We start from the raw sequence: 57,671 nt of genomic DNA on the forward strand, positions 1-57,671 counted from the left end.
GGTGGCGATCCCGTGCGCGGCCAGGAACTGCTCCAGCTTGCCGGTGAGGTCGTCGACGTAGGGGGTGACGACGGAGATCCGTTGCGCCCCGAGCGCGGTGCACGCCGCCACGAGCGCCCCGGCGGTCGTGATCGCGTGCGCCGCACCGGCGTCGTGCATGACGTCGACGAGCGCGCGTTCCCCGGTGACGCCGTCGACGAAGCTGCCCGAGGTGCAGGCGAACGCGACGACCCCCGGCTCGGGGACGAGGACGTCCCGGGTGGCGCGCCGGACCGGCTCCGGGTCGCTGATCGCCCGGGCCTGGTCGGCGGTCACCGGGGAGGCGACGAACGGGGTGCGGGTGACGTGCAGCGACGAGGCGTCCGGTACCCACCGCCACAGCTCGCGGTCGAGCGCGAAGTCGTACGGGACGATCACACCCACACCGCTGCCGGGCTCGTGACCCGATACGCCCCAGACGGTGTCCTGCGGGTACAGCTGCTCAGCCATCGTGGCCTCCACGCCGATCGACGATCACGGTGTAGGACGCCGCCGGAGGCCGTGGGTTCCGTCGATCGGCCGACGCGTGCGTGCACGGGTCGGGGGTGACGGGGCTTGCTGCCCGTTCTCGGTCGTCCCGCCGTCCACGATGCCACCGCCCCGAGCCCGGACTCAAGGAGCGTCGGTCGCACCGGACCGCAGCTCCCCGGGCCGGGACGATCGGGGCGCGCGCCCGCGGACGGTCAGACGCAGACCGCCCCGTCGGCCGCCGACGACACCAGCCGCGCGTACTTGCCCAGCACCCCGCGCCGGTTGGTGGGCTCCGGGCGCACCCACTCGCCGCGGCGGCGTTCCAGCTCGGCGTCGTCGATCCCGATGTCGATCGTGCGGGCCTTCATGTCCAGGGTGATCGTGTCGCCGTCGCGGACGAGCGCGATCGGGCCGCCGTCGGCCGCCTCCGGGGCGACGTGCCCGACGCACAGCCCGGTCGTCGCACCGGAGAACCGGCCGTCGGTCACCAGGAGCACGTCCTTGCCCAGCCCTGCGCCCTTGATCCGCCCGGTGACGGCGAGCATCTCCCGCATCCCCGGCCCGCCGCGCGGGCCCTCGTAGCGGATCAGCACGATCGTGCCCGGCTCGATCTCGCCGTTGTCGACGGCGTCGAGCGCGCCCTGCTCGCCGTCGAACACCCGCGCCGTGCCGGTGAACGTCGCGGCGTCGAACCCGGCGGACTTCACCACGGCGCCGTCCGGGGCCAGCGAGCCGTGCAGGATCGTGATGCCGCCGGTCGGATGGATCGGATTCGCCAGGTCGTGGACGACCGAGCCGTCCAGCCCGGGCGGGGCGAGCTCGTCGAGGTTCTCGGCGACGGTGCGGCCGGTGACCGTCAGCGCGTCACCGTGGATCAGCCCGGCGTCGAGCAGCGCCTTCATCACGACCGGGACGCCGCCGACCTGGTCGACGGCGTACATGAGGTGGCGCCCGAACGGCTTGACGTCGGCCAGGTGCGGCACCCGGTCGCCGACGCGGTTGAAGTCGTCGAGGTGCAGGCCGACGCCGGCCTCCCGGGCGATCGCGAGCAGGTGCAGCACCGCGTTGGTGGACCCGCCGAACGCCATCACGACCGCGATCGCGTTCTCGAACGCCTCCCTGGTCAGCACCGAGCGGGCGGTCAGCCCCTTCTCGATCATCCCGACGGCGGCCTCGCCGGACGCCCGCGCGACCCCGTCCCGGCGCCGGTCGACGGCCGGCGGGCTGGCCGAGCCGGGCAGCGCCATCCCGAGCGCCTCGGCCGCGGCCGCCATCGTGTTGGCCGTGTAGAAGCCGCCGCACGCGCCCTCGCCCGGGCACATCGCGCGTTCCAGGGCGTCCACCTCGTCGGCGGTGATCAGGCCGCGGGCGCACGCGCCGATCGCCTCGAAGGCGTCCCCGATGTTGACCTCCCGGTCCCCCACCCGGCCCGGCATGATCGAACCGGCGTAGACGAACACCCCGGCGAGGTCCAGCCGGGCCGCGGCCATGAGCATCCCGGGCAACGACTTGTCACAGCCGGCGAGCAGGACGGTGCCGTCGAGCCGCTCGGCCTCCACGACCGTCTCCACCGAGTCGGCGATGATCTCCCGGCTCACCAGCGAGTAGTGCATCCCCCGGTGCCCCATGGAGATCGCGTCGGAGACCGAGATCGTGCCGAACTCCAGCGGGTAGCCGCCCGCGGCGTGTACGCCGTCCTTGGCGGCCGTCGCCAGCCGCTGCAGCGACAGGTTGCACGGGGTGATCTCGTTCCAGGAGGACGCGATCCCGATCTGCGGCTTGGCGAAGTCGTCGTCGCGCATGCCCACGGCCCGCAGCATCGACCGGGCGGCGGTCGCACCGAGCCCGTCGGTGACCTGGTGGCTGCGCGGCTTGCGGGTGGCGGTCGGTCGCGTGGTGGTCATGACGCTCCTCGTCTCCGTCGTCCGGGGCGGACGATCCTGCCGCAGATCGGCGCCGCGGGCCCGGTTCCGGCCGGCCGCTACCCCGATCGGCCGTAACCGTCGCGGTCCGTGACCGTTGATCACCATGGCACCCGCCGCCGATCACCCGTGAGAGGACCCGTCGCAGCCATGGCGCACACGAACGACCCGACACCCCGCACCGTCCGTCGCGCCCGCCGGCGGCGCGCGCTCGCCGTGGCCGCGGCCGGGCTGCTGCTCGGGCTGGGTGCCGCGGGCACCGCCGTGGCCGCCGACGACGGGGACGGCGACGCGCCCTGCTCGGCCGCCGCGCGGGCCTGCGTGGACCTCGAGAGCAACCAGGCCTGGCTGATGGACGACGGCGAGGTCACCTACGGCCCGGTCGAGGTCGCGCACGGCGGTGCCGGCACCGAGACCCCGACCGGCGACTTCGAGGTGTACGACAAGGAGGCCGACCACCACTCGGCCGAGTTCGACGCGCCGATGCCGTGGTCGGTGTTCTTCGCCCCCGGCGGGGTCGCCTTCCACGAGGGCGACCGGTTCTCCCCCTCGGCCGGCTGCGTCCGGCTCAAGGACCAGGACGCGACGGTCTTCTACGGCAACCTCGGGGTCGGTGACCGGGTCGAGGTCCGGTAGATCCGGCCCTACCGCCCGGTGACGAACGGCCGTACCGCCGCGGCCAGCTCCCGCGGATGCGTCAGCGGGGCCATGTGGGCGGCGCCGGGCACCGTGGCGACGCGGGCGTGCCCGGCGCAGGCGGCCAGCCGGTCGAGGAACGCCGGCGGGCTGATGTGGTCGCGGGCCCCGCGGACCAGCAGGAGCGGGCACCGCAGGGCGGCGACCGTCTCGTCGAGCCGGTGCCGGCGGGCGGCGTCCATCGCCCGCGCGAAGCTCACCATCCCGCTGTAGGTGTAGTCGCGCAGCAGCAGCGGAACCAGCCGGGGTGACTCCCCCGGCAGGTTGTCCAGCCAGCGCCGGACCAGCGTGGCCCACGGCCGCGCCACCGGGTCCCCGGTCGGGCCCACGAGTACCAGCGCCGCGACCCGGTCGGGCGCGGACCGGCCGGCCTCGGCCACGACCTGGCAGGCGGCCGAGTGCCCGAACAGGACCGCGCGGCCCACCTCCAGCTCGTCCAGATGCCGGATCAGCCGCTCCGCCGTGGCCCGCGGGTCCAGCGCGCTCCCCCACGGCGCGGGGAGGCCGTAGGCCGGCAGTGCCACGGCCACCGCGGCCCGCGGCAGGTCGAGCCGGGTCAGCGCCGGCTCCCAGCCGCGGACCGACAGGCCCAGGCCCGGCACCGCGACGCAGCCGACCGGTCCCGCGTGCGTCCGCAGGATCTCCGGCGGCCGGAACCGGGAGGGGAGCCGCACCCGCTACTCCTCTGTCGTGTTCGGGGATGCTGATCACCAGGCCACCACACCACGCGGCCTGCCGAACACCCGCGCCGTCGAGATGGTCGGATCACCGTGACCGACATGCACGCTCCTGCCCCGGCCGCGGCCGGATCGCGCTGATCGATCGCAGCGTGTGCGGCTCGGGGCCCGTCATCGGGCTCGACTCGCACGTTTCGGCCCGGGCGGGGTCGAAAACGCGCTGATCGACTCGCCGACCGCGGCGACCTGCACGATCTCGCCGCCGCCGGGGCGGAACCGCGCTGATCGGGCGTCGGCGCGCGGTCGAGTCGCACGCCCGTGCCTGACCAGGGCCGGAAGCGCGCCGGTCGATCCCTGCGATGCAGCCAGCGCGGTGCCGCCCCGGCACGGGCGACACCGCGCCGATCGACGTCCGGCGCCCGCTCGGGTACCCCGCCCTCGCGCTCCCGGCCACGGCGAGCGACGGTCACGAACGCGCGGAGCCGGCCGGCGGGGTGCCCGCGGTGCTGCGGCACGGACGGCGACGGCCCCGGCACGCTCGTCGCATGCCGGGGCCGTCGTCGACGGAAGGGTCAGCCGGCGGCGGCGTCCCGGTCCCGGCGGACGTTCGCCTTGCGGCCCTTGAGGGTCGTCGCGCCGCGCAGCGAGCGCAGCACGTCCTCGGCGGCGTGCTCGGGGACCTCGACCAGCGCGTGCCGCTCGTGGATCTGGATCGCACCGATGTCGCGGCCGGAGAGCCGGGACTCGTTCGCGAGCGCGCCCACGATGTCCTGCGGGCGGACACCCGAGGAACGGCCCGCAGAGACGAACAGCCGGGTGGTGCCGGCCTTCGGCGGGCGGGCGCCCTGCCCCCGGCCGCCCGGACGACCGTCGCGGTCCCGGCGCGGGCCCCGGTCGGCGGGTCCCCGCTCGCGGCCGCCGCGCGACCGGACCTCGGGGATCTCGATCTCGTCGTCGGGGACAGCGGTGCCGGCCCGGGCCATCCGGATCGCGGCGGCGGCGATCGAGGCGAGGTCGTGGTCGCGGGCCAGCTCGTGCACCAGCTCGTCGACGCCGTCGGAGGGCTGGGTGTCGCCGTCGGCACCGACCTGGTCGCGCAGCGCCAGCGCGGTGCGGGCCAGCCGGACCGACCGCAGGTCCTCCGGGGTCGGCACCGGTGCGCTCGGGACCGGCTGACCGATCAGCCGCTCGATGTTGCGCAGGTGCCGGACCGAGCCCGGGGTGACCAGGGTGATCGCGACGCCCTCGCGCCCGGCGCGGCCGACCCGGCCGATCCGGTGCACGTAGGACTCCGGCGAGGACGGGACGTCGTGGTTGACCACGTGGGTCAGCGTGTCGATGTCCAGGCCGCGGGCGGCGACGTCGGTGGCGACCAGCAGGTCGGTGCGTCCGCCGCGCAGCCGCTCGACGACGCGGGTCCGGTGCTCCTGGTCCATGCCACCGTGCAGTGCCTCGGCGCGCAGGCCGCGCGCGGTCAGCGTCTCGGTGACGGCGTCGACGTCGGCGCGGGTCCGGCAGAACACGATCGCCGCGGTCGGCTGCTCCATCTCGAGCACCCGGCCCAGCGCGACGGTGACGTGGCTGCGCGGCACGTGGTAGGCGGTCTGGCGGACCTTCGGGGACTCGCCGTCCGGGGTCGGGTCCTTCTTGATCCGGATGTCGGCGGGGTCGGTCAGGTGGGTCCGCGCCAGGCTCTGGATCCGCGCCGGCATGGTCGCGGAGAACAGGACGGTCTGCCGGCCCGCGGGGGTCGCGCCGAGGATCGTCTCGATGTCCTCGACAAAGCCCATGTCGAGCATCTCGTCGGCCTCGTCCAGGACGGCGACCTCGATCGCGTCCAGGGCGAGCGCGCCCCGGTTGATGAGGTCGATCGCGCGGCCCGGCGTGGCGACGACGACGTCGACCCCGCGGCGCAGCTGGCCCAGCTGCGGGCCGATCGGGGCACCGCCGTAGACGGTGGCGACGGTCGCGCCGAGCTCGGCGCCGTACCGGGTGACGGCCTCGCCGACCTGCATGGCCAGCTCGCGGGTCGGGGCGAGTACCAGGCCGAACGGCTTCGGCCCGCGGTCCCGGGCGGCCCGGCCGTCGGCGAGGCGCTGCAGCATCGGCAGCGCGAACGCGGCGGTCTTGCCGGTGCCGGTGGCGGCCTGCCCGAGCAGGTCACGGCCGGCGATCAGCGGGCCGACCGCGGCGGCCTGGATCGGGCTCGGGGTCTCGTAGCCGAGCTCGTCCAGGGCGGCGAGCAGCTGCGGTGCGAGTCCGAGGTCGGCGAAGGTGGGGCCGGTGTTCTCGGGGAGCTCGGGGAGCTCGTCGCCCTCGGGGGTGGTCAGGTCGGGGTGCTGGTCCAGCAGGGTGTTCACTCGGTCCTCAGGTCGCGCAGGGGGTGCGCCTCGTCGTCGGGCGACTCTCGCCCGCTCCCAGCCCGCCAGGCCCGCGCTCGGCCACTCTCGGGTGTGCCGGTGAACCCAGACCTCTCGGGGCTCGCGGCCGCGCATCCTTCAGCTGCGGCCGCCGGATGTCCATTCTTCCACGTCCGAACCGGACGCGTCCCCCGGGGCCGACGTGATCGAGGCCACCGATGCCCCTGGTCACGCGGCTCGGGCGGCGGAGCCGGTGATCGCGGGACCCTGTTCGGGTGACCGCTCACGTCCTTCCCACCGCGACCGGACGTCCGGCGAACCTGCGTGACCTCGGCGGTGCCCGCACCGACGACGGGTACCGGGTCCGCCCCGGGGTGCTCTACCGGTCGGACGCCCCGCAGCCGGGCGACCTCCGCGCCGTGGCCGGGCTCGGCCTCCCGGAGGGATCCGTGTGGCCGCCCGCGACCGTGATCGACCTCCGCTCCCCGGCCGAGGTACGTGGCGTACACCCGCTCGCCGACGTCGCCGACGTCCGCCCGGTCCCGCTCGGCACCGCGCCGGCCCCGGACCGGATGACCGCCGCACCCGGCGGGCGGGACGGCCGGGCCCGGGCCTACCGGCTGCTCGCCGCCGGGATCGGTCCCGAGCTGGCCAGGATCGTGCGGATCGTCGCCGACGCGCCCGCACCGGTGCTCGTGCACGGTGCCGCGGGCAAGGACCGCACCGGGCTGGTCGTCGGCGTGCTGCTCGCCGCCCTGGGCGTGCCCCGCGCGGCGATCCTCGCCGACTACCTGCGCACCAACGGGAACCTGACGACGCTGTGGGCGCGGCTGCGGCAATGGGGCCGGCCCGGACAGGATGCGCTGCCGGGTGTCGACGCGGCCGCGCTGGAGCCGGTTCTGGAGGACCTCGCCGCCCACGACGACGGGGTGCCGGGCCTGCTCGGCGATGCCGGGATCACCGAATGCGACCTGCGCCGCCTCGCCGAGCGGCTGCTGGAGCCCGACCTGCCGGCCTGAGCCCGAGGCCCGTGGCCGGTGTCGACGTGCCACGAGCGGACCCTTCGTGGCACTCCTTCCCACGAAGGACCCGCTCGTGACGAGGCAGGCGCCCGCCCGGCTCAGCCCTTGCCGAACCCGGCGCGGCGCAGGGCCTCGGCCATCGCGTCGTTGGCCGGGCCGGACCGGCGGTCGTCGCGCGGGCCGCCCTTCTGCCCGCCCCGGCCGCCGCCGGAGCCACCCTGAGCGCCACCCGAGCCGCGGCCTCGGTCGCCGCCCTTCCCGCGGCCACCGCCGCGGCCCCGGTCACCGCCGCCGCGCGGGCCGCCCTCCCGCGGGCCGGCCCCGTCGCGCCGGCCACCCCGCTCGCCGCCCGTGCGCTCGCCGCCGTCACCGCGCCCGGCGCCACGCCCGCCGCCGCGCTGCGCGTCCGCGCCCGGCTCGTCGTCGAGGCGCAGGGTCAGCGAGATCCGCTTGCGGGCCTCGTCGACGTCGAGCACCTTGACCTTGACGACGTCCCCGGACTTGACGACGTCCCGCGGGTCGGACACGAAGTCCTTGCTCATCGCCGAGACGTGGACCAGGCCGTCCTGGTGCACGCCGACGTCGACGAACGCGCCGAACGCGGCCACGTTCGTCACCACGCCCTCCAGCAGCATCCCCGGACGCAGGTCGGAGATCTTGTGCACGCCCTCGGCGAACGTGGCCGTGCGGAACGCCGGTCGCGGGTCCCGGCCCGGTTTCTCGAGCTCGGCGAGGATGTCGCTGACGGTCGGGAGGCCGACGGTCTCGGTGACGTAGTCCTTCGGCTTGATCTGGTGCAGCCGCGCCGCGTTGCCCATCAGCGCGGACACGTCGAGCTTGGTGCGCTCCACCATCTTCCGGACGACCGGGTAGGACTCCGGGTGCACGCCGGTGACGTCCAGGGGTTCGTCGCCGCCGCGGATCCGCAGGAAGCCGGCACACTGCTCGAACGCCTTCGGCCCGAGCCGGGGCACCTCGGCCAGCGCGGTACGGGAGCGGAAGGGCCCGTTCGCGTCCCGGTGCGCGACGATCGCGCCGGCGAGCGACTCGGAGATCCCCGACACCCGGCGCAGCAGCGGCGCCGAGGCGGAGTTCAGGTCGACGCCGACGGCGTTCACGCAGTCCTCGACGACCGAGTCCAGCGAGCGCGACAGTCCCGACTCGGGCAGGTCGTGCTGGTACTGGCCGACGCCGATCGACTTCGGGTCGATCTTGACGAGCTCGGCGAGCGGGTCCTGCAGCCGGCGGGCAATGGAGACGGCACCGCGCAGCGACACGTCCAGGTCCGGCAGCTCGGCCGAGGCGTACGCCGACGCGGAGTACACCGACGCCCCGGCCTCGGACACCATCACCTTGGTCAGCTTCAGGCCCGGGTTCTGCTTGATCAGCTCGCCGGCGAGCGCGTCGGTCTCCCGGGACGCGGTGCCGTTGCCGATCGCCACCAGCTCGACGGAGTGCTTGGCGCACAGCGTCGCGAGCGTCTTCAGCGCGCCGGTCCTGTCGTTGCGCGGCTCGTGCGGGTGGATCACCGCCGTGTCGACGACCTTGCCGGTCGCGTCGACGACGGCCACCTTGACCCCCGTGCGCAGCCCCGGGTCGAGGCCGATGGTGGCCCGCGTGCCGGCCGGGGCGGCGAGCAGCAGGTCGCGCAGGTTCGCCGCGAACACCCCGATCGCGGCCTCCTCGGCGGCGGTGCGCAGCCGGACCCGGATGTCGATGCTGAGCGCGGTGACCAGGCGGGTCCGCCAGGCCCAGCGGACGACCCCGAGCAGCCAGGCGTCGGCCGGGCGGCCCCGGTCGGCGATGCCGTACTCGGCGGCGATCGCGCGCTCGTACGGGTTCGGGTCCTCGTCGCCGGACCCGGGGTCGAGGCTGACGTCGAGCGCCTCCTCGGACTCGCCGCGGAAGGCGGCGAGGATCCGGTGCGAGGGCAGCGTCGTGAACTTCTCGGCGAACTCGAAGTAGTCGGAGAACTTGGCCGCGGCCGGGTCGTCCTCCTTGCCCGCCCGGACCGTCGTGACCAGCCGGCCGTGCGCCCACATGCGTTCGCGCAGGCCACCGACCAGGTCGGCGTTCTCCCCGATCCGCTCGACGAGGATCGCCCGGGCACCCTCCAGCGCGGCGCCGGCGTCGGCGACCTGGTCGGTGACGTAGCCCGACGCCGTCTCGTGCGGGTCCAGGCTCGGGTCGGCGAGCAGCGCGTCGGCGAGCGGCTCCAGGCCCTGCTCGCGGGCGATCATCGCCTTGGTGCGGCGCTTGGGCTTGTAGGGCAGGTAGATGTCCTCGAGCCGGGCCTTCGACTCGGCGGCCCAGATCCGGGCCTCGAGGGCCTCGTCGAGCTTGCCCTGCTGGCGGATCGAGTCGAGCACCGTCGCCCGGCGCTCCTCGAGCTCACGCAGGTAGCGCAGCCGCTCCTCGAGGGTGCGGAGCTGGGCGTCGTCCAGCCCGCCGGTGGCCTCCTTGCGGTAGCGGGCCACGAACGGGACCGTCGAGCCCTCGTCCAGCAGGGCCACCGCGGCCCCGACCTGGTCCGGCCGGGCGCCGAGCTCGTCGGCGATGCGCTGGTTGATGGAGCGGTGCTGCCGGGTGTCCGGGGGTGCCGTGCCTGTCACCCGACCATCGTCGCGAACCGGGTCCGGCAGGCGACCGCCGGGTGGGTGGTCCGCTCACTCGCGCCGCAGGACGAACGCGAACGGCCGGTCGAGGCCGCGCAGGTCCATGAGCCCGAGGACGGTGTCGTCGTCGACCTTCCGGAAGACGTCGTGGATGGGCCGGTCGTCGTAGCACATGGTGGCGCTGACGACGCCGCGGTGCTCGGTCATCCGCAGCCGCGCCTTCGGAGAGCGGGTGCCGAGCGCGGGCCCCAGCGCCCGCGCGGCCCGGGCGAGGGCGGGACGGCGCAGCACGGCCGGGTGGTGCAGCAGCAGCGGCAGCGGGACCAGTGCCGGGTCGAGGCTGAACGTCCCGCCGCGCGGGCGGTCCATGACCAGCGGGTGGACGTCGTCGGGCGAGTCGAACCGCTTGCCGTGCCAGCCGAAGCGGCCCAGCAGGCCGTCCATCGGGTGGCCGGTGGGGACCTCGCCGCCGGCCCACCGGCCGAGCATCTCCTCGACCGTCACGGCCGGCAACCCGTCGAAGAACGCCAGCACCTCCTCGACCGTGGCCCCGTGTTCGAGGCGGTGGAGGGTGGCGGCAGCAGCGGACACGGTGGCTTCCTCCCGACGGCGGTGGTGCGCGGCGGAGGTTACCGCCGCGACGACGGCACGGCCGGTCACCGGTGTCGGCCGGGCCGGCGGTTGCCGCCGCCGCGCGGGGCTCAGCCGGTCGCCGGCGTCGGCGCGGGCCGCAGCGCGCCCGCGACGACCTGCGCGGTGAGCCGGCGGCCGGCGAGCTCGACCGCGACCCGGGTGCCGGGCAGCGCCCGCGCGGTCGGCAGCCACGCATGCGCGATCGACGTCCCGGTCGTGTACCCGGTGGCGGCCCGGGTGACCCGGCCGATCACGCCCGGCGGGCCGGGCTCCAGGTCCTCGACCGGGACCGGGTCGCGGCCGAACCGGCGGGCCTCCGGGAGGTCGTACACCGGTTCCTGACCGGACAGCACGGCCCCGGGGTGGTCGAGGACGAGCGTCGCGAGGGTCTCGGCCGGCACGCCGGTCCGCCGGGCGGTGTGCACGGCGGCGCGCCCGACGAACGGGCCCTTCCCCATGTCGACGGCGTGCCCGAGGCCGGTGGCGTCCGGGCCGTGCTCCGGGGTGATGTCCACGCCGGCGGCGAGGTGGCCCTCCTCCATGCGCAGCGACTCGAGCGCGAGCAGCCCGGCGGCGACGAGCCCGTGCCGGGCCCCCGCGGCGTGCACGGTGTCCCAGAGCCTTTCGGCGTCGGCGGCGGCGCAGACCAGCTCCCAGCCGGGCTCACCGGCGGCGGCAACCCGCAGCCCGGTGACCGGCACCCCGCCGACGTGGAACTCGGCGGCCCGCCACGGCGCCAGGTCCAGCAGGTCCGCGGGGACCAGCCCGGTGAGGATCTCGCGCACCTGCGGGCCTCGGAGGCCGAGGCAGGCGGTCGTCGCGGTGACGTCGGTGAGCTCGACGCCGGCGCGGCCGTAGCGGCGCATCCGGGCGACGTCGAGCCGGTCGGCGACGGCGACGAGGAAGCGCTCGGCGCCGAGCCGGGTGACGGTGAGGTCGGTGCGGACACCGCCGTCGGCGTCCAGCATCAGGGTGGGCACGACGTCGCCGACCGGCCGGTCGACGTCGCCGGTGACCAGGCGCTGCAGGAACTCGGCGGCGTGCGGCCCGGCGACCTCGACCCGCCGCGTCGGCGACAGGTCGAACATCCCGGCCGCACGGCGCGCGACCAGGGCTTCGGCACCGGCCACCGGCGACCAGTCCCGGGCCGCCCGGCCCTCGCGCCGGCCGATCTCGCAGACCTCCGGCAGCGACGCGTTCGCCTCGAACCACAGCGGACGCTCGACGCCGCCCACCTCGGTGACCATCGCGCGGAGCTCGGCCTGGCGGGTGTGGAACGGCGACACCCGGCCGGAGCGGTGGACCACGTCACCGTCCCGGGCCCGGGCGGCGGCCGGCGCAGGCGGGTCGAACCGGTCGACGTGGGCGGCGGCGAGGTCGATCGGCTCCCCGCCGACCGCCGGACGCCCGGTGGTGATCCACTCGGCGAGTGCCTCGGCGACACCGGCCGAGTGCGCGATCCCGACGGCCTCGGCGGTCCAGAACCCGGCGAGGTCCGGGTGCTCGCCGAGCAGCGGCAGGCCGTCCGGGGTGCCGGCGACGAGACCGTTGACGCCGTCGGCGATCGTGGCGTTGCGGAGGACCGGCAGCAGCGCCGCGGCGGCCGCCCAGGACGGGGCGATGTCGTCGGGGCTGAACGGGTGCGCGGCGGGCGGGGCGGAGCCGGGATCGGGCGCGTCCAGGTCGCGCGGGTCCGCCGGACCGGCGCGATGGGCGTGCGTGCCGATGCCCAGCCGGTGGCCGTGCGCGCGGACGTGGAGGCCGGCCTCCGGGTGCCGCAGGATCGGCAGCGACGGCTCGGCGGCCCCGGACGCGGCCTCGAGCGCGTGGAGCAGCTCGAGGACCCCGAGCGGCCCGGTCCGCGCGTACCGGTGGGTCATCGGCAGCAGCGGGACCGCGACGCCGGCGAGGTCGCCGACCACCGGTCCCCACAGCCCGGCGCAGCAGATCACCAGGTCGGCGGGGAACCGGTCGTCCCCGCACCGGACGCCGGTCACCCGACCGCCCTGCTGCTCGATCGCGGTGACGGTCCGGTGGTCGAGGAACTGCGCGCCCCGCTCGACGGCCGCGCGGGCCTGCCGCCCGGCGGCGGTCACGGGCTCGACGGTGCCGTCGCCGGGGACGTGCAGGCCGCCGGCGATCCCCTCCCGGTCGAGCAGGGGGTGCAGGCCCGCGCACTCCGCCGGCCCCAGGATCCGGGACTCGATGCCGGCCGCCGCCGCCCGGCCGTGCCGCCGGTGCAGGTCGGTGAGCCGCTCCGGGGTGGTCGCGATCTCCAGCCCGCCGACCCGACGCAGGCAGGGCACGCCGTTCTCGGTCAGTGCCGCGTACGTGCGGGCGGTCGCGCTCGCGAGCCGGTTCATCGTCCGGCTGTCCGAGGCCTGGAAGAGCAGGCCGTCGGCGGTCGAGCCCCCGGTCCGGAACAGCGGCCCCTTCTCGAGGACGGTCACGCACCCGTGGCCGCGCCGGGTCAGCTCGTCGGCCAGCGCGCAGCCGACGACGCCGGCGCCGATGATCACGATGCGGGGTGTGGTGGTCGCCATGGCCGATCTCCTGCGGTGCGAATCCGAGTGCTCGGGCGAGCAGCTGTCCGAATCCGTCGTCGCGCACCGTTCGACTCCCCGGGATGCGGGGGGTCTACACACGGAGGTGAGTCGGCGGCCACCATCGATCCGACCGCGTGTGTTGCCTAATACGCAACGTCGAGGTACTGACAGCAACACGGTGCAGCGCGGGGAGCCCGCCTGTCAAGCGCAGGACCGGCGCCCGCCCGCCACCACCGACGACGCGCCGCGCTCCGCCCCGCCGCGCGCGCCGGGTAACGGTCCGGCTGCGGGGCGCGATCATCGAGCGGGCGACCGACGCCCGGAACGTGAGGGGACGATGACGACCGGCGAGCGGCTCGGCGACTACCGGCTGGACGGCCTCCTGGGACGTGGCGGGATGGGAGAGGTCCACCGGGCCGTCGACACCCGCCGGGCACGCCCGGTCGCGCTGAAGGTGTTGCGTGCCGATCTTGCGGGAGACCGCGAGTTCCGGGAGCGCTTCCGGCGCGAGGCGGGCGCGACCGCAGGCCTGCAGAGCCCGCACATCGTCCCGATCCACGACTTCGGGGAGATCGACGGCCGGCTGTTCATCGACATGCGGCTCATCCACGGCATCGGGCTCGACACCGCCCTCGCCCACGGGCCCCTTCCCGCGGCCCGCGCCGTCGGGATCGTCGGCCAGGTCGCCGAAGGTCTCGGAGACGCGCACGGGCACGGCGTGCTGCACCGCGACGTCAAACCGTCGAACATCCTGCTGACGCCCTCGGACTTCGTGTACCTGGTCGACTTCGGGATCGCCCACGTGGCCCACGGCACCGAGCCGGCTCTCACCGCGACCGGGATGACGATCGGGACCTGGGCCTACATGGCCCCGGAGCGGTTCGACGCCGGACCGGTCGACCCGCGCTCGGACGTCTACTCGCTCGCCTGCGTGCTGTCCGAGTGCCTGCTGGGGCGGCGGCCGTTCGACGGCACCGGTCCCGCGTCGCTGATGAAGGCCCACCTGGTCGCGGAGCCGCCGCGGCCCTCGCGGGATCGCCCCGGCCTGCCCGCCGCGCTCGACGACGTCGTCGCGCGGGGCATGGCGAAGGACCCGGCCGAGCGGTTCGGTTCCGCTCGCGAGCTCGCCGCGGCGGCGGCCGCCGCCCTGTCGGCCCCGACGCACACCCGGCCGGTGACGGCCCGGCCCGCGCCGACCGCCGTCGCCCCTGCTCCCCCACCGGTCCGGCCCCGGCGGAGCCGCACGCCGCTGCTCGTGGGCGCCGGCGCGGTGGCGCTCGTGCTCGCTGCGGTCGCCGGGCTCCTCCTCGGTCGCCTGAGCACCCAGCCCCCGCCGGCCGAAGCCGCAGGCCCCGCAGTCACCGCACCTCCCACCCCGTCGACGGCGCCGACGCCCACACCGGCCGTCCGGAGGCCCGAGCCGTCGTCCGCGACCCTCCCGGTCCTCGGTGCGGGGAAGTCGTCCAGGTACACGTACACGATCGACGCCAACTACCCGGTGCACCTGATCTACACCGACGCCGCCGGCGACCGGATCACCGCCGGGGAGACCCCCGCTCCGTGGACGCTCGCCTTCGACACCTCCGCCTGGGGCGACGATGCCCGCCCGTCCCTCTCGGCGTTCACGATGTCGTCACGCGGGGACACCTACGTCGAGTGCACGATCACCGACGCCGACGGGCGGGTGGTCGCCCACCAGCGCAAGGAGACCGCACATGCCACCGTCATGTGCATGAGCTTCGGCTGATCGCGGTCCGGTCGAGGGCGGGTGCTCAGCGCAGGACCGAGTCCTTCGTCTCCGGCAGCGTGAGCACCGCGACGAATGCGATCACCGACCCGACGGCGACGTAGACGAAGAACAGGATCGCCAGCCCCGCCTGCTGCAGCGACTGCACGACCAGCGGCGCCGTGCCGCCGAACACGGCGACGGTCAGGTTGTACCAGGCCCCGATGCCCAGGCCCCGCAGCGACGTCGGGAACAGCTCGCTCATGATCGCCGGCGCGATCGAGGTCATCATCGTGTAGAAGCCGAGGCCGACCGTGAACACCACGAGCATGTTCCAGAACCCGGGCCCGATGAGGAACGACAGCGGCACGATCAGCAGCGCCGTGGCCGCCGACCAGATCAGCAGCTGCGGCTTGCGCCCGAAGCGGTCGGCCGCGGCGCCCATCGGGTACTGCAGCAGCACGAAGATCGCCGTCGCGATCGACAGCGCGAGGAACACCTCGGTCGCGTCCGCGCCGCGGGACTTCGTCGCGAACGGGGTGAGCGCGGAGAAGAAGGTGTAGTAGCAGAGCGTGGAGAGCAGCGTGAAGCCGACGAGCTGCCCCACCGCCCTCGGGTGCTCGCGCAGGGTCAGCAGCAGCGGGTTCTTGATCTTGGCGGCGGCGTCCTTGTTCTCCTCGAACTGCTCGGTCTCGGCCATCTGCCGGCGCATCCACATCCCGATGAGGCCGAGCGCGCCGCCGATGAGGAACGGGATCCGCCAGCCCCAGGACGCCAGCTGCTCCTCGGTGAGCGTCGCGGCCAGCACGAAGCCCAGCACGGAGGCGATCAGCACCGCCGAACCGGTCGAGATGTAGAAGAACGACGAGTACCGGCCGCGGCGCTCCGGCGGCGCGATCTCGGCCAGGTAGGCCGACGCGTTCGACACCTCGCCGCCGAGCGACATGCCCTGCGCGATCCGGGCCAGCAGCAACAGCACCGGCGCGAGCCAGCCGACCATCGCGAAGGTCGGCAGCAGCCCGATGACGACCGAGCCGCCCGCCATGAGCAGGATCGTCACCAGCATCGCGGTCCGGCGGCCGTGCAGGTCGGCGAACCGGCCGAGCAGGAAGCCGCCGAGCGGGCGGAAGAAGAACGCCAGCGCGTAGGTGGCCAGCGTCGAGATGAGGGCGAGCGCCTCGTTCTCCGGCGGGAAGATCTGCGTCGCGAAGTAGATCGAGAACGTCGCGTAGATCGTCCAGTCGTACCACTCGACGGCGTTGCCGATCGACGCCGCGACCAGCGTCCGCACCGGCAGCCGGTGACGCTGGGCAGATCCTGTGGCCGGATTGCGAGACACGGTTACCCCCTACGTGTGACCGGACGGTCGGCGAAGAGTAACGGAGATCATCCGTGAGATCCTCCCGCCATGCCACTCGACGACGTTCGCCCGACCGGCCTCCCCCGCGTCCACGACGACGGCGGCGTCCGCACCATCACGCTCGACCGCCCGGAACAGGCGAACGCGCTCCGACTCGAGGACGCCGACGCGATCGCCGCCGCGGTCCGCGACGCGGGCGCGGAGACCCGGGTGATCGTCCTGACCGGTGCCGGGGACCGGGCGTTCGGCGCCGGGATGCACCTCGACGTGTTCCGCGAGGCCGCACCGGAGGACGGGCGGGCGATCATCTCCCGGCTGGCGGAGTGCCTGCGGGCGGTCCGGACCGCGCCCGTCCCCACGATCGCCCGGCTCAACGGCGTCTGCATCGGGGCGGCGTTCGAGCTGGCGCTGGCCTGCGACGTCCGGGTCGCGCACGCCGGGGTGCGGGTCGGGCTGCCCGAGGTCAAGCTCGGCATCCCGTCGGTGGTCGACGCCGCCCTGCTTCCCCGGCTCCTGGGGCCGAAGGCGTACGAGGTGATCCTCACCGGCGACCTGTACCCGCTCCCCGAGCTGGGCGCCGACCGGCTGGTGAACCGGCTCGTCGCCACCCCGGACGAGCTCGACGCCGCCGTCGCCGACCTGGCGGCGCGGCTGGCGGCGCCGACCCCCGAGGTGCTCGCCGCGCAGAAGGGCCTGTTCGAGACCTGGCGCAACCGGGGCATCGCCGACGCCGTCGACGCCAGCGTCGACGTGTTCGCCGAGGTCTTCGCGCTGCCCGCCACCCGGGACGCGATCGGCCGCTACCGGTCGTAGGGTCCCCCGCATGGCCGTCACGACGAAGATCGCCGACCTGACCGGCCCGGGCCTCACCGACCGCTTCGGGATCGGCGGGACCGACCTGGGGATCGTCACGACCGCCCCGGACGGGCGCCTGGTCGCCGTCTTCGGGGACACGTTCGACCGGGCCGGGGTCGGCGGCCCCGGCTGGCGGTCACCGGTGGTGCTGTTCGCCGACCCGCAGGGTTTCCGGTCGGGCCTGCGCTGGACCGGGTCCGGCGGCGACACCGCCGACTACGCCTGCCGGCTCGTCGCCAAACCGAAGATCAACTGGCTCCGCCCGCACCAGCGGGTCAGCACGATCCTGCCCGCCGACGTGATCACCCTCGGCGACACGATGTACCTGCACGTGATGGCCAACAAGGGTCTCGGGAACGTGCTGTGGAGCGAGCTGCTCGCCTCCCGCGACAGCGGCGTGACCTGGCAGCGCACCGGCTGCCGCTGGCCCGGCGACCACCACGACGGCCTCTTCCAGCAGCTGACCTGGTACCTCGAGGACGACGGGTACGTCTACGCCTACACGACCGGCTTCCAGCGCCGGGACGGCCTGCTGCTGCACCGGGTCCCCGCGGACCGGATCACCGACCCGGCCGCCTGGGAGCCGTGGGGGTTCGCCGGCGAGCGCTGGGGCTGGGGCAACCCGCCGACCCTGACGATCCCGGGCGCGTTCGGGGAGCTCAACCTGCGGCGGGTGCCCGGCCCGGACGGTCGCGAGCACCGCCTCCTCACCTTCTTCGACGCCGGCAACTACCGCATCGACGCGATGCTGCTCGACGCGCCGAACGCCGACCTGCACCGGGCGCCGCGCACCACACTGCTGCACGGCTGCGGGTGGGACGACGAGGACCACCGCTCCGGGCGGGTCGCGCAGCTCTACGGCGGCTACGTCGTCCCCGGCTCGACGCTGGACGACCTGCACCTGGTGGTCAGCCAGTGGAACACCGCGACGAACTGGCCGTACCGGTCGATGCAGTTCCGGTCGGACGCCTCCGAGCTGCTCACCCGCCGGTGAAGCCGGACATCGCGTCCAGCAGCCGGTCGACGTCGTCGCCGTCGGTGTAGCAGGCCAGCCCGATCCGCAGCGCCCCGGTGTCGCCGAGCCCGAGCCGCCGCGAGCACTCCAGGGCGTAGAACGACGAGGCGGGCGCCGCGATCCGCCGCTCCGCCAGGTACCGGCAGGCCTCGGCCGGGTCGCGGCCGTCCACGGTCACCAGCAGGGTCGGCGTGCGGATCGCGGCCCGGGACCGGACGGTCACGCCGGGCAGCCCGGCCAGGTGGGACTCGATCCGGTGCCGCAGCGGCTCCTCGTGGGCCTGCACCGCCGCCAGCGCCGCCCGCAACCGGGCCCGCCGGCCGCCGGCCACGTCGTGGGCGAGCGAGGCGAGGAAGTCGACGGCGGCGGTGGTCCCGGCCAGCAGCTCGTAGGGCAGGGTGCCGAGCTCGAACCGTTCCGGGACCGCGTCGGTGGACGGCAGCAGCTTCGCCGGGTGCAGCGTCTCCAGCAGCGCGGGGTCGGCGGCGAGCACCCCGCAGTGCGGGCCGAGGAACTTGTACGGCGAGCAGGCGTAGAAGTCGGCGCCCAGCTCCGCGACGTCGACCGGCGCGTGCGCGGTGAGGTGCACGCCGTCGACCATCAGCAGCGCGCCCGCGTCGTGTACCTGCGCGGCGATCGAGGACAGGTCCGGGCGGGTACCGACCAGGTTGGACGCGCCGGTCACCGCGACCAGGCGGGTCCGGTCGTTCAGCAGCGGGGCGACGTCGCCGAGCTCGGTGGTGTCCGGGTCGAAGTCCAGCCATCGCACCGTCGCCCCCACGGCCTCCGCCGCGATCACCCACGGCCGGATGTTGGCGTCGTGGTCGAGCCGGGTGACGACGACCTCGTCCCCCGGCGACCAGGTCGCGGCCAGGGTGCGGGCGAGGTCGAAGGTCAGCGCGGTCATGCTGCGGCCGAACACGATCCCGCGCGGGTCGGCGCCGAGCAGGTCGGCCACCGCCGCCCGGGCGTCGAGGACGATCCGGTCGGCCGCCCGCTCCCCGCTGGTGATCGTCCCGCGGTTCGCCAGCGGTGAGGTCAGGGCACCGGCGACCGCCCCGGCCACCGAGTCCGGCACCTGCGATCCGCCGGGGCCGTCGAAGTGCGCGATCCCGGAACGCAGCGCCGGGAACCGGCGGCGGACGGCGGCGACGTCGTAGCTCATGGGCCGAGCCTCGCATCCGCTCACGCAGAGTGCAGTGACCGAACGGTGACGTGTCGGTGTCCCCGTGTGGGTGATCGACCAGGAATGATCGTCACCATGTCGAGGCCCTGGGAGCGCTCGCGCGGCCGGCACACGCCCGGCCGGCGACGCCGCTCGCTGCACCGCCGCACGCTCGGCCGGCTGGCCGTGCTGCTGGTCGTGCTGGCCGCCCTGGTGGCGGGGGGTACCGCGGCGGTCGCCGACGCCCGCATCGGGGACACGATCGCGCGCAACCTCGCCGGGGCCGTCGACCGGTTCACGCCCCGCCCGGCCCCACCGCCGGTCGCCCCGGTCCTGACGACGGCCCCGCGGCCCGGCCCGCCGGTGAGCCCCGGCGACCCGGCGACCGTCGAGGTCAACACCGGCCGGCTGGAGGGGGTCACGCTGACCGGCGACGACGGCCCGGTCCCCGGCACGCCGTCCCCCGACGGCCGGGCCTGGACCACGACCGCCCCGCTGGACTTCGACACCACCTACCGCTGGAGCGGTACCTGGGTGCTCGACGAACGGACCCGCCGCCCGCTGGCCGCGGACCCGTTCACCACCGTCGACCCCGCGGACACGATCGAGGCGAGCATGAACGTCCGCGACGGCGCCGAGGTCGGCGTCGGCGCCCCGGTCGCGATCCGCTTCCCGGCGAACCTGTCCGACGCGGCGAAGGCCACCGTCGAGAAGGCGCTCACGGTGGAGACGTCGCGGCCGGTCGAGGGCGCCTGGGCGTGGCTGCCCGACGACGCCGAGGGCTCCCGCGTGCACTACCGGCCGAAGGAGTACTGGCCGTCCGGCACGCGGGTCCGGGTGCACGGCGCGCTGCGCGGGCTCGACCTGGGCGACGCCGGCTGGGTCACCGAGGACATCGACCGCACGTTCACCGTCGGCACCCGCCGGATCGTGAAGGCGGACACCCGGAGCCACCAGATCGCCGTCGTCGAGAACGGGAAGGAGGTGGCCCGCTACGACGCGTCCTACGGCCTGGAGTCCGACCCGAACCGGGTGACCCGCTCGGGCGTGCACGTGGTGATGAACAAGGCCGAGAAGGTCCTCATGACCAACGAGGCCTACGGCTACGTCGACCAGCCGCAGTACTGGGCGGTCCGGATCTCCAACAACGGCGAGTACATCCACGCGAACCCGGCGTCGGCGTACGCCCAGGGCAGCCGGAACGTCAGCCACGGCTGCATCAACCTGTCCACGAAGGACGCCAAGCGGTTCTTCGCGACGGTGCGGTTCGGCGACCCGGTCGAGGTGACCGGCAGCTCGCAGCCGCTCACCCGGCAGGACGGCGACTACTACGACTGGACCGTCCCGTGGGACGAGTGGACGGCGATGAGCGCCCTCACCTGATCCGGCGTTCCTGCCCCTTCCAGGCCTCGGCGCGCAGCACGAACTTCTGGATCTTGCCCGTGGAGGTCTTCGGCAGCTCGGTGAAGGTCACCTTCTTCGGTGCCTTGAACCGGGCGAGCCGGTCCCGCACGTGCGCGACGATGTCGTCCTCGGTCGCCGTCGCGCCCGCGCGCAGGGTGACGTAGGCGGCGGGCACCTCGCCCCAGTGCTCGTCCGGGACGGCGATCACCGCGACCTCCAGGACGGCCGGGTGGTCGGCGATCGCCTGCTCGACCTCGACGCTCGCGATGTTCTCGCCACCCGAGACGATCACGTCCTTGGAGCGGTCGCGGAGCTCGACGTAGCCGTCGGGATGCAGGACGCCGATGTCGCCGGTCCGGAACCAGCCGTCCGGCACGGCGTCCCGGGTGGCCTGCTCGTCGTCCAGGTAGCCCAGCATGACGTTGTTGCCGCGCAACGCGATCTGCCCGGTGGTGACGCCGTCGGCCGGCACGTCGTCACCGTCCTCGGTGATCACCCGGACCGTGCAGGAGATCATGTTCCCGACGCCCTGACGGGCCTTCATCCGGGCCTGCGCCTCGCCGCCCAGGTCGTTCCACTCCGGACGCCAGTCGCAGATCATCGCCGGCCCGAACGTCTCGGTGAGCCCGTAGAGGTGGGTGACCTCGAACCCGAGCTCGGCCATCCGGCGCAGGATCGCCGGGCTCGGCGGCGCACCCCCGGTCGCCACGCGCACCGGCGTCGCGACCGGGGCCGCCTGCGGCGCGTGGGCGATCATCGACAGGACGGTGGGCGCCCCGTTGAGGTGGGTGACACCGTGGTCGCGGATCAGCTCCCAGATCCGCGCCGGCTCGACCGCCGGCAGGCACACGTGCGTGGCCGCGGCGGCGGTCACCGCCCACGGGAAGCACCAGCCGTTGCAGTGGAACATGGGCAGCGTCCAGAGGTGCACCGACGACGGCGTCAGCCCGGTGTGCCCCACCATCGCCAGGGCCTGCAGGTAGGCGCCGCGGTGGTGGTACATGACGCCCTTGGGCTTCCCGGTCGTCCCGGACGTGTAGTTGATCGAGAGCAGGGCACGCTCGTCGTCCGGGGTGACGGCCGTCGGCTCGCCCCAGCTGATGAGACGCTCGTAGTCGTCACCCACCCGGACGTCCTGCGGCGGCGCGTCCAGCCGGCCGAGGGCGTCGGCGACCAGCTCGTCGAACGCCGGGTCGTGGACCAGCACCGACGCGCCCGAGTGCGCCAGGATGTAGGCGATCTCCCCCGCGGACAGCCGGGTGTTGATCGCGACGAGCGGCACGCCGGACCACGGCACGGCGAACGTGGCCTCCAGCCCGACGTGCGTGTTCGGGACCAGCACGGCCACCGGCCGCCCGGAGTGGATGGCGGCGAGCCCGCCGGCGAGCGCGTGGCACCGCTCGTGCAGCTCGGTGTAGGTGTACCGCAGGTCCCCGTCGACGACGGCGATCCGGTCGCCGTGCGCCGCCGCGGCCCGGTCCAGGAACGCGGTCGGCGTCAGCGGCTCGTACGACAGCGAGGTCAGGTCCGCGGGCACACCGGCGGGGTGCGGGCTGGGGGGAACGCCGCCGTCGGTCATGGGTCGCAGCCTCCCCGCGCGCGGCGGCCCGCGCAACGGCCCCGCCCCGCACGGGTCCGGTGCACACCGCACGGCGTGGGAGTGCGCCGCGCGAGCGCGGACGAGGGGTTAGGTTCGCAGTGGCAACGAACGCGCGACGGAGGGCGGCTCGACGATGGCATGGGACTTCAGCACCGACCCGGGTTTCGAGAAGAAGCTCGCGTGGATGCGCGAGTTCGTCCGCGACGAGATCATCCCGCTGGAGACCCTGGACCTCGACCGGGAGACGTTCGCCCGGATCACCGCCCCGCTCAAGGAACGGGTGCGGGAGCAGGGCCTGTGGGCGGCGCACCTGCCCCCGGAGCTCGGTGGCGGCGGGTTCGGCCAGGTCGCGCTCGGGCTGATGCACGAGATCCTCGGCCGGTGCCGCTACGCCCCGGGGATCTTCGGGAACCAGGCGCCCGACTCGGGCAACGCCGAGCTGCTGGCCATCGGCGGGTCCGAGGAGCAGAAGGACCGCTGGATGCACCCGCTGCTGCGCGGCGAGCTGCGGTCGTGCTTCTCGATGACCGAGCCGGGCGCCGGCGCGGACCCGACGATGCTCACCACCCGCGCCGTCCGGGACGGCGACGAGTACGTGATCAACGGTCACAAGTGGTTCTCGTCGAACGCCACCGGCTCGGACTTCCTGATCGTCATGGCGGTCACCGACCCGGACGCGCCGCCGTACCAGCGGGCGTCGATGATCATCGTGCCGACGGACACGCCGGGCGTCGACGTCGCGCGGGACATCCCGGTGATGGACCACCCCGAGGTCGGCGGGGAGATCTACGGCGGGCACGCCGAGGTGTTCTACCGCGACGTGCGGGTGCCGGCCGGGAACCTCGTCGGCAACGAGGGCGACGGCTTCCGGCTGGCCCAGCAGCGGCTCGGACCGGGCCGGATCCACCACGCCATGCGCTGGCTCGGCCAGTCGCAGCGGGCCTTCGACATGATGTGCGAGCGCGCGGTGAGCCGGACGGCGAGCGGCTCCCGGCTGGCCGACAAGCAGATGGTCCAGGACATGATCGCGACGTCGGCGGCGGAGATGCAGGCGGCGCGGCTGCTCACCCTGCACGCGGCCTGGACGATGGACCAGGTCGGCGCCTCGAACGCCCGCGTCGAGATCGGGATGATCAAGTACTGGGGCGCGCGGGTGCTGCACGACGTGATCGACCGGGCGATCCAGGTGCACGGCTCGCTGGGCTTCTCCGGGGACCTGCCGCTGGAGCAGATGTACCGGGCGGCCCGGGCCGCGCGGATCTACGACGGCCCGGACGAGGTGCACAAGGAGTCCGTGGCCCGCCGGATCCTGCGCGGCTACGCACCGGTGGAGGTGCCGACCGAGCACGTCCCCACCCGCACCGAGGCGGCCCGGAAGAAGTTCGCCGGGTACCTGGAGGCCGCGACCGCCGACGCCTGAACGGCCGCGAGGTCAGCGGCCGGTCCAGTGCGGGGCGCGCTTCTCCAGGAACGCCGCGATCCCCTCGGCCCGGTCCGCCGACCGGTCGATCGCGGCGGACGCGATCTCGGTCGCCGCCCAGCCCCGCTCGTCCGGCTCGGACACCACGCGCTCCAGCGCGCGCAGCGACACCGAGACGGCGAGCGGGGAGTTCGCGCACACCTGCTGCGCGAGCTCCAGGGCGGCGGCCTCGGCCCGGCCGGGCTCGACCAGCTCGTTCACCAGCCCCAGCTGGTGCGCCCGCGCCGCGTCGAGCGGCTGGCCGGTCACGAGCAGCTGCTTGGCCACGTTCAGCGGCAGCGGTCGCGGCGTGCGGAACAGCGCCCCGCAGTTCGCGACGAGCCCGCGGGCGACCTCGGGCAGCCCGAACCGCGCCGTCGACGAGGCGACGACCATGTCACAGGCCAGCACGATCTCGAACCCGCCGCCGTAGGCGACCCCCTCGACGGCGGCGATCAGCGGGCGGCGCCGGTCCCGCCGGACGACGCCGTAGTTCCCGCCCCGCGGGGTCGGGCCGCCGGAACCGGCGGCCAGGTCGGTCCCGGCACTGAACGCGGCGGCGTCGCCGGCGAGCACCCCGCACCAGAGGTCCGGGTCGTCGTCGAGCCGGTTCAGGGCCTCGTCCAGGGCCGCCGTCATCGCCGCGTCCACCGCGTTGCGCTTCTCGGGTCGCGTCATCCGCACCAGCAGCACGTTCCCGTGCTGTTCGGTCTCGATCCGCGCCTGCATAACCTCGGTCACGATCCGTAGCGTAAGTGGGAGCCGCGCGTCGGCGTTCGTACTGTGGACATCGTGTCCCGCACGACCCGCGCCGCCGGCACCGCGGCCGCCCTCGCCCCGGTCCTCGCCCTCACCGGCCTCGGCCTGCACGTCCGCCGCAACATGGGCGCCCGGCACGGCGAGCTGCGCCGGCTCGCGGCGACCTCCCCGAACGCGATCGACGGCATCTTCGCCAACACCGAGCCCGGGCTGCCCCGGGCCAAGGCGTCGATCAAGATGCTGCTCAACATGCTGCGCAGCCGCTCGACCGAGGGCGTCCCGCCCGGCCCGGTCCCGCTGGGCCACCCGGAGCTCCCCGCCGTGCCGGCCGGCCTCGCCGTGACCTGGCTGGGGCACGCGAGCACCCTGCTGGAGGTGGACGGCCGGCGGGTGCTCGTCGACCCGGTGTGGTCCGAGTACGCCTCCCCGGTCCCGTTCCTCGGGCCGCGCCGGCTGCACCCGCCGGTCGCGCCGCTGTCCGCGCTGCGCGACGTCGAGATCGTCCTGCTCAGCCACGACCACTACGACCACCTCGACCGGCCGACGATCATCCGGCTGGCCCGCAGCACGTCCGCGGTGTTCGTCGGCCCGCTCGGTGTCGGCGCGCACCTGCGCGCCTGGGGGGTGCCGGCGCACCGGATCGTCGAGCGGGACTGGGACGGCGTCGTCCACGCCTGCGGGCTGGTCCTGACCTGCCTGGAGACCCGGCACTTCTCCGGGCGCGGGATCCGCCGTAACACCACCCAGTGGGCGGCCTGGAAGGTCGCCGGGCCGGAGCACGCCGTCTACGTCGGCGGGGACACCGGGCCCACCCGGGTGCACGCCCGTACCGGGGCCGCGCACGGCCCGTTCGACCTGACGCTGCTGCCCGTCGGGGCCTACGCCGAGCTGTGGCCGGACATCCACGCCGACCCCGAGCAGGCGGTCACCGCCCACCGTGACCTCGGCGGGCGGGTGATGCTGCCGGTCCACTGGGCCACGTTCAACCTCGGGTTCCACCCCTGGGACGAGCCCGTCGAGCGCGCCCGCAAGGCCGCGGCCGCCCAGGACGTCGTGCTCGCACTCCCCCGGCCCGGGCAGCGGGTCGACCTCACCGCGGTGCGGACGGCCGACGAGGCGCGCGCCGCCGTCCCGGCCGAGTCGTGGTGGCCCGCGCAACGCTGAGCAGCCGAATCGGCCCGGCCTGCGCCTTTCCGGCGATTCATGCCTGCGCCGGACGTCGTATCCACCGTTGTGGCCGGGCGCCGTGTCACGAGTCCGGAACCTTTTCTCCGACGGGTTCGACACGGCACAACGGCATCCCTTATCGTTCTGCCCGAAAACGGTTGGCCGGATGGTTCCGGGTCGTTCCGGGAGGGATACCGGGTGCGTGCCGGCGACGCCGATTCACCCACCCGGATGCTGAGTTCCCCCCGGAAGGAATGACGACGTGGCGCAGCAGACGACGATCATACTGGTCGACGACCTCGACGGCTCCGAGGCCGACGAGCAGGTCGAGTTCGCCGTCGACGGGCGCACCTACGAGATCGACCTTTCCGCCGAGAATGCCGCGCGCCTGCGTGATTCCCTCGCACCTTACGTGGCGGCGGCCCGCCGGGTCGGCGGTCGTCGCCGGGGCGCCCCGGCGGCGCCGGGCCCGTCCGGCGGATCGAGCGCGTCGGAACGTGCCGCGAACCGGGCCGTGCGCGAATGGGCGGTCGCCCAGGGCATGAAGATCTCCGAGCGGGGCCGTATCCCGTCGTCGGTTCTCGCCGCCTATCAGAACGCGCACGCGTAGCCGCAGCCGGGCCCCCGACGACACATGGCCGGTCACATCCGGGTGTCGCGAATCGGCGCGTGCGGTTCCGCGATCGGGAGATGGCAGGATCGTCCCCGACATTCCGTGCGCCCGGGCCCACCGGCCGGGGCCACGCGGGAGCCGCCGACGACGAGAGGCCCTGATGTACCCAGGCACGCACGCCGCGACCACCCCCGACAAGCCGGCCGTGATCATGGGCGGCTCGGGCGAGACCCTCACCTACGCCGAGCTGGAGGCGGGGTCGGCGCGGCTCGCGAACCACCTGCGTGCGGCCGGGCTGCAGCGGGGCGACGTCGTCGCGCTCGTGTCGGAGAACACCCCGCGCCTCTACGAGGTGTACTGGGCCGCGCAGCGGTCGGGCCTCTACGTCACCGCGGTGAACCACCACCTGTCGGCGCCGGAGGCGGCCTACATCGTGCGCGACTGCGGGGCGAAGGCGCTCGTCGTGTCCGCGGGGGTGGCCGGGCTGGCCGCCGCGATCGAGGACCACGTGGACGCGCCGGTCCGGCTCGCGTTCGGCGGCGAGATCCCCGGCGCGACGTCGTACACCGACTACGACGCCGCGATCGCCGACGTCCCGGCGGACCCGCCGGCCGACCAGCCGCGCGGCGCCGACATGCTCTACTCGTCGGGGACCACCGGCCGCCCGAAGGGGATCAAGCCCACGCTGCCGGACCGCCAGATCGACGAGCCGGGTGACACCTACGTGGATCTCTTCGGCCCGATGTACGGCTTCGACTCCGACACCGTCTACCTGTCCCCCGCACCGCTCTACCACGCCGCGCCGCTCCGGTTCACCGCCACGGTGCAGGCACTGGGCGGCACCGTCGTCGTCATGGAGCGGTTCGATCCCGAGCGGGCGCTCGCGCTGATCGACCGGTACTCGGTCACGCACTCGCAGTGGGTGCCGACGATGTTCGTGCGGATGCTCAAGCTGCCGGAGGACGTGCGGGCCTCCTACGACGTGTCCTCGCTGCAGGTGGCGATCCACGCCGCCGCGCCGTGCCCGGTCGAGGTCAAGCAGGCCATGATCGACTGGTGGGGCCCGATCCTCTACGAGTACTACTCCGCGACCGAGGCCATCGGCATGACCTTCATCGACACGCCGCGGTGGCTCGAGCGGCCGGGCTCGGTCGGTCAGGCGGTTCTCGGCACCATCCGGATCTGCGACGACGCCGGCACCGAGCTCGGCCCGGGCGAGGTCGGCACGGTCTACTTCGAGCGCGACGTGCGCCCGTTCGAGTACCACAACGACCCGGGCAAGACCCTCGCGGCGCAGCACCCCGAGCACGAGAACTGGACCACCACCGGCGACCTCGGCTACGTCGACGAGGACGGCTACCTGTACCTCACCGACCGCAAGGCCTTCATGATCATCTCGGGTGGGGTGAACATCTACCCGCAGGAGGTCGAGGACGCGCTGGCGCTGCACCCGAAGGTGCTCGACGTGGCCGTGATCGGCGTGCCGGACGAGGAGATGGGCGAGGCGGTCAAGGCCGTCGTCCAGCCCCCGGAGGGCGTCGAGACCGGCCCGGAGCTGGAACGCGAGCTGATCGACTTCGTGCGGGAGCGGATCGCGCACTACAAGGCGCCGTCGTCGGTGGACTTCACCGACTTCCTGCCCCGCACCCCCACGGGCAAGCTGGTCAAGCGGGAGCTGCGCGACCGCTACGTGTAGGTCGGCCGCCTCACCCGCGGCCGCCCGTAGCGCGACCGCGACCAGGCCGCGCCGGCGCCGTGCGGCACCGCCACCCCGAGGGCGACGAGGGACGGGGTGCCGAAGGCACCCGCGCCGGCCGGCGGGGCGCCGGGTCGAGCCCGGTCCGAGCGCCGCGACCGAGTCGATCAGCGCGAACCCGCCCCGCTGGGGGCGACACCGCGCAACCCGACCGCCCCGCCTGAGTCGATCAGCACGAACCCGCCCCAGACAGGACGACAACGCGCAACCCGAGCCCCACACCCAGATCGATCAGCACGCACGCGCCCCGCTCGGGGCGAGAACGCGCACCTCGAGCCCCACACACGAGTCGATCAGCACGGCGTCGCCCCGGACAGGGCGACAACGTGCAACCCGAGCGCCACGCCCGGATCGATCAGCACGATCCCGCCCCGGGCCCGGACGGTCCCCACCGAAACCGGTCGCCCACCACGACACGCGCGTTCTACGGTCCACGGGTGGATCTCCTCGAGTCCGTCAACGTCGGTACCGCGCGCCCCCTGCGCGCCAAGTCCGGTACGTCCGGCATCGACAAGCGCCCGGCGGCGGGGCCGGTCCGCGTCGACGTCCCCGGGACCGGGGCGAGCGGCCTGGTCGGCGACACGATCTGCGACACCCGGCATCACGGCGGCCCCGACCAGGCGGTCTACGCGTACGCCCGGGAGGACCTCGACGCCTTCGCCTCCGAGCTCGGCCCGGTGCGCGCCGGCTCCTTCGGGGAGAACCTCACCACCCGCGGCGTCGAGGTGACCGGCGCCGAGCTGGGCGAGCGCTGGCGGGTCGGCGACGCGTTGCTGCAGGTCACGGCGCCGCGGATCCCGTGCCGGACGTTCTCGTCCTGGCTGGGCCGCGCGGGCTGGGTGCGGACGTTCACCGCGGCCGGGCGCCCGGGTGCGTACCTGCGGGTCCTCGAACCGGGCGCGGTGCGCGCCGGTGACGAGGTGCGCGTCGAGCACCGGCCGGGACACGGCGTCACCGTCGGCGCCGCGTTCCACGCCCTGCTCCGTGAGCCCGGCCGGCTGCCCGAGCTGCTGGCCGCCGGGGACGACCTCCTCCCGGAGATCCGGGAGAAGATCATTCGCCGCGCCTCCTGACGGACGGCACCGCGCTGCTCCCCGCACCGAGCGAGGACGCCGTCGAGCGCATCAGCCGGTCTGCGCCGATCAGTACCGCATCCCCATCGCGTCCCGCACCTCGTCCAGTGTGGTGTCGGCGACGGCGTTCGCCGCCGCGTTGCCGCGGGCCAGCACGGACCGGACGAGGCCGGGCTCGCAGGCCAGCTCGGCGCGCCGGGCGCGGTGCGCCGCGAGGTGGGTGTTGACCGCCTCCGTCGTGATCTTCTTCAGTAGCCCGGCGCCGCCGTCGCCGATCTGCTCGGCGATCTCCACCGGGCTGCGGCCGGTGCACAGCGCGGCCGTCGACAGCAGGCCCGACACCCCGGGACGCGTGCCGGGATCGAAGCTGATCCGGCGTTCGGGGTCCGTGCGGGTGCGGCGGATCACCGCGGCCGTCTCGTCCGCGGTCATGCCGAGCGCGATCGCGTTGCCGTAGGACTTCGACATCTTGCGACCGTCGAGCCCGGGGATCTCCGGCGCGGCGGTGACCATCGGCTCGGGAACCCGGAAGATCGGTGCGTAGCGCTCGGCGAACCGCCGCGCGATCGTCCGGGTCAGCTCGACGTGCGGCAGGTTGTCCTTGCCCACCGGCACGAGATCGGCCTTGCAGAACAGGATGTCCGCGGCCTGGTGCACCGGGTAGGTGAGGAGCAGCCCGGACAGCGCACGCCCGGACGCGGCGAGCTCGGACTTCACGGTCGGGTTGCGGTGCAGCTCGGCCTCGGTCACCAGGGACAGGAACGGAAGCATCAGCTGGTTCAGCGCGGGAACGGCCGAGTGGGTGAAGATCGTCGTCCGGTCCGGGTCGAGACCGGCGGCGAGCAGGTCGAGCACCGCGCCGTGCACGTGCTCGCCCACCCGGTCCGCGGTCTCCCGATCGGTGATCACCTGGTAGTCGGCCACGATCACGAACACGTCGACGCCGGAGCGTTGCAGGCGGACGCGTTCGGCGATCGACCCCACCAGGTGCCCGAGGTGCAGCGGGCCGGTGGGCCGGTCCCCGGTCAGGACGCGGTGCGCGGCCGGGTCAGCGGCGATCTCCGCACGCAGGCCGGGCATGCGGTCGACGGTGGCGGCGAACGAGTTCATCGGTGGGTCTCCTCTGTAGTACGGACGAGCCGCACGAGGGACCGCGCTCGGACACCGGCGGGCTGCTCGTGCAGCCCGCGGACGTGCGTCTACCCGGCTGCGGTACGCAGCCACCACCAGCAGGCCGGTCGGATCGGACGCATGGCGATCACACTACTCCCCGCACCACCGGATACACATCGAACATCGTTACCATTAGCGTCATGGCCGACCGACGCGTACCCGTCACGATCCTGTCCGGATTTCTCGGGGCGGGGAAGACGACCCTGCTCGACCACCTGCTGGCCAACCGGGAGGGCCGGCGGGTCGCCGTCGTCGTCAACGACATGAGCGAGGTCAACATCGACGCCGCCCTCGTCGCCGGGCAGGGCACACTGCACCGCACCGAGGAACGGCTGGTCGAGCTGACCAACGGCTGCATCTGCTGCACGCTGCGCGAGGACCTGCTGGCCACCGTCGGCGAGCTGGCCGCCGAGGGTCGCTACGACCACGTCGTCGTCGAGTCGACCGGGATCTCCGAGCCGATGCCGGTCGCGGCCACCTTCGAGTGGACCTTCGAGGACGGCACGGCGCTCTCCGACGTCGCCCGGCTGGACACGATGATCACCGTCGTCGACGCGTCCACCTTCGAGACCCACCTGACCACCGAGGACTCGCTCGCCGACCGCGGGTTGCAGGCCGCAGAGGGCGACGAGCGGACGCTGGCCGACCTGCTCGCCGACCAGGTCGAGTTCGCCGACCTGCTGGTCGTCAACAAGACCGACCTGGTCCCGCCGCACCGCCTCGGCCGGATCGAGGCGCTGCTGCGCCGGATGAACCCGGGAGCCACCGTCGTCCGGGCGGTCCGCGGCGCGGTCCCGGTCCGCACGCTGCTCGACACCCACCGCCACGACCCCGCCGCGGCTGCCCGCACCCCCGGCTGGGCCCAGGAGCTGACCGGCTCGCACACGCCGGAGACCGAGGAGTACGGCATCGCCTCGGTGACCTGGCGGGCCGCCCGCCCGTTCCACCCGGCCCGCCTGCTGGACGCGCTCGGCGACTGGCCGGGCCTGTTGCGCAGCAAGGGTTTCTGCTGGATCGCGACCCGGCCGGATGTTGCCGGGCTCTGGTCGCAGGCCGGGCCGAACATGGCGCTCGACCCCGCGGCGCCGTGGTCGTCGTTCGATGGGATCCGCGGCCAGGAGATCGTGTTCATCGGGCTGGGCCTGACCCGCGACGACGTCACCGCCCGCCTCGACCGCGCGCTGCTCACCGACGACGAGCTGCTGGCCGGCCCACGGGCCTGGCGCGCGCTCGACGACCCGCTGCCGGAGTGGGATCTCGCCGGCCTGCACGCCCACTGAGTAGCGTCGCGGCCCGTGCCCGACCTCACGCCCGACGAGTTCCGCACGCTCGGCCACCTGTTCGTCGACGCGGTCGCGGACGCACGGGCCGGGATCGAACACCAGCCGGTCCGCGACGACGTCGCACCGGGCACCGTGCGGGCCCGGTTCGCCCGCGAGGCCGCCGAACACCCCGCGCCCCTGGCCGGGTTCCCGGAGCTGGTCGAGGCCGTCACCGGCGACGCCGACACGCGCTGGCAGCACCCCGGGTTCCACGCGTTCTTCCCGGCGAACGCCTCGCTGACCTCGCTGCTCGGTGACCTGCTCTCCGGCGCCGCCGGGGCCCAGGGGATGCTCTGGTCGACCTCCCCTGCCTGCACCGAGGTCGAGCAGGCGATCACCGACCAGCTCGCCCGCGCGCTCGGGCTGCCGGAGGACTTCACCCACGACGGCGGGGGCGGCGGCGCCATCCAGGACTCGGCGTCGTCGGCGGCGCTGGTCGCGCTGACCGCGGCGCTGCACCGGGCCGCGCCCGACCCGGAGTGCGGCTGGCGGGTCCGGGGCGTGACCGGGCGGGAGCGCGTCTACGTCACCTCCGAGACCCACTCGTCGCTGGCGAAGGCGGCGCGGGTCGCCGGGCTGGGCGGGACCGGACTCCACACCGTCCCCTGCTCCCCCGGCACCCGCTCGATGGACCCCGCCGCGCTGCGTGCGGCGATGCGCGCCGACGCCGAGGCCGGGTGCGTGCCGGTGCTGGTCTGCGCGACCGTCGGGACCACCTCGACCGGGGCGTCCGACCCGGTCGCCGCGATCGTCGCCACCGCCGCGGAGCACGCCGCCTGGGTGCACGTCGACGCCGCGTGGGCCGGGGTGGCCGCGCTCTGCCCCGAGCACCGCTGGGTGGTCGACGGCGTGGCCGGCGCCGACTCGTTCTGCACCGACGCGCACAAGTGGCTGCTCACGGCGTTCGACGCGTCCCTGTTCTGGGTCCGCGACGCGGCGGCCCTCCCGGCCGCGCTGTCGATCACACCGCCCTACCTGCGCGACGCGGCGTCGGCGTCCGGCGCGGTCGTCGACTTCCGGGACTGGCAGATCCCGCTCGGCCGGCGGTTCCGCGCCTTGAAGCTCTGGGCGGTGCTGCACGGCCAGGGCCTGTCCGGGCTGCGCGCGCACCTGCGCGGGCACATCGCGCTCGCCGGGGAGCTCGCCGACCGGATCCGGCGGCACGACGACCTCGAGCTGGCCTGCGAGCCGGTGCTGTCGCTGGTCTGCCTGCGGGCGAGCGCCGGCGACACCGCGACCACCGCGCTGCTGGAGCGGGTCAACGCCGATGGGCGGGTGCTGCTGTCCGGCACCGAGATCGACGGCCGCCCGGTGGTGCGGGTGGCGTTCGGCGCGGTCGGGACGAACCGCGAGCATCTCGAGCAGCTCTGGGACATCCTCACCGCCACACCGTGACTCCGTACATAGGTAAAGCTACCCTTTCCTTCCGATAGGGCCGCCTCCACCGCTTCTGCCGGACGGTGGAGCCCGGGAAGGGACCTCCAGATGCCGCACGCCGTGCCGCGCACGCTCGCCGCGTGCGCGGTCCTCCTCGTCCTGACCGGTTGCACGGCCGGCGGCGCGCCCGGGGCCACCGGCCAGCCGCCTCCGGCCGGCGCGTTCCCGGTCACGCTGCACCACGCGTTCGGCTCGACCACGATCGCCGCACCGCCCCGGAGGGTCGTCGCGATCGGCTACAACGAGGCCGACTTCGTGATGGCGCTCGGCGTGCAGCCGGTCGCCGAGCGCGAGTTCCAGGGTGACTTCGACTGGCAGCGGCGTGCCTGGCTGCCGCAGCCCGCACCCGGCCCGACCCCGCAGGTCCTCGCCGGCAGCACCCCGTCGGTCGAGCAGGTCGCGGCGCTGAAGCCGGACCTGATCCTCGGCGTCTACTCGTTCCTCGACCGCGCCACCTACGACGCGCTGTCGCGGATCGCGCCGACCGTGGCCCAGCCGACCGCGGACGGGTCGAACGCCGCACGCTGGGACACCCAGACCCGGATCACCGGGCAGGCACTGGGCCGCACCGCGCAGGCCGACCAGGTGATCGCCGCGACCCGGGCGAGGTTCGAGGAGGCCGAGCGGGCCCACCCGGGTTTCGCCGGGAAGCGGCTGCGGATGGCCTTCTTCGTCGAGGGCGCGCCCTGGGACCTCGGGACCGACGACCTGCGCGCGCAGCTGTTCGACGGGCTCGGCTTCGAGGTCCGCCCGGACTCGCAGCAGCTGTCGCTCGAGCAGCAGGGCCGGCTCGACGGCGATGTCGTCGTGGTCATGGGACGCACCCGCGCCGAGGCCGAGGCCGACCCGGTCTTCTCGGCCGTCCCGGCGGTGCGGGAGGGCCGCGTCGTCTACCTGGGCGGCTTCGCCACCGAGCTCGCGGGCGCACTGGGGTACTCCAGCCCGCTGTCGCTGCCGTACGCGATCGACACGGTCGCGCCGCAGCTCGACGCCGCGCTGCAGGGCAGGCCGCAGGGCGGCTGAGAGCGGCACCTATTCGTTACCCGCGGGAATGGCCGACGCGCCGCCTCCCTGAATAGGGTCCTCACGTTCGACTCGTCCACGAGGAGGATCCCGATGAGCGACAGCCCGCCTCTCGCGACGGAGTCCCGATCCGGTGGCGGCGATGCCGGCGGGCCGGACGTACGGCTCAACAAGCCCGTCTTCTACGGCTCGGCGATCGGGGTCCTGCTCGTCGCCGCCTGGGCGATCCTGCTCCCGGAGAACGCCGATACCGTGATCGGGCTCGGTGTCGAGTTCATCGCCGGCGGCTTCGGCTGGTTCTACGTCCTGGTCGCCACGGCCGTCCTCGCGTTCGTGCTGTTCCTCGCGGTGTCGCGGTACGGGAACACCAGGCTCGGGCCGGACCACTCGAAGCCGGACTTCTCGAACATGTCGTGGGCCGCGATGCTGTTCGCCGCGGGCATCGGCACCGACCTCATGTTCTTCTCGGTCGCCGAGCCGATCACCCAGTTCACCGCGCCACCGGCCGGTGAGCCGGGAACGGTCCAGGCGGCGCGCGAGGCGACGGTGTGGACCTTGTTCCACTACGGCCTCACCGGCTGGGGCATGTACGCGCTCATGGGGATCGCGCTGGCCTACTTCGCCTACCGGCGCGAGCTGCCCCTGTCGATCCGCTCGGCGCTCTACCCGCTGATCGGCAAGCGGGTGTTCGGCCGGATCGGGCACGCCGTCGACCTGGCCGCCGTGCTCGGCACGATCTTCGGCGTCGCGACGTCGCTGGGCATCGCCGTGGTGCTGCTCAACGTCGGCCTGGACGTGATGTTCGGCGTCCCGCAGGGCCTGCCGGCGCAGGTGGTGCTGGTCGTCGTCGCCGTCGTGATCGCGACGGTCTCCGCGGTGTCCGGTGTCGACCGGGGCATCAAGCGCCTGTCCGAGCTGAACGTGCTCGCGACCGTGCTGCTCGCGGTGTTCATCCTGGTCACCGGGAACACGTCGTTCCTGCTCAACGCGCTCGTCACCAACCTCGGCGACTACCTGTCGAGCTTCCCGACGCTCACGATGGAGACGTTCGCGTTCGAGCAGGACGACCCGGCGGTCGGCGAGTGGATGAACCTCTGGACGCTCTTCTTCTGGGCGTGGTGGATCGCCTGGGCGTCGTTCGTCGGGCTGTTCCTCGCCCGCATCTCGCGTGGGCGGACGATCCGCCAGTTCGTCCTCGGCGCGATGGCGATCCCGTTCTTCTACATCCTGTTCTGGATCTCGATCTTCGGCAACGCCGCGCTGGAGAGCGTCCGGGCCGGCAACACCGCGCTCGCCGACACCGCGGTGAACGCGCCCGAGACCGGCTTCTACATGCTGCTGCGCGACTACCCGTGGTTCCCGTTCCTGGCCGGGCTCGCCACGCTGACCGGTCTGCTGTTCTACGTCACCTCCGCGGACTCCGGCGCGCTGGTCATGGCCAACCTGACCTCGTACCGCAGGACACCACGGGACGACGGCTCGATCCCCAACCGCATCTTCTGGGCCGCCGCGACCGGGCTGCTCACGCTGGGGATGCTCTTCGTCGGCGGGATCACCACCCTGCAGAACGCCACGGTGATCATGGGGCTGCCGTTCGCGTTCGTCATCGTCCTGGTGATGTTCGGTCTGTTCCGGGCGCTGCGCCTGGAGCGGCACCGCTCCGAGAGCAGGCGCTCCAGCCTGCCCGCGCTGCTGTCCGGCCGGAGCCGGGACACCCGGCCCGGCGCCGGTGACGACGGCACCGCGGGACTCGACTGGCGCCTGCGGCTCCGCCGCACGATGGGGCACGCCGACCAGCGGGGCGCCGACCAGTTCCTCTCCGGCACCGCCACGGCGGTGCTCGAGGACGTCGCCGCGGAGCTGCGCAACCAGGGCGTGCCGACCCGGGTGCAGCGGTGCGACGACTCCGAGGCCCCCGAGCTCGAGCCCGGCGAGGCGCGACCGGAGGGCACGCGCCCGCTCGAGCTCGTCGCGGACGTGCACGAGACGCTGCCGTTCGTCTACCGGCTCGTACCACGGATCACCGGGCTGCCGCGGTACTCGCTCGACGGCGACGGCACCGCCGGGGACACCCGTAGCAGCGGCGTCACCGACTGGACGGACCACCACCGCGTCGAGGTGCACCTGCACGGCGGCGGCCAGGGCTACAACGTCATGGGCTACAGCTACGGCCAGCTCATCGACGACGTCCTCGACCAGTACGAGCAGCACCTGGAGGTGCTGCGCCTGGAACGCGAGGCGGCCCCGTGACGCTCGCGCGGACGCACGACCGGCATGAGGTTAGCCTGCCTTCATGATCGAGGATGCGGGCGACGCGCCCGCGGTCACCGCACGCGGGGTGGTGACCGGGACCGTCGCCGCGTTCCGCGGCCGGGTCGCGGCCGCGACCGTCCTGCTGTGCGGCCACCAGGTCGGTGAGGCACTCGTCCCGGTGCTGGTCGGCGTCGTGATCGACCAGGCGGTCGCCACCGGCCACCCGGCCCGGCTGCTGCTGTGGCTGCTGGTGCTGGCCGCGGACTTCGCGCTGCTGTCCTCCTGCTACCGGTTCGGGGCCCGGCACGCCCTGCACGCGGACCTGCGCGCGGACGCCGGCCTGCGGGTCCGGATCGCCCGCCGGCTGCTCGAGCACCGCGGCGGCGCCGAGGCCGGCCGGCTGCCCGGCTCGATCAGCTCGATCGCCATCGCGGACGCCAAGCGGGTGGCGGTGATGAACCTCTGGATCCCGGTCGCCGCGGCGGCACTGGCCGCGCTCGCCGTCGCCGCCGTCGCGTTGCTGCGGATCTCCCTCCCGCTCGGCCTGCTGATCCTGCTCGGCACGCCGCCGCTGCTCTGGCTGGTCAGCCGGGTCGGGAAACCGCTGGAGCGGCGCAGCGGTGCCGAGCAGGAGCGCGCCGCCCGGGCCGCCGGCACGGCCGCGGACCTCGTCTCCGGGATCCGGGTCCTCAAGGGACTCGGGGCCGGGCGCGCCGCGTCCGCGCAGTACGCCCGGACGAGCCGGACCGCGCTGGCGGCGACCGTGCGGGCCACCCGGGCGGAGGCCGGGTTCCTCGGCACCGTCCAGCTCGCCAACGGCCTGTTCCTGGCCGTGATCGCGCTGGTCGGGGGCCGGCTCGCGCTGGAAGGGGCGATCACCGTCGGCAACCTGGTCTCCGCGGTCGGGCTGGCGCAGTTCCTGGTCGGCCCGCTGCAGACGGTCGGGATGGTGGGGGCCCGCGCCGCCCAGGCCCGGGCGTCCGCGGCCCGGATCGCGGAGCTGCTCTCCGCACCCCGGGCCGTCGGCCCCGGCAACGGGACGCGTCCGCCCCGCTCCGCGCCACGGGCACTGGAGCTGCGCGGGCTGCGCCACGGCCCGATCGACGGCCTGGACCTGCAGGTACCGGCCGGTCAGCTGCTCGGTGTGGTGACGGCGGACCCCGCGGCGGCGGGCGCGCTGGCCGCCTGCCTGGCCCGCGACACCGAACCGGACGGCGGGCGGATCCTCGTCGGCGGGATCCCGGCCGGGGACGTGGACCCGGCCGTCCTGCGCTCCCACGTGCTGGTCGCCGCGCACGATGCGCACCTGTTCACCGGAACCGTCCGGGACAACGTGCTGGCCGCCGCCGAGCCCGCCGCGGATCCGGAACCCGCGATGGCGGCCGCCCGGGCCGACCAGGCCGTGGAGGCGCTGCCCGGCGGCACGGACACCGCTGTGGCCTCCCGCGGCAGCTCGCTATCCGGCGGTCAGCGGCAGCGGATCGCGCTCGCCCGGGCGCTCGCCGCCGGGCCACCGGTGCTCGTGCTGCACGACCCGACCACGGCCGTCGACGCCGTCACCGAGATCGAGATCGCGCACCGGCTGCGGGAGTTCCGGGCCGGGCACACCACGCTGCTGCTGACGACCAGCCCGGCACTGCTCGCCGTCACCGACCGCGTCGTCGTGCTGCGCGGGGGCCGCGTGGCCGCCGACGCGACCCACGAGGACCTGATGACCGGCGACGACGACTACCGCGCGACGGTGACCGGATGACCGCGCCCGCCGGCTCCGCCGGTCCCCGCCTCCTGCCGGTCGCGAGCGGACCCCGGACCCGGGCCGCGTTGCGCGAGCTGCTGCGGCCGAACCGGGCCGCGGCCACTCGCGGTGGCCGCACTGGTCGCCGGGTCCGCGGTCAGCCTGCTCGCCGCCCCGCTGCTCGGCCGGATCGTCGACGCGGCCGTCGCCGGCGCCGGTGCCGACGCGGTCACCGGGCCGGTCCTCGGGCTGGCCGCGATCGCGGTCGGCCAGGGGGTGCTGGCGTTCGCCGGTGTCGCGCTGATCGCGCGGGTCGGCGAGACGATGCTGGCCCGGCTGCGCGAGCGGTTCGTCGAGCACGCCCTCGAGCTGCCGCTCGACACCCTCGAGCGGGCCGGGTCCGGCGACCTCACCTCCCGGGTGACCGACGACGTCACGGTGGTCGCCGAGGCCGTCCGGGAGGCGCTGCCGGCGTTCGCCCGGGCCGCCCTGCTCATCGCGCTGACCCTGGTCGGGCTGGCCGCCCTGGACTGGCGGTTCCTGCTGGGCGCGCTGCTCGCGGTCCCGATCCAGGTGGTCACCGCGCGCTGGTTCCTCACCCGCTCCGGCGCGCTCTACGCCGAGGAGCGGATCGCCGGCGGCGCCCAGCAGCAGCAGCTGCTCGACACCGCGTCCGGGGTGTCGACCGTGCGGGCGTTCCGGCTCACCGACGAGCACCTGCGCCGGGTCGGCGACCGGGCCGACGAGGTCGCCGCGATCGGGCGGCGGCTGGTGCTGCTGCAGACCCGGTTCTTCGGGCGGCTCAACGCGGGTGAGCTGGCCGGCCTGACCGGGGTGCTGGTGGCCGGGTTCGTGCTGGTCGGCAACGGGACGGCGACGATCGGCACGGCCAGCGCCGCGGCCCTGTACTTCGTGAACCTCTTCACGCCGATCAACATCGTGCTGTTCCAGCTGGACGCGGCGCAGTCGGCGGCCGCGGGCCTGCGCCGCATCGTGGGCGTGGCCGACCTCGCGCCCCCGCCCCCGCCGGACCGCCCGGCGGAGCCCGCCGACGGCGGGGTGCGGGCCCGCGGACTCACACACTCCTACGTCGACGGCCATCCTGCACTGTCCGGGGTGGACCTCGACGTGCCGCCGGGCGCGCGGGTCGCGCTGGTCGGCGCCAGCGGGGCGGGCAAGTCGACGCTGGCGAAGCTGCTCGCCGGGATGCACCGCCCGGACGCGGGATCCGTCGAGATCGGTGGTGTGCCGCTGGACCGGCTCGGGGCCGGGTGCCGGCCGGTCGTGCTCGTGACCCAGGAGGTGCACGTGTTCGCCGGCCCGCTCGCCGACGACCTGCGGCTGGCCCGCCCGGACGCCGGGGACGACGAGCTGCGGGCGGCGCTGCGCACCGTCGGCGCCGAGGAATGGGTCGCCGCCCTGCCCGACGGGCTGGGCACGGTCGTCGGGCAGGGCGGGCACCCGCTGACCGTGGTGCAGTCCCAGCAGCTGGCGCTGGCCCGCCTCGTCCTCGCCGATCCCGCGGTCGCCGTCCTCGACGAGGCGACGGCGGAGGCGGGCAGCGCCGGGGCCGCCGTCCTGGAACGCGCGGCCGACGCCGCGCTCGCCGGGCGCACCGCGGTCGTCGTCGCGCACCGGCTCGGCCAGGTCACCGAGGCCGGCACGGTGCTCGTGCTCGACGGCGGGCGCCCGGTCGAGTCCGGGCCGCCCCGGGAGCTGATGGCGGCCGGCGGGCGGTTCGCCCACCTGTGGCAGGCGTGGAGCGGGCTGCGCGGCGGGGCCTGATCCGGGCGCCGGCCCTCAGGCGCCGGAGCACGCGAGCAGGACGCGGGCCAGGTCCTTCCACTGCTCGAGCATCGAGTCGTTCCGCGGGTCGCGCGGATCGAAGGTGTAGGTCATCGCCGCGCCGCGCATCGAGGTCAGCAGCAGGTCGCGCAGCTGCCGGAACCGGGCCCGGGACGCGAGCTCCTCCCCGAACATCCGGGCCATCGAGCCGCGGATCGCGGCACCGAGGCGCCGCTCCTCCGGCCGCAGCGCGTCGGCGATCTCGCCGTTCACCCGGGCCGCCGTCCACAGCTCGATCGACGCCCAGAAGTGCGGCTCGGAGAAGCTCTCCCAGAGCAGCTCGATGACCCGGTCCGCGCGCTCGAACACGTCCGCCGGCGGGTTCTGCTCCACCACCTGCCGGACCCGTCGCTCGGTGTCGGCGACCCGCTTGACGGCCAGGTGCTGGGCGGCCGCCACCAGCAGCCGGTCCCGGGACGGGAAGTGGTGCAGCAGCCGTCCCCGGGACACCGCGGCCTCGGACTGGATCGTGAGCGTGGTCGCGCGCGCGTAGCCGCCGTCGATCAGGCAGGTGACGGCGGCGTCCAGGATCCGGGCGCGGCTGTCCTCGGAGCGCTGCGCCCGGGTCCGGGAGACCGGGACTCGTTCGGTGCTCATGACCTCGCCGGTCAGAGCCCGAGTCCCCGACCGATGACCTCCTTCATGATCTCGGTCGTGCCACCGTAGATCCGGGTGATCCGGGCGTCGGCATAGGCCTTGGAGATCGGGTACTCGGTCATGTACCCGTAGCCGCCGTGAAGCTGCAGGCACCGGTCGACGACCTTGCCCTGCAGCTCGGTGCACCAGTACTTCGCCTTGGACGCGTCCACGGCGGTGAGCTCGCCCGCGTTGAGGGCGCGGACGCAGTCGTCGACGTAGTGCTCGGCGATGTCGATCTCGGTGTCCAGCTCGGCCAGCACGAACTTCGAGTTCTGGAACGACCCGATCGGGGCGCCGAACGCCTTGCGCTCCTTCACGTAGGCCAGGGTCTCGGTCAGCGCGGTCCGTGCCGCCGCCACGGCCGCGACCGCGATCGAGAGCCGTTCCTGGGGCAGCTTGGTGACCAGCTGGGTGAAGCCCTGCCCTTCCTCGGGCCCGAGCAGGTTCTCCACCGGCACCTTCACGTCGGTGAACGACAGCTCGGCCGTGTCCTGCGCGTGCTGGCCGAGCTTGTCCAGGTTGCGGCCGCGCTCGAAGCCGGGCATCCCGCGCTCGAGCACCAGAAGGCTCATGCCCTTGTGCTTCTGCGACGGGTCGGTCTTCACCGCGACGACGACCAGGTCGGCGTTGATGCCGTTGGTGATGAACGTCTTCGCCCCGTTGACGACGTAGTGGTCGCCGTCCCGGATCGCGGTCGTCGACATCGACGCCAGGTCCGAACCGATGCCCGGCTCGGTCATCGCGATGGCGAGGACCTGCTCGCCGCGCACCGCGCCGGGCAGCCACCGCTGCTTCTGCTCCTCGGAGCAGAAGCTGAGCAGGTAGGGCATGACGATGTCGTTGTGCAGGGTCAGGCCCAGCCCGGACGCCGCCGCGCCGGACCGCATGAGCTCCTCGGCGATCACGGCGTTGAACCGGAAGTCCGGGACCCCGCCACCGCCGTAGGCCTCGGGCACGTCGATGCCCAGGAAGCCGTTCGCGCCGGCCGTGGTGAACAGCTCGCGCGACACGATGCCGTCGCGCTCCCACTGCGGCTCGTGCGGGACGATCTCCTTCTCGACGAAGGCCCGGAACGCGGCCCGGAAGTCCTCGTGGTCGGATTCGTAGAGCGTGCGCTTCATCGCCGGTTACCGCGGCTGCATCCGGATCGCGCCGTCCAGGCGGATCGTCTCGCCGTTGAGCATCGGGTTCTCCACGATGTGCGCGGCCAGCAACGCGTACTCGGCCGGCTGCCCCAGCCGGGACGGGTGCGGCACCTGCGTCCCGAGGGAGGCCTTGACGTCCTCGGGCAGCGCGCCCAGCAACGGGGTCTCGAACAGCCCCGGCGCGATCGTCACCACCCGGATGCCCAGGTCGGCCAGGTCGCGGGCGATCGGCAGGGTCATGCCGACGATGCCGCCCTTCGACGCCGAGTACGCGGCCTGCCCGATCTGCCCCTCGAACGCCGCCACCGACGCGGTGTTCACCACCACGCCCCGGTCGCCGTCGACCGGCTCGGCCTTCGCGATCCGCTCGGCAGCCAGCCGGATCACGTTGAACGTGCCGATCAGGTTGACGTTGACGACCTTGGTGAACCCCTCGAGCGGGAACGCGCCCTTCTTGCCGTAGGTCTTGGCGGCGTTGCCGATCCCGGCGCAGTTGACCGCGACCCGCAGGGTGCCGAGCTCCTCGGCGACGTCCAGCGCCGCACCCACCTGCTCGGAGCTGGTCACGTCCGCCGGCACGAACCGCACCGCCTCGCCCAGCTTCTCGGCGACCGCCGCGCCCTGCGACGACGGCAGGTCGATGATCACGACCTTCGCGCCCTGCTCCACGAACTTCTCCGTGGTCGCCAGGCCGAGGCCGGATGCGCCGCCGGTGACGACGGCGACGGCTCCGTTGATGTCCATTCGGGTGTCCTCTCGGGGTGGTGTCGTGAGTGGGAACGAGGGCCGGGACCCTACTTCCCGCCCACGAGCTCCAGGATGGTCGCGTTGGCCTGACCGCCGCCCTCGCACATGGTCTGCAGGCCGTACCGTATGCCCTGGTCACGCATGTGGTGCACGAGCGTCGTCATGATCCGGGCGCCGGACGCGCCCAGCGGGTGCCCGAGCGCGATCGCGCCGCCGTTCGGGTTCATCCGCCCGGCCACGGCCGCGTCCCCACCGGCGATGTCGGCCAGCCACGCCAGCGGCACCGGCGCGAACGCCTCGTTGACCTCGAACACCCCGATGTCGGCCACCGACAGCCCGGACCGGCGCAGCGCCTTCTCGGTGGCCGGGATCGGCGCGCTCAGCATCATCACCGGGTCGGCACCGGCCAGCACCGCGGTGTGCACCCGCGCGATCGGGGTCAGGCCGAGCTCGCGCGCCTTCTCGCTCGTGGTCATCAGCAGCGCCGCCGCGCCGTCGGAGATCTGCGAGGAGTTCCCGGCATGGATGACCCCGCCCTGGTCTGCGTCCTTGAACACCGTCTTGAGCTGGGCCAGCGCCTCCAGGGTGCCGCCGCGGCGCACGCCCTCGTCGGCGGTCACGCCGGCGACCGGGGCGAGCTGGGCGTCGAACCGGCCGCCGTCCTGCGCGGCCGCCGCACGGTCGTGCGATGCCAGCGCGAACTGGTCCAGCTCGGTGCGGGAGAACCCCCACTTCTCCGACATCATCTCGGCGCCGACGCCCTGGTTCGGCGAGACGCCGTAGCGGGCGTGGAAGTCCGCGCCCAGCGGGTCCTGGTCCCCGCGCGAGGAACCCATCGGCACCCGGGTCATCGACTCGACCCCGCCGGCGACGACGACGTCGTAGTGTCCCGCGACCAGCCCGGCGGCCGCGAAGTGCACCGACTGCTGGCTCGACCCGCACTGGCGGTCGACCGTCACGCCGGTCACCGACTCGGGGAAGCCGGCGGCGAGCGCGGCGGTGCGGCCGATGTCGAAGGTCTGCTCCCCGCTCTGGGACACGCAGCCCCAGACGACGTCCTCGATCTCGGCGGGGTCGATCCCGGACCGCTCGGCCAGGCTCCGCAGCACGTGGGCGGAGAGGTCGGCCGGGTGCACCCCTGCCAGCCCGCCCTTGCGCTTGCCGACCGGTGTGCGCACGGCCTCGACGATGACGGCGTCTCGCACGTCCCACGCTCCTTCGCGACGGGTTGGTTTCGGCGCTCGGCGGCGCCGTCGACGAGCACGACGGTAACAGAGAACAGTCAGGGTTGACTGTCTGTGGTTCGTGCGACGCGGCTCACTTCCGAGACGAGCGGATCGCCGCCGCCCTCGCACCCCGCGACGGTGGCCCGGCACCCCGAACCGGCGGCGTACCGGCTCCACCCTGGTGCACCCGGTACGCCGAGGGTGCGATGTCGCCGCCGTCCGCCCCGGTGAGCGATCAAGCCGCTTACCTCGGGACCGCCGGCCGGTCCGCGCCGAGGGCACGTCCGTGCTGATCGACTCGACGGCGGCGGTCGACCTGCACGCTCCCGCCCCGCCGAAGGCACGATCGCGCTGATCGACTCGGCGGGGACGGGTCGACCCGCACATTCCCGCCCCGCCGAGGACACGATCGCGCTGATCGACTCGGTGGGCGCGGTCGAGCTGCACATTTCCGCCGCAGTTTGGGCACGATCGTGCTGATCGACTCGGCGGCGGCAGTCGAGCAGCACGCTCCCGCCCCGCCGACAGCACCTTCGCGCTGATCGACTCGGCGGGGGCAGTCGACCTGCACGCTCCCGCCCCGCCGACGGCACCGCGTTCCGCGGAACGCGCGGCGTCGATACGCAGAGGATCACCGGATCGACGGTCGGCGGCCCGGCTGCCCCACCCGGCACGGCGTCCTACGATCGCGGAATGGCCTCCCCGCTCGTCGCGACGCTCGCCGAGGCCGCGGGGACCGCGCCGTACTGGCCGGTGCGGGTCCGCGCGGCGGGCGATCCACCGGGGACGACCCTCGCCGGGTTCGCCGCCGAGGAGACGATGTCGCCGGCGCTGGACGCACTGGACGCCGAGCTCGACGGCAGCCGGGCGCTGGCCGGGCAGACGCTGGTTGCCCGGCTCGCCGGGCCGGCCGTGGGCGCCACGGCGGAGCTGCTGTTCCGCACCGCACGGGTCCCGCTGCCGGACCCGTCGACGATGGCGTTCGTGCGCGCCACCGCGGACTCCGGTACGACACCGCGGCTGCTGCTGGACCCGGCCACCCCGCTGCTCGTGCTCGACGGGGACCCGCTCGCCGGGGAACCCGGCACCGAGCGCGTCCCGGACCGCGACCGGCTCCGCGCCGCGCTGCTCGACTGGGCGCATGACGCTTTCGCCCCGGTCGTCGAGACGGCCTCTCGACTGTCCCGGCGCGGCCGCCGGGCGCTGTGGCAGACGGTCGCCGACCGGCTCGGCAACGGGTTCCTGCTGGCCGGCCGGGCCGGCGGGGACCTCCCCGCCGCCCGGGCCGAGTTCGAGTCCACGCTGGCCGGCGCCGCCGTGCGGTCGCTTCGCGTGCGGCCGGACTGGGTCGAGGTGCCGAACGGCGGCACCGTCGAGCTGTTCCGCAGGCGGTCGGTGTGCTGCCTCTACTACACCTCGCGGGTGCACGGCGAGCAGTACTGCGCGACCTGCCCGCTGCTGCCGCGCGAGGAGACGCTGGCCCGGCTGCGGGACACCGTCGCCCAGCAGGACGACGGCGCCCCGCACGCCGGGAGTGGTCAGCCGCGGGCCGGTGCCCCCGCCGTCGCGCCGGCGCCGTCGTCGGCCGCTGAGAGCGCCGAGGGCGCGCCGCCTCCGGCCGCCGCCCCCGGACCGCTCCCGGCCACCGTCGTGACACCGCCCTCGTCGGGGGTCTCGGCGTCCTCCCGGTCGAGGAGGCCCTCCTGCCCGGCCACGAGGACCGGCACGGTGACCTGACCGGCCACGTTGGTCGCGGTCCGCATCATGTCCAGGATCGGGTCGATGCCGATGACGACCGCGATGCCCGCGGCGATGACCTCCGGCGGCATGCCGACCGCGGCCAGGGTCAGCGTGAGCATCGTGAACCAGCCGGTGGTCCCGGCGGTGGCCAGCGCGCCGAACACGGCGACCGCGACGATGACCAGGTACTGCCAGGCCGCCAGCGGGTAGCCGGCCACGTGCGCGATGAAGATCGTCGCCAGGGCCGGGTAGACGGCGGCGCAGCCGTCCATCTTGGTCGTGCTGCCCAGCGGGACGGCGAAGCCGGCGTAGTTCCGCTCCACGCCGAGATCGATGGCGGCCTGCCGGGTCAGCGGCAGCGACGCACCCGACGACCGGGACACGAACGCGAACTGCAGGAGCGGCCAGGTCACCGCGAAGAACCGGCGCGGGCCGATCCCCGCGACGGCCTTCAGCAGCACCGGGTACACGACGAACAGCACGAGCGCGCATCCGAGGTAGACGGCCGCGATGAACCCGAACAGCGAGCTCACCACGCCGCTGCCGTAGGTGGCGAAGGCGTTGCCGATCAGGCCGATCACGCCGACCGGGGCGAGCACCACGACCCACCGGACGATCGTCAGGACGATCTCGAAGGCCGACCGGGAGAACGCCACGAACGGGTCGGCCTTGTCCTTCAGCGCGTAGGCGGCGGCCCCGACGAGCAGCGCGGACACGACGACCTGCAGCACCTCGTTGCCGGCGAACGCGGCGACCGGGTTGTCCGGCACGAGGCCGGTCAGCAGGGACTGCCACGAGCCGGGCGTCTTCTCGCCCACCTGCCGGACGGCGTCCGGGTCGGCGGTCAGCGTGACGCCCTCGCCCGGGCGACCGATCAGGCCGATCGCGAGACCGATGAGGACGGCGATCAGCGACGTCCCGGCGAACCACGCGACGGTGCGGCCGCCGAGCCGGGCCGCGGCCCGCCCGCCGCCGAGGTCGCGCAGGCTGACGATGCCGATCACGATCGCCAGGAAGACCAGCGGGACGACGGTGAACTGCAGCAGCCCGGTGAACAGGCTGCCGATGGTGTCCAGTGTGGAGGCCAACCAGCCCGCGCCGGTGACCCGGGCGGTCAGCCCGAGCAGCGCGCCGAGGACGAGGCCGGCGAGGGTGAGGACGGCGAACACGCGGGGCCTGCGCCAGGCGCGGGCCGCACGAACGGCGAGTGACACGGAGGATCCTTCTTCGACGGTGCGGGACGGGGCCGGGGTCTCAGCCCGGACAGCCCGTGGTCATCCGCCGGCACAGGTCGATCACCCGCCGCCGCACGAGCATCGTCTCGTTCCTCCGCACGTACCGGGGCAACGCCGGCGTGATCCACCGTCTTCCCGGGACGGCCCGGGAAGACGGTGGTGTGCGTCATGCCGCGGCGGGTGCGCTCAGGCGGCCCGCGCGGTGCCGGCCTGCTGCTCGTTCCCGATGGTCGCCAGGTCGATCCCCCGGGTCTCCGGCAGGAGGTAGATGGTCACCCCGGAGATCACCAGCAGGCCGATGGCGTAGCCGAGGAACAGGCCCGGACTGCCGATCTCGGAGAACAGCGTCTGCAGGTACGGCGAGGTCCCCCCGAACAGCGCGACCGCGATCGAGTACGGCACGCCGAGCCCGGCCGCGCGGATCCCGGTCGGGAACAGCTCGGCGTAGAGCGCCGGCCCGATGGCGCACCCGGCCCCGAGCAGCACCAGCGCGATCGTCATCGCGAGGAACAGCGTCCAGCCGTCGTGGACCATCGCGTCCAGCGGGAACAGCAGCGCGGCCAGGATCGCGCCGGGGATCAGCAGGGTCCGGCGGCGGCCGAACCGGTCGGAGACCGCGCCCCACAGCGGCAGGACCAGCATGAAGATCACCAGTGCGCCCGCGCCCGCCCACAGCGCCGCGGACGGGTCGACCCCGCGGGCCGTGATCGCGTACGCCGGGGCGGCGACCGACCAGACGTAGTAGGCGACGGTGAGCCCGCAGGTCAGGAACACCACCCGGACCATGGCCTTCGGCTGGGCCAGCATCTGGCGCACCAGCGACGGTGCCGCCTTCGCGGGGGCCGCGGCCCGCGCGGCCTCCTCCTCGGCGTAGGTGTCGGACTCGCGCATCCGCAGCCGCATGACCAGGGCGTAGAGCCCGAACACGCCGCCGAGCACGAACGGCACCCGCCAGCCGTAGGCCGCCATCTGCTCGGTGGTGAGGACGCTGCTGAGCACGGCGCCGAGCACCGTCCCCGCCAGGATCCCCGCCGTGCCGGAGAAGTAGATCAGGCTCGACCACAGGCCGCGCTTCTCCCGCGGCGCCATCTCGGCCAGGTAGGTCTGCGCGGCCGGCAGCTCGCCGCCGTGCGCGAGCCCCTGCGCCAGCCGGGCGACCACCAGGATCAGCGGCGCGGCGAGCCCGATCATGGCGTAGGTCGGGGACAGACCGATCGCCAGGCTGCCGACCGCGGCCGTCGCCACGCACAGCGCCATCGACGCCTTCCGGCCGCGGCGGTCGGCGACCCAGCCGAACAGGAAGCCGCCGAACGGGCGGGCCACGAAGCCGACGGCGAACACGGCGAGGGTCTTCAGCAGGGCGGCACCGGAGTCACCACCGGCGAAGAACTGGGGCGCGAAGAACGCGGAGAAGGTGGCGTAGACGTTCCAGTCGAACCACTCCATCGCGTTGCCGGCACCGATCCCCATGATCGTCCGGCGCTTCTCGGTGCGCGCGTCGACCGTGCTCATGCGGTCACCTCCGGGGCGGGCGCCAGCCGGGTGGTGGCCAGCGAGGCGTAGAGGGCGGCGGCGTCGGCGAGCACGCCGTCGTCGAAGCGGGCCAGCGGCGAGTGGTTCATCGGGGCGGCGGCGGGATCGACGCCGTCCGGGCACGCCCCCATGCCGAGGAACGCACCGGGGATCGCGGCGAGCACCCGCGAGAAGTCCTCCGATCCGCTGACCGGCTCCGGGGCGATCGTGAACCGCTCCTCGCCGAGCAGCTCCGCGCAGACCTCACCGGCGAAGCCGACCTCGTCGGCGTCGTTGACCGTCCGCGGGTACTCGTCGTGCCAGGTCACCTCGGCCCGGACACCGTGTGCCGCCGCGACGCCCGCGCACACCTCGCGGACCAGCTGCGGGAGCTGCTCGGCGTGCGTGTCGGAGAAGCTGCGGATCGTCGCCTCGAACTGCGCGGTGTCCGGGATGATGTTGCGCCGCGTGCCGGCCCGGACGACGCCGACGGTCAGCACGACCGGGTCGAACATGTCGAACCGCCGGGTCACCATCGTCTGCAGCGAGGTGATCATCTCGGCGGCGGCGGCGATCGGGTCCCGGGCGGTGTGCGGGTTGGAGCCGTGCCCACCCGCGCCGTGCACGGTCACGTCGAGGGCGTGCGAGGCGGACAGGAAGACCCCGGGCCGGGTGGTGACCAGGCCCGCCGGGATCTTGTTGGAGAACACGTGCAGGCCGTAGGCGTGGTCGGCCCGCCGGCCCGCTGCGGTGAGGACGCCCTCGTCGATCATCCGGCCTGCGCCGTCCCAGCCCTCCTCGCCGGGCTGGAACATGAACACGACGTCGCCGGCGAGCCGGTCGCGATGCGCGGCGAGCAGCTGCGCGGCACCGGCGAGCGCGGCGGTGTGCAGGTCGTGCCCGCAGGCATGCATCGTGCCGGTCTCCGCGGCGAAGTCCTCGCCGCTGTTCTCGGCGACCGGCAGGGCGTCCATGTCCCCGCGCAGCAGCACGACCAGGCCGTCCCCGTCGGGGGCGGCGCCACCGCGCAGCACGGCGGTCACCGAGGTCGTCGACTCGCCCCGGTGGATCTCCAGTGGAAGGCCCTGCAACGCCGTCAGCACCCGGTCCCGGGTCCGGGGCAGGTCCAGGCCCACCTCGGGCTCGCGGTGCAGGGCCCGTCGCAGCTGCACCAGATCCGGATGGAGGGACCGCGCGTCGTCCCGAAGATCCATGCTGTCTCCTCGTCTCGTCCGGCGGGCCCCGTTGCCCGCCCGGCGGCTGCGGCGAGTGTGCGGGGGCGCTCGCAAGAGCACCTGACATCGATGGATCCGATCTGATTGGCTGGGTGCGTGGACGACAACGCTCACCATCTCCTCTCGGAGGAGGATTTCGCGCTCGCCCACGCCCTCCAGGTCCACCCGCGGGCGAGCTGGAGCGGGCTGGCGCCGGTCCTCGGCAGCTCGGCGGTCACGCTGGCCCGCCGCTGGCAGCGGCTGCGGGACTCCGGGCTGGCCTGGGTCACCAGCTACCCGGCGGTCCAGGAGGGCGGGATGCAGGTCGCCCTCGTGGAGATCGACTGCGCACCCGGCCGGCTCGACGAGGTCGCCGTCGCGCTGGAGACCGAACCCCAGGTCATGACCATCGAGTACGCCGCCCGCGGGCGCGACCTGTTGCTGACGGTGAGCGCGCCGACGTTCACCGGGCTGTCCGGGCTGGTGCTCGACCGGATCGGCCGGGTGCCGGGCGTGGCGTCGACCCGCACCCACCTCACGGCGGCCGTGCACATCGAGGGCAGCCAGTGGCGGCTCGACGCTCTCGACGCCGGTCAGATCGACGCGGTCCGGGCACTGCTCCGGGCCGACCTCGGCACCCGGGCCGCGCCGGTGGACCTGCGCGGGCCGGTGTACGGGCCGATCGTGCGCGAGCTCGGCGCCGACGGGCGGGCCGGCGCGGCCGCGATCGCGGCCCGGCTCGGGCGCCCCGCCTCGACGGTGCGTCGGCAGCTCGCGACCCTGCTCCGCTCCCGGTCGCTGGTCTTCCGCTGCGAGGTCGCGCAGCTGCTGACCCGGTGGCCGATCTGCGTGACGTGGTGGATGCGGCTGCCCACGGCGGACGTCGGCGATGCCGTGCGGCGGATCCGCACCGACCCCCGCGTCCGGCTCTGCCTGTCGCTCACCGGCCCGGAGAACTTCCTGGTCACGGCCTGGACGCATTCGCTGACCGAGCTCGTCGGCATGCAGTCGGCGCTCGAGCGGGCCGCGCCGGCGGCCGAGATCGTCGACACCTCGGTGATCCTGCGGATCCGCAAGCGGATGGGCTGGCTGCTGCACCCCGACGGCCGGTGCACCGGCCGGTCCGTGCCGCTCATCCCGGAGTGAGCTGCCCCGCGAGGGCGTCGCTCCCGGCGAACGCCGGGCCGGGCCCGCGGCCGGTGCGGACGACGCCGGCGACGACCTCCCCCACCGCGGGGGCGTAGCTGAACCCCTGACCGGAGAAGCCGCCCACCGTCACGACGCGGGGCCCGGCCCCGGCGAGCGCGACGATCCCGCGCCGGTCCGCCGTGTACGCCTCCACGTAGGACTCGACCCGCACCGGGCACTCCCCCAGCCCCGGGATCCGCGCTGCCACGGCGGCCGCCCAGGCCCGGGCGTAACCGGGCTCGACGTCGGGGTGGGCCTCGCGGGGGTCCGGCACGCGGGGCTGCGACCGCTGATAGTTGATCTTCACTGTCGTCCCGTCGACCGTCGGGAAGGCGCTGAACACCGGGCCGCCGGTGTGCACGCCGGGCGGGAAGCACCCGGGCCGGAACCGTTCCGGCGCCTCTACCGGGAACCAGCTGAGCACCACCCGCCGCGGGACGATCCCCTGCGGCCGGCCCGGCAGCAGCGGGGTGTGGCGACCGGTGGCGAGGACGGCCGCGTCGGCGACCGTCTCCCCGTCCACGGTCCGCAGCACCACCCGGCCGCGGCGGTGACCGATCCCGAGCACGGTGACGTCCTCACGCACGACCGCACCCGCCCGGCAGGCCTCGTCGACGAGCGCCCGGGTGGCCCGGGGCGCGTCGAGCAGGCCGCCCCGCGGGTCGAACACGGCCAGGTCACCGGGGGCGAGCCGGTGTCCCGGCCAGCGTTCGGCTGCCGCGGCGGACCCGAGCACCTCGGTCCGTCCGGCGAACACGGTGCCGCGGACCCGCGGGTCGGTCGCCGGACCCGCGGTGAGCGCGCCGCACGGGACGAGCGCGCCGCCGGCGACCCCCGCCCAGAGCTCGCGGCTGCGGTCGAGCAGGCGGTGGTGCTCCGGGCGACCGGCCACCGCGGTGCGCACGATCCGGGTCTCGCCACCGCCGGAGGCGCCGTCGGCGTGCCCGACCCGGCCGGCGTCGAGCCCGACGCAGTCGACGCCGGCCCGGGCGAGCGCCAGCAACGCGGCCCCGCCGAGCACCCCGAGCCCGACGACCGCGCACCGGACCGGAGCGGGCGTCACGGTGTGGCCGACCGTGTCCGCGCGTCGGGCGGGAGCGGGACCCGGGCCGGGTCCCGTGGCAGCCGGCCGGCCCACACCAGGCACAGCACCGGCGGCGCCCCGACCGCACGCAGGGCCTCGGCGGCGACCGTGACGTCGGCGAGGCGGGTGCCCGCGGTGTGCACCGCCAGCACGGTCGGCCCGGTGTCGCGCAACGCCCGGAGGTCCTCGTGCTCGACCGGGCGGGTCCGCAACGCGCGGATCGCCGGGGTGCCGTCGGCCACCGTCACGGGCGGGGCCCCCGGGGTGAGGTCCGCGTACGCCCGCCGGTCACCCACCAGCGTGGCCGCCTTGACCAGCTCGGACCCGACGTCGCAGGCCGGTTCCGGGGTGAGCTGCACGACGGTGACGACCGGGAGGCCGCGTAGCCGGACCCGGTAGGCGGCGGCCAGCCGGGGAACCGCGTCCGGTGCCGGACCGGGGGCGAGCACCGGCACGTCCAGCGCCTCGCGCAGCGCGCCCGCCGGGTCGGCCTCCGGCACCAGGCCGCGCGCCCGGCGGACGGCCGGGACGCCGGCCGCCACGAGGACGGGGACGGCGAGGCCGCCCAGGACCGCGGCGACCGCGACCCACACCGCCGCCGGGACCTCCGGTGCCGCCACCGGTTCCGGACCGGCGACGACGACGGTGGCCTGCCCGGCACGCTCCGCCAGCACCCGGCCGAGCTGGTCGGCCAGCGGATCGGGTGCCGGCGACGCTCCAATGCCGTTCCCCGAGTCGGCCCGGGCCGCCGCCAGGCGGTCCAGCTCGGCACGCAGCGGTCCGGTGCCCGCCCCGGTGACCGCCGCGTCGAGGGCGCCGATCCGTTCGCGGAGCGCGGTGACGGCGTGCTCGGCGACGACCGCGGCGTCGGGCCCGGTCACGCGGACGTCGAGCACGCCGGGGACCGGGGAGGTGACCGACAGCCGGGATCCGATCCCGGCTGCGGTCGTGCCGGACAGGGCCGCGACCCGATCGGTGAAGGCTGCCGTCGCGGCCGCGCCGAGGGCCCGGGCGGTGGCGGGAGCGGGGTCGAGCGTGCCGACCGACCCGACCTGCACCGAGGTGGTCGCGACGGTCGGCGGCGGGAACAGCACGGCCAGGGCGGCCGCCGCGCCCGCGGCCACCAGGGCGAGCAGGGTGACCCCGCGACGCCGGCGGGCGAGCGCCGCGCTCGCCTGGCGCAGCGGCCCGTTGCGTGGGGGCGCAGGCACGGTGGCCCATCCCCCGGGCACCGGTCCGGGACCGGTCCGGGCGGGGGCCCGTCCGCCGGACGTCGGTGCCGCATCCGGACCGGGCCGGCCGCCGGGCCGCGGCCCGGGCGGGGGTCCCGGCGGCCGGGGCATCCCGTTCCGGTGCACCGGCCCGGCGGTCCCGGGCACGCCGTTGCGGCCGGGTTCGGCGCGGGGCGGTGCGGTGGTGCCGGGGTGGTTCCCGTTCCGGGCCGGCGCGGGGTCGTTCCGGGGCGGTGCGGGAGCCCCTGTGGGAGAACCGTTCCGGGCCGGCGCGGGGTCGGCCCGCGGCGGCGCGGCCGCCCCCGGGGGAGTGCCGTTCCGCGCCGGCGCGGCGTGGGAGTCGGCGCTCGACGACCGCACCGCGGGCGGGGACGGCAGCGCACCGGAGGGCAGCGCCGCCTCCGGCGAGCCGGGACCGGCGTCCACGGCGCCGGACTCCCCGGGCGGCACCGGGTCCGGCCCGGTCCCCGGCCGCGACGGGACGAGCGGGGCCCGGATCGTGCGCCCCATCAGAGGCTCCGCGCCGGGAGCGGCCCGTCGGACCCGGGCACCGCGGTCCCGAGGTGCGGCAGCGGAGCCGCCCCGCGGGGCACGGGCACCGCTTCGGCGACCGCGTCGCCGAAGTGCTCCCGCAGCCAGGACGGCCGGTACACCGTGTCGAGGTAGCGCTCGCCCAGGTCGGGGGCCAGCGCGACGGCCGTGGTGTCGGCGTCGCCGTGCCGGGCCAGCCAGGCCAGCGCCCCCGCGACGACGGTGCCGGTAGAACCTCCGAAGAGGAACCCGCGGCGCGCCAGCCGGTGACAGGTGTCCAGCGTGTCCGGTTCGGCGACGTGCACGACGTCGTCCACGTAGGACTCGTCGAGCAGCGGGGGCCGGACGCTCGTGCCCAGTCCCGGGATCATCCGCGGCGTCGGCCGGTCACCGAAGGTGACCGATCCCGCGGAGTCGACGGCCACCACCCGCACCCGCCGCGGCCGGCTCCGGAAGTAGCGGGCGCAGCCCATGAGCGTCCCGGTCGTCCCGGCCCCGACGAACAGCACGTCGAGCTCGGGGAACGCGGACTCGATCTCCGGCCCGGTGCTGGCCACGTGCGAGCCCCAGTTCTCCGGGTTGGCGTACTGGTCGAGCCACACGTAGCGGTCGTCGGCCTCGACCAGCGCCCGGACCAGCGCGATCCGGGTGGCGAGGTAACCGCCGGCCGCGTCCGGGACGTCGACCACCCGGACCTCGGCACCGAGCGCCTCCATCAGCCGGTGCGTGGTGGGGTTGCACCGGGGGTCGGTGACGCACACGAACCGGTAGCCGCGGCTCGCCGCGATCATGGCCAGGGCGACACCCAGGTTCCCGGACGACGACTCGATCAGCACCGACCACGGGTGCAGCCGTCCGGCGCGCTCGGCCTCGGCGACCATGCCGAGCGCCGCCTTGAGCTTGACCGAGCCGGCGAAGTTGAAGCCCTCGCACTTGAGGTAGAGCGACCGGCCGACGGACGGGGCCAGGTCGACGTACAGGTCGTCGGTGTTGAACTGCTCGGGGGTGGAGATGACGGTCATCGTGGCCCTCCGGGCGCCGGCACGGCCACGCCGTCGGTCATCGCGACCACGACCTGCCGGTCGCCGGTGTAGGGATCGCGGCCGTGCGCGACCCGCAGGTTGTCGACGACGAGCAGGTCGCCGTCCTGCCACGGCTCCCGCACGGCGTGCCGGTCGTGCGCGGCGTTGATCTCGTCGACGACGTGCTCCGGCACCGGCGCGCCGTCGCCGAACCGGGTGCTGAACGGCAGCCCGTCCGGCCCGTGCAGCTCGAGCAGGAACTCGCGGACCTCCGGGTCCATCGCGTACTCGGAGAGGAACGCGATCTGGTTGAACCAGACCCGCTCCCCCGTGCCCGGGTGGACGAGCACGCCGTGCCGGTGCTGCCGGGTGCGTAGCCCGCCGTCGTCGAGCCACTCGGTCGCGATCGCGTTCGCCCGGCAGTACGACTCCACCTCGGAGCGGTCGGTGGTGCCGAAGGCCTGCTCCCAGGGTGCGCCGATCTCGTCGGAGTAGGCGCGGGTCAGGATCCAGCCGTCGCGCTCGACCCGCTCCACCAGGTCGGCCGGCAGGTCCGCGACGACCCGGGCGGTGTCCACCAGCGGCGTCGCGCCGCCGGTGGCCGGGGCACGCAGGCAGGCGAACAGCAGCGTCGCGGGCGTCTCGAGCACGTAGGACAGCTCGTGGTGGGCACACATCGGCTGCCGGGCCGGCCACGGCGTGGCCGAGTGGACGCCGTCGGCGAGCAGGGTCCGGGTGGCGAACGCCTCGCGCTCGACGTGGCTGCCGCTCCCGAGCCGGGCCGCGACCCCGGAGACGTCGGCGACGGTGCGCAGGCCGAGACCGCGCACCACGACGGCGCCGTGCTCGTCGACGAGCTCGCTCAGCGCGTCGCCGTACCGCTCGCACCAGCCGGTCGCGTCGCCGGCCGGCCCGGCGTCGAGCACCGGTGGACGCCCCGGGTGCAGCCGCACACCCAGCAATGATCCGGTCATGGTTCTTCCCCCTGGTAGTGATCAGGTCGCGGGCCGGCGAACGGGGCCGGCGGGGTTGCCCTCCCAGAACGCGCCGTCCGGCACCTCCTCGCCCTTCATCAGGAAGGCGTCACAGCCGATCCGGGCGTCCTCGCCGACGACGGATCCGTAGTGGACGAAGGCGGCGACGTCGAGGCAGGCACCGGAGGACACGGTGATGCCGGCCGACTTGAACGTGCCGTCCTCCTGCGAGTGGCACTGGATGGTGGTCCCGGCGTTGAGGACGACGTCGTCGCCGACGGTGACCAGGGTGCGGTCGGTCATGGCGGCGCCGTCGTCGAACACGCGGCGGCCGATCCGGACACCCAATGCCCGGGACACGACGTTCTTGAACGGCGTGCCCGCGAACATCTTGTCCCACCCCTGCACCACGAGCTTCCAGTAGCGCTCGTGCCACCAGAAGTACGGGTCGTAGACCGAGCAGAACCGCGCCCGCAGCGGGCGCCGGAACGTGGCGAGCCGTTCGATCGCGACCGTGTAGGTCATGGTGAACAGCAGCGCCGCGAGCATGACGACGCCGACGGCGAACACCCCCAGCGGCACCAGGACGTCGGCCAGGACCAGCGTCAGCAGGGTGCTCCCGAACAGCCCGCCCCAGCGGACCAGCAGGGCCAGCCCGATGGTTCGCCGGTTGTAGCGGTTCTTGCCGCGCAGCCGCCGGTGCAGGTCCAGCCCGGTCTCGAGGTGGGCGAAGGTGCCGTCGCGGGCCACCGTCCGCGGGATCTCGAACGGGGGCGAGCCGAGCAGGCCGACACCGCTGCGGACCGGGCCGTCGGTGGGCACGAGCGTCTTGGTGGCGAACAGGCAGTCGTCACCGACCCGCGACGCCGCCGGGTAGGCGATCCGGTTGCCGAGGAAGCAGTTCGACCCGATCCGCGTCCGGCTGACCACGAAAGCGGTGTCCGAATAATCCGCATTCATGATCGAGAGACCGTCGGCGACCATGGTTCCGGTTCCGATCGAACTCGCGAAGGGCGTCTCGTGTTTCAGCGCGGTGCCGAAGTTCGTCCCGGTCTGGGGAACGAGCCGGAGATCGTATCCGATCATCCGCAGGTACCCGACGATGTAGGAACTGTCGCCGAGCAGGTACGTGAAGAATTTGATGTTCGTCATCCGGATGATCGTGCGGTGCAGCGTGTACCGGATCCCGTACAACCGGTCGACCCGCCCCTCCTCCACGCCGAGCGCCAGCAGCCGGGCCACGACGGTCACGGTGAACAGTCCGGTCACGATCCCGGCGAGGAGCAGCAGCCCGGTGACGCCGAGGACCTCCAGGACGAACAGCGGCGACCCGAACGGGGCCGAGGCGGGAGAGAGGACGAACTGCAGGACCGGGACGTGCGAGAGCAGGACGTTCGCCACCCCGGCACCGAGGGGCAGCCAGACCAGCAGCAGGGTCAGCAGCTGGGCCGCGGCGTACCCGGCCCGGCGCAGCCACCCGCTCGGGGCCGCCACCGGCCCGCCCGGGTCGCCGCCGCCGCGCCGCCCGGGGGTGCCCCACCAGGTCTCCCCCGGCGGGATCCGCTGCCCGGTGTGCAGCGACGACGAGTGCGCGAGCCGGCCGCCGTCCCCGATCTCCGTGCCGATGTCGATCACGGCGACCTCGCCGACCACGACGTCGGCACCGAGGGTGACCCGCCCGGTCCGGATCAGGCCCGGCTCGGCGCGGTAGCAGGTGAGCACCGAGTCCTTCCGCAGCACGGTCCGCGCGCCCACCGTGAGCAGGTCCGGGCAGGCGGGGATCACACGCGCGAGCATCACCACCCCGGGCCCGATCCGGGCGCCGAGCAGGCGCAGGTACAACGGCAGCAGCGGGGAGCCCGCCGCCACCAGGAGCAGAGGGTTGGTCCGCACCAGCACCTTGGCCAGCCAGAACCGGTAGTAGCGGAACCCCCACAGCGGGATCTCCTGCTCGGTCCACCGCCCGACCAGCACCCACTTCGCGACGATCGGCAGCACGGTGAACACCGCGAACGCGATCGACACCGCGAGCAGCGCGCGCAGGTAGAAGTCGACGAGCCCGGATGCCCGGGCGATCCACAGGTAGGCGGTGCCGAGCACGCTGCTGTAGGCGAGGGTGAAGGCCACGAACGTCACGAGCTGGGCGGCACCGCACAGGACGTAGGCCGTGGTCGACGCGCGCGGCCTCGGCCCCCGCTCCGCGGCCGGCTCCGGTACCGCGGCGGCACCGGGCCCGGCGGGCGCCAGCGCCGCGGCGAGACCGGCCGCGGTCGGATGGGCGTAGACGTCGGTCATCGACACCGGCGGCAGGTCGGGGCGCTTCCGGACGCGGGCGCAGAACCGCGCCAGGACCATCGAATCGGCACCCGTGTCGGTGAAGAAATGATCGTCCGGCGCGACCGGGGCACCGGCGAGCTCGCCGAGGATCGCGCAGAATTCGTCCTCGATGGACGGTTCGGCG

At 74.5% G+C, this 57,671-nt stretch carries 42 protein-coding genes and 1 pseudogene (2 of these 43 only partly in view); 19 read left to right on the plus strand and 24 right to left on the minus strand.

All coding sequences use genetic code 11. The features are described 5' to 3' along the window. Positions 1 to 489, minus strand: partial view of an ACT domain-containing protein gene (locus tag H7X46_RS30730; protein WP_186360261.1) — the 5' portion only. The gene continues 1,263 nt to the left of window position 1, outside the view; the window shows 489 of its 1,752 coding nt (coding positions 1-489); the start codon lies at positions 487 to 489; the stop codon falls past the left edge of the window. Between the two features lie 233 nt (positions 490 to 722). Further along, positions 723 to 2,414 (minus strand): dihydroxy-acid dehydratase, encoded by a 1,692-nt coding sequence (ilvD, locus tag H7X46_RS16560; protein WP_186360262.1) that lies wholly within the window; start codon positions 2,412 to 2,414, stop codon positions 723 to 725. A 168-nt stretch (positions 2,415 to 2,582) separates the two neighbouring features. Between ilvD and H7X46_RS16565 the strand changes: the two genes are divergently transcribed. Continuing rightward, the gene (locus H7X46_RS16565; protein WP_186360263.1) at positions 2,583 to 3,068 is read left to right on the plus strand and encodes a L,D-transpeptidase; all 486 of its coding nucleotides are present in this window, start codon (positions 2,583 to 2,585) and stop codon (positions 3,066 to 3,068) included. 8 nt (positions 3,069 to 3,076) lie between these two features. On the opposite strand, the gene H7X46_RS16570 is transcribed toward H7X46_RS16565, so the two are convergent. Both H7X46_RS16570 and H7X46_RS16575 read right to left on the minus strand, forming a co-directional pair. Continuing rightward, positions 3,077 to 3,802, minus strand: a complete 726-nt coding sequence (locus tag H7X46_RS16570; RefSeq protein WP_186360264.1) for an alpha/beta fold hydrolase — start codon at positions 3,800 to 3,802, stop codon at positions 3,077 to 3,079. 575 nt (positions 3,803 to 4,377) lie between these two features. Continuing rightward, positions 4,378 to 6,165, minus strand: a complete 1,788-nt coding sequence (locus H7X46_RS16575) for a DEAD/DEAH box helicase (RefSeq protein WP_370588807.1) — start codon at positions 6,163 to 6,165, stop codon at positions 4,378 to 4,380. A 275-nt stretch (positions 6,166 to 6,440) separates the two neighbouring features. Between H7X46_RS16575 and H7X46_RS16580 the strand changes: the two genes are divergently transcribed. Then, positions 6,441 to 7,184: a tyrosine-protein phosphatase gene (locus H7X46_RS16580; RefSeq protein ID WP_186360266.1), complete on the plus strand. Its 744-nt coding sequence runs from the start codon at positions 6,441 to 6,443 to the stop codon at positions 7,182 to 7,184. A 101-nt stretch (positions 7,185 to 7,285) separates the two neighbouring features. On the opposite strand, the gene H7X46_RS16585 is transcribed toward H7X46_RS16580, so the two are convergent. The 3 genes from H7X46_RS16585 to H7X46_RS16595 form a co-directional block, all read right to left on the minus strand. Beyond that, on the minus strand, positions 7,286 to 9,799 hold the full coding sequence (locus H7X46_RS16585; RefSeq protein ID WP_186360267.1) for a Tex family protein: 2,514 nt from the start codon (positions 9,797 to 9,799) through the stop codon (positions 7,286 to 7,288). Positions 9,800 to 9,853: 54 nt separating this feature from the next. Further along, positions 9,854 to 10,393, minus strand: a complete 540-nt coding sequence (locus H7X46_RS16590; protein WP_370588808.1) for a DUF4334 domain-containing protein — start codon at positions 10,391 to 10,393, stop codon at positions 9,854 to 9,856. A gap of 110 nt (positions 10,394 to 10,503) precedes the next feature. Beyond that, positions 10,504 to 12,978: an FAD-dependent oxidoreductase gene (locus tag H7X46_RS16595; protein WP_186360269.1), complete on the minus strand. Its 2,475-nt coding sequence runs from the start codon at positions 12,976 to 12,978 to the stop codon at positions 10,504 to 10,506. Positions 12,979 to 13,318: 340 nt separating this feature from the next. Here H7X46_RS16595 and H7X46_RS16600 point away from each other — a divergent pair, with 340 nt between their 5' ends. After that, complete coding sequence (locus H7X46_RS16600; RefSeq protein ID WP_186360270.1) at positions 13,319 to 14,728, plus strand: serine/threonine-protein kinase; 1,410 nt, start codon at positions 13,319 to 13,321, stop codon at positions 14,726 to 14,728. A gap of 25 nt (positions 14,729 to 14,753) precedes the next feature. Here H7X46_RS16600 and H7X46_RS16605 read toward each other — a convergent pair whose 3' ends face one another. After that, complete coding sequence (locus H7X46_RS16605; RefSeq protein ID WP_186360271.1) at positions 14,754 to 16,046, minus strand: MFS transporter; 1,293 nt, start codon at positions 16,044 to 16,046, stop codon at positions 14,754 to 14,756. A gap of 69 nt (positions 16,047 to 16,115) precedes the next feature. Here H7X46_RS16605 and H7X46_RS16610 point away from each other — a divergent pair, with 69 nt between their 5' ends. Then, positions 16,116 to 16,880 (plus strand): enoyl-CoA hydratase/isomerase family protein, encoded by a 765-nt coding sequence (locus H7X46_RS16610; RefSeq protein ID WP_186360272.1) that lies wholly within the window; start codon positions 16,116 to 16,118, stop codon positions 16,878 to 16,880. 10 nt (positions 16,881 to 16,890) lie between these two features. Beyond that, positions 16,891 to 17,916, plus strand: a complete 1,026-nt coding sequence (locus H7X46_RS16615; protein ID WP_186360273.1) for a DUF4185 domain-containing protein — start codon at positions 16,891 to 16,893, stop codon at positions 17,914 to 17,916. On the opposite strand, the gene H7X46_RS16620 is transcribed toward H7X46_RS16615, so the two are convergent. Beyond that, the gene (locus H7X46_RS16620; protein WP_186360274.1) at positions 17,903 to 19,102 is read right to left on the minus strand and encodes a cysteine desulfurase-like protein; all 1,200 of its coding nucleotides are present in this window, start codon (positions 19,100 to 19,102) and stop codon (positions 17,903 to 17,905) included. The two genes, H7X46_RS16615 and H7X46_RS16620, sit on opposite strands and share 14 nt — an antisense overlap. 96 nt (positions 19,103 to 19,198) lie before the next feature. On the opposite strand from H7X46_RS16620, the gene H7X46_RS16625 reads away from it, so the two are divergent. Then, a complete protein-coding gene (locus H7X46_RS16625; RefSeq protein WP_186360275.1) occupies positions 19,199 to 20,485 on the plus strand; it encodes an Ig-like domain-containing protein in 1,287 nt (428 codons plus the stop codon). Here the strand turns inward: H7X46_RS16625 and H7X46_RS16630 are convergent. Further along, positions 20,478 to 22,085, minus strand: a complete 1,608-nt coding sequence (locus H7X46_RS16630; RefSeq protein WP_255426150.1) for an AMP-binding protein — start codon at positions 22,083 to 22,085, stop codon at positions 20,478 to 20,480. The genes H7X46_RS16625 and H7X46_RS16630 overlap by 8 nt on opposite strands. Before the next feature lie 154 nt (positions 22,086 to 22,239). On the opposite strand from H7X46_RS16630, the gene H7X46_RS16635 reads away from it, so the two are divergent. Then, positions 22,240 to 23,526, plus strand: coding sequence for an acyl-CoA dehydrogenase family protein (locus tag H7X46_RS16635; protein ID WP_186360276.1), 1,287 nt, complete (start codon positions 22,240 to 22,242; stop codon positions 23,524 to 23,526). Between the two features lie 12 nt (positions 23,527 to 23,538). Here H7X46_RS16635 and H7X46_RS16640 read toward each other — a convergent pair whose 3' ends face one another. Further along, the gene (locus tag H7X46_RS16640; protein WP_370588809.1) at positions 23,539 to 24,306 is read right to left on the minus strand and encodes an enoyl-CoA hydratase-related protein; all 768 of its coding nucleotides are present in this window, start codon (positions 24,304 to 24,306) and stop codon (positions 23,539 to 23,541) included. Between the two features lie 51 nt (positions 24,307 to 24,357). Here H7X46_RS16640 and H7X46_RS16645 point away from each other — a divergent pair, with 51 nt between their 5' ends. From H7X46_RS16645 to H7X46_RS16660, 4 genes are all read left to right on the plus strand, one after another. Continuing rightward, complete coding sequence (locus H7X46_RS16645) at positions 24,358 to 25,488, plus strand: MBL fold metallo-hydrolase (protein ID WP_370588810.1); 1,131 nt, start codon at positions 24,358 to 24,360, stop codon at positions 25,486 to 25,488. A 265-nt stretch (positions 25,489 to 25,753) separates the two neighbouring features. Then, a complete protein-coding gene (locus H7X46_RS16650) occupies positions 25,754 to 26,101 on the plus strand; it encodes an Lsr2 family protein (RefSeq protein WP_186360278.1) in 348 nt (115 codons plus the stop codon). Positions 26,102 to 26,264: 163 nt separating this feature from the next. After that, the gene (locus tag H7X46_RS16655) at positions 26,265 to 27,800 is read left to right on the plus strand and encodes an acyl-CoA synthetase (protein ID WP_186360279.1); all 1,536 of its coding nucleotides are present in this window, start codon (positions 26,265 to 26,267) and stop codon (positions 27,798 to 27,800) included. A gap of 497 nt (positions 27,801 to 28,297) precedes the next feature. Further along, positions 28,298 to 28,933 carry an MOSC domain-containing protein gene (locus tag H7X46_RS16660; RefSeq protein ID WP_186360280.1) on the plus strand — a complete coding sequence of 212 codons (636 nt, stop codon included), beginning with the start codon at positions 28,298 to 28,300 and terminating at the stop codon, positions 28,931 to 28,933. A 69-nt stretch (positions 28,934 to 29,002) separates the two neighbouring features. Here H7X46_RS16660 and trpS read toward each other — a convergent pair whose 3' ends face one another. Continuing rightward, positions 29,003 to 30,043: a tryptophan--tRNA ligase gene (gene trpS / locus H7X46_RS16665; protein ID WP_186360281.1), complete on the minus strand. Its 1,041-nt coding sequence runs from the start codon at positions 30,041 to 30,043 to the stop codon at positions 29,003 to 29,005. Positions 30,044 to 30,246: 203 nt separating this feature from the next. Between trpS and H7X46_RS16670 the strand changes: the two genes are divergently transcribed. From H7X46_RS16670 to H7X46_RS16695, 6 genes are all read left to right on the plus strand, one after another. Then, on the plus strand, positions 30,247 to 31,386 hold the full coding sequence (locus tag H7X46_RS16670) for a GTP-binding protein (protein ID WP_186360282.1): 1,140 nt from the start codon (positions 30,247 to 30,249) through the stop codon (positions 31,384 to 31,386). Between the two features lie 15 nt (positions 31,387 to 31,401). Further along, positions 31,402 to 32,823: an aminotransferase class V-fold PLP-dependent enzyme gene (locus H7X46_RS16675; protein WP_186360283.1), complete on the plus strand. Its 1,422-nt coding sequence runs from the start codon at positions 31,402 to 31,404 to the stop codon at positions 32,821 to 32,823. Positions 32,824 to 32,913: 90 nt separating this feature from the next. Further along, entirely contained in the window at positions 32,914 to 33,888 is a 975-nt protein-coding gene (locus H7X46_RS16680; protein WP_186360284.1) for an ABC transporter substrate-binding protein, read from the plus strand. Positions 33,889 to 33,981: 93 nt separating this feature from the next. Continuing rightward, positions 33,982 to 36,138 (plus strand): choline BCCT transporter BetT, encoded by a 2,157-nt coding sequence (gene betT / locus H7X46_RS16685; RefSeq protein WP_186360285.1) that lies wholly within the window; start codon positions 33,982 to 33,984, stop codon positions 36,136 to 36,138. A gap of 43 nt (positions 36,139 to 36,181) precedes the next feature. Then, positions 36,182 to 37,894: an ABC transporter ATP-binding protein gene (locus H7X46_RS16690; protein WP_186360286.1), complete on the plus strand. Its 1,713-nt coding sequence runs from the start codon at positions 36,182 to 36,184 to the stop codon at positions 37,892 to 37,894. Positions 37,895 to 38,005: 111 nt separating this feature from the next. After that, positions 38,006 to 39,661 (plus strand): ABC transporter ATP-binding protein, encoded by a 1,656-nt coding sequence (locus H7X46_RS16695; protein WP_370588811.1) that lies wholly within the window; start codon positions 38,006 to 38,008, stop codon positions 39,659 to 39,661. Between the two features lie 15 nt (positions 39,662 to 39,676). On the opposite strand, the gene H7X46_RS16700 is transcribed toward H7X46_RS16695, so the two are convergent. The 4 genes from H7X46_RS16700 to H7X46_RS16715 are packed head-to-tail and all read right to left on the minus strand — an operon-like array spanning position 39,677 to position 43,457. Then, complete coding sequence (locus H7X46_RS16700; RefSeq protein ID WP_186360287.1) at positions 39,677 to 40,318, minus strand: TetR/AcrR family transcriptional regulator; 642 nt, start codon at positions 40,316 to 40,318, stop codon at positions 39,677 to 39,679. Positions 40,319 to 40,329: 11 nt separating this feature from the next. Next, positions 40,330 to 41,481, minus strand: a complete 1,152-nt coding sequence (locus tag H7X46_RS16705; RefSeq protein WP_186360288.1) for an acyl-CoA dehydrogenase family protein — start codon at positions 41,479 to 41,481, stop codon at positions 40,330 to 40,332. Between the two features lie 6 nt (positions 41,482 to 41,487). Next, positions 41,488 to 42,249 (minus strand): 3-hydroxyacyl-CoA dehydrogenase, encoded by a 762-nt coding sequence (locus tag H7X46_RS16710; protein ID WP_186360289.1) that lies wholly within the window; start codon positions 42,247 to 42,249, stop codon positions 41,488 to 41,490. A gap of 50 nt (positions 42,250 to 42,299) precedes the next feature. After that, positions 42,300 to 43,457, minus strand: coding sequence for an acetyl-CoA C-acyltransferase (locus H7X46_RS16715; RefSeq protein WP_186360290.1), 1,158 nt, complete (start codon positions 43,455 to 43,457; stop codon positions 42,300 to 42,302). A gap of 996 nt (positions 43,458 to 44,453) precedes the next feature. Between H7X46_RS16715 and H7X46_RS30735 the strand changes: the two are divergent. Then, positions 44,454 to 44,933: pseudogene (locus tag H7X46_RS30735) on the plus strand ((2Fe-2S)-binding protein); the annotation flags it as partial. Between the two features lie 83 nt (positions 44,934 to 45,016). Here H7X46_RS30735 and H7X46_RS16720 read toward each other — a convergent pair. The 3 genes from H7X46_RS16720 to H7X46_RS16730 all read right to left on the minus strand — a co-directional run bounded on the left by H7X46_RS16720 (position 45,017) and on the right by H7X46_RS16730 (position 49,179). Further along, positions 45,017 to 46,432 (minus strand): dicarboxylate/amino acid:cation symporter, encoded by a 1,416-nt coding sequence (locus H7X46_RS16720; RefSeq protein WP_186360291.1) that lies wholly within the window; start codon positions 46,430 to 46,432, stop codon positions 45,017 to 45,019. Between the two features lie 207 nt (positions 46,433 to 46,639). Next, on the minus strand, positions 46,640 to 47,965 hold the full coding sequence (locus tag H7X46_RS16725; RefSeq protein WP_186360292.1) for an MFS transporter: 1,326 nt from the start codon (positions 47,963 to 47,965) through the stop codon (positions 46,640 to 46,642). Then, positions 47,962 to 49,179 carry a M20 family metallopeptidase gene (locus H7X46_RS16730; RefSeq protein WP_186360293.1) on the minus strand — a complete coding sequence of 406 codons (1,218 nt, stop codon included), beginning with the start codon at positions 49,177 to 49,179 and terminating at the stop codon, positions 47,962 to 47,964. The genes H7X46_RS16725 and H7X46_RS16730 overlap by 4 nt, the downstream gene beginning before the upstream one ends. Before the next feature lie 117 nt (positions 49,180 to 49,296). On the opposite strand from H7X46_RS16730, the gene H7X46_RS16735 reads away from it, so the two are divergent. After that, complete coding sequence (locus H7X46_RS16735) at positions 49,297 to 50,325, plus strand: Lrp/AsnC family transcriptional regulator (RefSeq protein ID WP_186360294.1); 1,029 nt, start codon at positions 49,297 to 49,299, stop codon at positions 50,323 to 50,325. On the opposite strand, the gene H7X46_RS16740 is transcribed toward H7X46_RS16735, so the two are convergent. The 5 genes from H7X46_RS16740 to H7X46_RS16760 all read right to left on the minus strand — a co-directional run. After that, positions 50,312 to 51,430: an FAD-dependent oxidoreductase gene (locus tag H7X46_RS16740; RefSeq protein ID WP_186360295.1), complete on the minus strand. Its 1,119-nt coding sequence runs from the start codon at positions 51,428 to 51,430 to the stop codon at positions 50,312 to 50,314. The genes H7X46_RS16735 and H7X46_RS16740 overlap by 14 nt on opposite strands. Beyond that, a complete protein-coding gene (locus H7X46_RS16745) occupies positions 51,427 to 52,662 on the minus strand; it encodes a hypothetical protein (protein ID WP_186360296.1) in 1,236 nt (411 codons plus the stop codon). The genes H7X46_RS16740 and H7X46_RS16745 overlap by 4 nt, the downstream gene beginning before the upstream one ends. A gap of 530 nt (positions 52,663 to 53,192) precedes the next feature. Beyond that, on the minus strand, positions 53,193 to 54,236 hold the full coding sequence (sbnA, locus tag H7X46_RS16750) for a 2,3-diaminopropionate biosynthesis protein SbnA (protein ID WP_186360297.1): 1,044 nt from the start codon (positions 54,234 to 54,236) through the stop codon (positions 53,193 to 53,195). Further along, positions 54,233 to 55,210, minus strand: coding sequence for a TauD/TfdA family dioxygenase (locus H7X46_RS16755; RefSeq protein WP_186360298.1), 978 nt, complete (start codon positions 55,208 to 55,210; stop codon positions 54,233 to 54,235). Before H7X46_RS16755 ends, sbnA begins: the two co-directional genes overlap by 4 nt. 21 nt (positions 55,211 to 55,231) lie before the next feature. Continuing rightward, positions 55,232 to 57,671 carry the 3' portion of a Pls/PosA family non-ribosomal peptide synthetase gene (locus H7X46_RS16760; RefSeq protein ID WP_222131335.1) on the minus strand. 5 nt of this gene lie beyond the right edge of the window, so 2,440 of the gene's 2,445 nt are visible here — the last part of the coding sequence; its start codon lies beyond the right edge, outside the window — the gene reads right to left on this strand; its stop codon occupies positions 55,232 to 55,234.

Origin of the sequence: Pseudonocardia sp. C8, assembly GCF_014267175.1 — a bacterium.
Lineage (GTDB): Bacteria > Actinomycetota > Actinomycetes > Mycobacteriales > Pseudonocardiaceae > Pseudonocardia.

Excerpts from the sequence above, each read along its gene's own strand:
- ilvD (WP_186360262.1), bottom strand. The coding sequence starts at position 2,414 with ATGACCACCACGCGACCGACCGCCACCCGCAAGCCGCGCAGCCACCAG.
- H7X46_RS16565 (WP_186360263.1), top strand. The coding sequence starts at position 2,583 with ATGGCGCACACGAACGACCCGACACCCCGCACCGTCCGTCGCGCCCGC.
- H7X46_RS16595 (WP_186360269.1), bottom strand. The coding sequence starts at position 12,978 with ATGGCGACCACCACACCCCGCATCGTGATCATCGGCGCCGGCGTCGTC.
- H7X46_RS16600 (WP_186360270.1), top strand. The coding sequence starts at position 13,319 with ATGACGACCGGCGAGCGGCTCGGCGACTACCGGCTGGACGGCCTCCTG.
- H7X46_RS16610 (WP_186360272.1), top strand. The coding sequence starts at position 16,116 with ATGCCACTCGACGACGTTCGCCCGACCGGCCTCCCCCGCGTCCACGAC.
- H7X46_RS16615 (WP_186360273.1), top strand. The coding sequence starts at position 16,891 with ATGGCCGTCACGACGAAGATCGCCGACCTGACCGGCCCGGGCCTCACC.
- H7X46_RS16620 (WP_186360274.1), bottom strand. The coding sequence starts at position 19,102 with ATGAGCTACGACGTCGCCGCCGTCCGCCGCCGGTTCCCGGCGCTGCGT.
- H7X46_RS16625 (WP_186360275.1), top strand. The coding sequence starts at position 19,199 with ATGTCGAGGCCCTGGGAGCGCTCGCGCGGCCGGCACACGCCCGGCCGG.
- H7X46_RS16630 (WP_255426150.1), bottom strand. The coding sequence starts at position 22,085 with ATGACCGACGGCGGCGTTCCCCCCAGCCCGCACCCCGCCGGTGTGCCC.
- H7X46_RS16635 (WP_186360276.1), top strand. The coding sequence starts at position 22,240 with ATGGCATGGGACTTCAGCACCGACCCGGGTTTCGAGAAGAAGCTCGCG.
- H7X46_RS16655 (WP_186360279.1), top strand. The coding sequence starts at position 26,265 with ATGTACCCAGGCACGCACGCCGCGACCACCCCCGACAAGCCGGCCGTG.
- trpS (WP_186360281.1), bottom strand. The coding sequence starts at position 30,043 with ATGAACTCGTTCGCCGCCACCGTCGACCGCATGCCCGGCCTGCGTGCG.
- H7X46_RS16670 (WP_186360282.1), top strand. The coding sequence starts at position 30,247 with ATGGCCGACCGACGCGTACCCGTCACGATCCTGTCCGGATTTCTCGGG.
- H7X46_RS16680 (WP_186360284.1), top strand. The coding sequence starts at position 32,914 with ATGCCGCACGCCGTGCCGCGCACGCTCGCCGCGTGCGCGGTCCTCCTC.
- betT (WP_186360285.1), top strand. The coding sequence starts at position 33,982 with ATGAGCGACAGCCCGCCTCTCGCGACGGAGTCCCGATCCGGTGGCGGC.
- H7X46_RS16690 (WP_186360286.1), top strand. The coding sequence starts at position 36,182 with ATGATCGAGGATGCGGGCGACGCGCCCGCGGTCACCGCACGCGGGGTG.
- H7X46_RS16700 (WP_186360287.1), bottom strand. The coding sequence starts at position 40,318 with ATGAGCACCGAACGAGTCCCGGTCTCCCGGACCCGGGCGCAGCGCTCC.
- H7X46_RS16705 (WP_186360288.1), bottom strand. The coding sequence starts at position 41,481 with ATGAAGCGCACGCTCTACGAATCCGACCACGAGGACTTCCGGGCCGCG.
- H7X46_RS16710 (WP_186360289.1), bottom strand. The coding sequence starts at position 42,249 with ATGGACATCAACGGAGCCGTCGCCGTCGTCACCGGCGGCGCATCCGGC.
- H7X46_RS16725 (WP_186360292.1), bottom strand. The coding sequence starts at position 47,965 with ATGAGCACGGTCGACGCGCGCACCGAGAAGCGCCGGACGATCATGGGG.
- H7X46_RS16730 (WP_186360293.1), bottom strand. The coding sequence starts at position 49,179 with ATGGATCTTCGGGACGACGCGCGGTCCCTCCATCCGGATCTGGTGCAG.
- sbnA (WP_186360297.1), bottom strand. The coding sequence starts at position 54,236 with ATGACCGTCATCTCCACCCCCGAGCAGTTCAACACCGACGACCTGTAC.
- H7X46_RS16755 (WP_186360298.1), bottom strand. The coding sequence starts at position 55,210 with ATGACCGGATCATTGCTGGGTGTGCGGCTGCACCCGGGGCGTCCACCG.